The sequence below is a fragment of the Streptomyces sp. ACA25 genome, from assembly GCF_028200735.1.
GTDB lineage: Bacteria > Actinomycetota > Actinomycetes > Streptomycetales > Streptomycetaceae > Streptomyces.
In genome coordinates this window covers 1-57076 of record NZ_JAQKPV010000014.1, presented here as the reverse complement: position 1 = coordinate 57076, position 57076 = coordinate 1, and the positions used below count along the sequence as shown (strand labels likewise).

At 71.0% G+C, this 57076-nt stretch carries 52 protein-coding genes, 1 tRNA gene and 1 pseudogene (1 of these 54 cut by a window edge); 18 read left to right on the top strand and 36 right to left on the bottom strand.

Annotated elements, in window-relative coordinates; translation table 11 throughout:
- The 10 genes from hpnE to PJ985_RS19675 all read right to left on the bottom strand — a co-directional run.
- Positions 1-1126: the 5' portion of a hydroxysqualene dehydroxylase HpnE gene (gene hpnE / locus PJ985_RS19720; protein WP_443033535.1), read on the bottom strand. Its footprint begins 260 nt before the window's first position; 1126 of the gene's 1386 nt are visible here — the first part of the coding sequence; the start codon lies at positions 1124-1126; its stop codon lies off the left edge, out of view.
- Positions 1123-2052 carry a presqualene diphosphate synthase HpnD gene (hpnD, locus tag PJ985_RS19715; protein WP_271685182.1) on the bottom strand — a complete coding sequence of 310 codons (930 nt, stop codon included), beginning with the start codon at positions 2050-2052 and terminating at the stop codon, positions 1123-1125. Before hpnD ends, hpnE begins: the two co-directional genes overlap by 4 nt.
- A gap of 122 nt (positions 2053-2174) precedes the next feature.
- On the bottom strand, positions 2175-3086 hold the full coding sequence (gene hpnC / locus PJ985_RS19710) for a squalene synthase HpnC (protein ID WP_271685181.1): 912 nt from the start codon (positions 3084-3086) through the stop codon (positions 2175-2177).
- 57 nt (positions 3087-3143) lie between these two features.
- Positions 3144-3938 (bottom strand): ABC transporter ATP-binding protein, encoded by a 795-nt coding sequence (locus PJ985_RS19705; RefSeq protein WP_271685180.1) that lies wholly within the window; start codon positions 3936-3938, stop codon positions 3144-3146.
- A complete protein-coding gene (locus PJ985_RS19700) occupies positions 3931-4866 on the bottom strand; it encodes an ABC transporter permease (protein WP_271685179.1) in 936 nt (311 codons plus the stop codon). The genes PJ985_RS19705 and PJ985_RS19700 overlap by 8 nt, the downstream gene beginning before the upstream one ends.
- Positions 4867-4979: 113 nt before the next feature.
- Complete coding sequence (locus PJ985_RS19695) at positions 4980-5825, bottom strand: glycosyltransferase family 2 protein (RefSeq protein WP_271685253.1); 846 nt, start codon at positions 5823-5825, stop codon at positions 4980-4982.
- Between the two features lie 47 nt (positions 5826-5872).
- Positions 5873-6658 (bottom strand): CDP-alcohol phosphatidyltransferase family protein, encoded by a 786-nt coding sequence (locus PJ985_RS19690; protein ID WP_271685178.1) that lies wholly within the window; start codon positions 6656-6658, stop codon positions 5873-5875.
- Positions 6636-7697 (bottom strand): iron-containing alcohol dehydrogenase family protein, encoded by a 1062-nt coding sequence (locus PJ985_RS19685; protein WP_271685177.1) that lies wholly within the window; start codon positions 7695-7697, stop codon positions 6636-6638. The genes PJ985_RS19690 and PJ985_RS19685 overlap by 23 nt, the downstream gene beginning before the upstream one ends.
- Complete coding sequence (locus PJ985_RS19680) at positions 7685-8437, bottom strand: phosphocholine cytidylyltransferase family protein (RefSeq protein WP_271685176.1); 753 nt, start codon at positions 8435-8437, stop codon at positions 7685-7687. The genes PJ985_RS19685 and PJ985_RS19680 overlap by 13 nt, the downstream gene beginning before the upstream one ends.
- Positions 8434-10242, bottom strand: coding sequence for a DUF5941 domain-containing protein (locus tag PJ985_RS19675; RefSeq protein WP_271685252.1), 1809 nt, complete (start codon positions 10240-10242; stop codon positions 8434-8436). The genes PJ985_RS19680 and PJ985_RS19675 overlap by 4 nt, the downstream gene beginning before the upstream one ends.
- 189 nt (positions 10243-10431) lie before the next feature.
- On the opposite strand from PJ985_RS19675, the gene galE reads away from it, so the two are divergent.
- The 3 genes from galE to idi all read left to right on the top strand — a co-directional run bounded on the left by galE (position 10432) and on the right by idi (position 13119).
- A complete protein-coding gene (gene galE, locus PJ985_RS19670) occupies positions 10432-11409 on the top strand; it encodes a UDP-glucose 4-epimerase GalE (protein WP_271685175.1) in 978 nt (325 codons plus the stop codon).
- Positions 11410-11524: 115 nt separating this feature from the next.
- On the top strand, positions 11525-12460 hold the full coding sequence (locus PJ985_RS19665; protein WP_271685174.1) for a cation diffusion facilitator family transporter: 936 nt from the start codon (positions 11525-11527) through the stop codon (positions 12458-12460).
- Between the two features lie 89 nt (positions 12461-12549).
- A complete protein-coding gene (gene idi / locus PJ985_RS19660; RefSeq protein ID WP_271685173.1) occupies positions 12550-13119 on the top strand; it encodes an isopentenyl-diphosphate Delta-isomerase in 570 nt (189 codons plus the stop codon).
- Between the two features lie 26 nt (positions 13120-13145).
- Here the strand turns inward: idi and PJ985_RS19655 are convergent, their stop codons facing one another.
- Together PJ985_RS19655 and PJ985_RS19650 are read right to left on the bottom strand one after the other, a co-directional pair.
- Positions 13146-13607, bottom strand: a complete 462-nt coding sequence (locus PJ985_RS19655; RefSeq protein ID WP_271685251.1) for an ATP-binding protein — start codon at positions 13605-13607, stop codon at positions 13146-13148.
- Between the two features lie 300 nt (positions 13608-13907).
- Positions 13908-14552: an HdeD family acid-resistance protein gene (locus PJ985_RS19650; RefSeq protein WP_443033534.1), complete on the bottom strand. Its 645-nt coding sequence runs from the start codon at positions 14550-14552 to the stop codon at positions 13908-13910.
- 83 nt (positions 14553-14635) lie between these two features.
- Between PJ985_RS19650 and PJ985_RS19645 the strand changes: the two genes are divergently transcribed.
- Together PJ985_RS19645 and PJ985_RS19640 are read left to right on the top strand one after the other, a co-directional pair.
- The gene (locus tag PJ985_RS19645) at positions 14636-15412 is read left to right on the top strand and encodes an enoyl-CoA hydratase/isomerase family protein (RefSeq protein WP_271685172.1); all 777 of its coding nucleotides are present in this window, start codon (positions 14636-14638) and stop codon (positions 15410-15412) included.
- A 41-nt stretch (positions 15413-15453) separates the two neighbouring features.
- On the top strand, positions 15454-16317 hold the full coding sequence (locus PJ985_RS19640) for an SCO6745 family protein (RefSeq protein ID WP_271685171.1): 864 nt from the start codon (positions 15454-15456) through the stop codon (positions 16315-16317).
- A gap of 36 nt (positions 16318-16353) precedes the next feature.
- Here PJ985_RS19640 and PJ985_RS19635 read toward each other — a convergent pair whose 3' ends face one another.
- The 10 genes from PJ985_RS19635 to PJ985_RS19590 all read right to left on the bottom strand — a co-directional run bounded on the left by PJ985_RS19635 (position 16354) and on the right by PJ985_RS19590 (position 32230).
- The gene (locus PJ985_RS19635) at positions 16354-17268 is read right to left on the bottom strand and encodes an FAD-dependent oxidoreductase (protein WP_271685170.1); all 915 of its coding nucleotides are present in this window, start codon (positions 17266-17268) and stop codon (positions 16354-16356) included.
- Between the two features lie 84 nt (positions 17269-17352).
- Positions 17353-18324, bottom strand: coding sequence for an acyl-ACP desaturase (locus PJ985_RS19630; protein WP_271685169.1), 972 nt, complete (start codon positions 18322-18324; stop codon positions 17353-17355).
- Between the two features lie 239 nt (positions 18325-18563).
- Positions 18564-20975 (bottom strand): Tex family protein, encoded by a 2412-nt coding sequence (locus tag PJ985_RS19625; RefSeq protein ID WP_271685168.1) that lies wholly within the window; start codon positions 20973-20975, stop codon positions 18564-18566.
- 160 nt (positions 20976-21135) lie between these two features.
- Entirely contained in the window at positions 21136-23346 is a 2211-nt protein-coding gene (locus PJ985_RS19620) for an MMPL family transporter (protein ID WP_271685167.1), read from the bottom strand.
- 107 nt (positions 23347-23453) lie between these two features.
- Entirely contained in the window at positions 23454-24080 is a 627-nt protein-coding gene (locus PJ985_RS19615; protein ID WP_271685166.1) for a TetR/AcrR family transcriptional regulator, read from the bottom strand.
- A gap of 142 nt (positions 24081-24222) precedes the next feature.
- Complete coding sequence (locus PJ985_RS19610) at positions 24223-24687, bottom strand: DUF6624 domain-containing protein (protein ID WP_271685249.1); 465 nt, start codon at positions 24685-24687, stop codon at positions 24223-24225.
- 174 nt (positions 24688-24861) lie between these two features.
- Positions 24862-27033 (bottom strand): 3-hydroxyacyl-CoA dehydrogenase NAD-binding domain-containing protein, encoded by a 2172-nt coding sequence (locus tag PJ985_RS19605; protein ID WP_271685165.1) that lies wholly within the window; start codon positions 27031-27033, stop codon positions 24862-24864.
- 50 nt (positions 27034-27083) lie between these two features.
- On the bottom strand, positions 27084-28298 hold the full coding sequence (locus tag PJ985_RS19600) for an acetyl-CoA C-acetyltransferase (RefSeq protein ID WP_271685164.1): 1215 nt from the start codon (positions 28296-28298) through the stop codon (positions 27084-27086).
- Positions 28299-29274: 976 nt separating this feature from the next.
- Complete coding sequence (locus PJ985_RS19595; RefSeq protein ID WP_271685163.1) at positions 29275-31416, bottom strand: ABC transporter substrate-binding protein; 2142 nt, start codon at positions 31414-31416, stop codon at positions 29275-29277.
- 31 nt (positions 31417-31447) lie between these two features.
- Positions 31448-32230 (bottom strand): hypothetical protein, encoded by a 783-nt coding sequence (locus PJ985_RS19590; RefSeq protein ID WP_271685162.1) that lies wholly within the window; start codon positions 32228-32230, stop codon positions 31448-31450.
- A gap of 213 nt (positions 32231-32443) precedes the next feature.
- Here PJ985_RS19590 and PJ985_RS19585 point away from each other — a divergent pair, with 213 nt between their 5' ends.
- The 3 genes from PJ985_RS19585 (at position 32444) to PJ985_RS19575 (ending at position 35117) form a co-directional block, all read left to right on the top strand.
- On the top strand, positions 32444-33472 hold the full coding sequence (locus PJ985_RS19585) for an aminotransferase class V-fold PLP-dependent enzyme (protein ID WP_271685161.1): 1029 nt from the start codon (positions 32444-32446) through the stop codon (positions 33470-33472).
- A gap of 83 nt (positions 33473-33555) precedes the next feature.
- Positions 33556-34443, top strand: a complete 888-nt coding sequence (locus PJ985_RS19580; RefSeq protein WP_271685160.1) for a sterol desaturase family protein — start codon at positions 33556-33558, stop codon at positions 34441-34443.
- A complete protein-coding gene (locus PJ985_RS19575) occupies positions 34440-35117 on the top strand; it encodes a lysoplasmalogenase (RefSeq protein WP_271685159.1) in 678 nt (225 codons plus the stop codon). The genes PJ985_RS19580 and PJ985_RS19575 overlap by 4 nt, the downstream gene beginning before the upstream one ends.
- Here the strand turns inward: PJ985_RS19575 and PJ985_RS19570 are convergent.
- A complete protein-coding gene (locus PJ985_RS19570) occupies positions 35066-35446 on the bottom strand; it encodes an MmcQ/YjbR family DNA-binding protein (protein WP_271685158.1) in 381 nt (126 codons plus the stop codon). The genes PJ985_RS19575 and PJ985_RS19570 overlap by 52 nt on opposite strands.
- An 87-nt stretch (positions 35447-35533) precedes the next feature.
- Here PJ985_RS19570 and PJ985_RS19565 point away from each other — a divergent pair, with 87 nt between their 5' ends.
- The 3 genes from PJ985_RS19565 to PJ985_RS19555 all read left to right on the top strand — a co-directional run bounded on the left by PJ985_RS19565 (position 35534) and on the right by PJ985_RS19555 (position 37466).
- Positions 35534-36706, top strand: coding sequence for a saccharopine dehydrogenase family protein (locus PJ985_RS19565; RefSeq protein WP_271685157.1), 1173 nt, complete (start codon positions 35534-35536; stop codon positions 36704-36706).
- 91 nt (positions 36707-36797) lie between these two features.
- Entirely contained in the window at positions 36798-37082 is a 285-nt protein-coding gene (locus PJ985_RS19560; RefSeq protein ID WP_271685156.1) for a GNAT family N-acetyltransferase, read from the top strand.
- 159 nt (positions 37083-37241) lie between these two features.
- Complete coding sequence (locus PJ985_RS19555; RefSeq protein WP_271685155.1) at positions 37242-37466, top strand: dodecin; 225 nt, start codon at positions 37242-37244, stop codon at positions 37464-37466.
- A 7-nt stretch (positions 37467-37473) separates the two neighbouring features.
- Here the strand turns inward: PJ985_RS19555 and PJ985_RS19550 are convergent, their stop codons facing one another.
- A complete protein-coding gene (locus PJ985_RS19550) occupies positions 37474-38424 on the bottom strand; it encodes a carbohydrate kinase family protein (RefSeq protein ID WP_271685154.1) in 951 nt (316 codons plus the stop codon).
- Positions 38425-38540: 116 nt separating this feature from the next.
- Positions 38541-39371: a helix-turn-helix domain-containing protein gene (locus PJ985_RS19545; RefSeq protein ID WP_443033533.1), complete on the bottom strand. Its 831-nt coding sequence runs from the start codon at positions 39369-39371 to the stop codon at positions 38541-38543.
- Positions 39372-39463: 92 nt separating this feature from the next.
- Between PJ985_RS19545 and PJ985_RS19540 the strand changes: the two genes are divergently transcribed.
- The gene (locus PJ985_RS19540) at positions 39464-40252 is read left to right on the top strand and encodes a hypothetical protein (RefSeq protein ID WP_271685153.1); all 789 of its coding nucleotides are present in this window, start codon (positions 39464-39466) and stop codon (positions 40250-40252) included.
- 119 nt (positions 40253-40371) lie between these two features.
- Here PJ985_RS19540 and PJ985_RS19535 read toward each other — a convergent pair whose 3' ends face one another.
- The 3 genes from PJ985_RS19535 to PJ985_RS19525 all read right to left on the bottom strand — a co-directional run bounded on the left by PJ985_RS19535 (position 40372) and on the right by PJ985_RS19525 (position 43023).
- A complete protein-coding gene (locus tag PJ985_RS19535; protein WP_271685152.1) occupies positions 40372-40824 on the bottom strand; it encodes a Crp/Fnr family transcriptional regulator in 453 nt (150 codons plus the stop codon).
- A 136-nt stretch (positions 40825-40960) separates the two neighbouring features.
- Positions 40961-42535 (bottom strand): PH domain-containing protein, encoded by a 1575-nt coding sequence (locus PJ985_RS19530; protein WP_271685151.1) that lies wholly within the window; start codon positions 42533-42535, stop codon positions 40961-40963.
- Complete coding sequence (locus tag PJ985_RS19525) at positions 42532-43023, bottom strand: PH domain-containing protein (protein ID WP_271685150.1); 492 nt, start codon at positions 43021-43023, stop codon at positions 42532-42534. Before PJ985_RS19525 ends, PJ985_RS19530 begins: the two co-directional genes overlap by 4 nt.
- Before the next feature lie 64 nt (positions 43024-43087).
- Here PJ985_RS19525 and PJ985_RS19520 point away from each other — a divergent pair, with 64 nt between their 5' ends.
- The 3 genes from PJ985_RS19520 to PJ985_RS19510 all read left to right on the top strand — a co-directional run bounded on the left by PJ985_RS19520 (position 43088) and on the right by PJ985_RS19510 (position 44299).
- A complete protein-coding gene (locus PJ985_RS19520) occupies positions 43088-43690 on the top strand; it encodes a TetR/AcrR family transcriptional regulator (protein ID WP_271685149.1) in 603 nt (200 codons plus the stop codon).
- A 118-nt stretch (positions 43691-43808) separates the two neighbouring features.
- The gene (locus PJ985_RS19515; RefSeq protein WP_271685148.1) at positions 43809-44072 is read left to right on the top strand and encodes a hypothetical protein; all 264 of its coding nucleotides are present in this window, start codon (positions 43809-43811) and stop codon (positions 44070-44072) included.
- A gap of 139 nt (positions 44073-44211) precedes the next feature.
- Positions 44212-44299 (top strand) — tRNA-Leu (locus PJ985_RS19510).
- 96 nt (positions 44300-44395) lie between these two features.
- Here the strand turns inward: PJ985_RS19510 and PJ985_RS19505 are convergent.
- The 8 genes and pseudogenes from PJ985_RS19505 to PJ985_RS19470 form a co-directional block, all read right to left on the bottom strand.
- Positions 44396-45370: an LnmK family bifunctional acyltransferase/decarboxylase gene (locus PJ985_RS19505; RefSeq protein WP_271685147.1), complete on the bottom strand. Its 975-nt coding sequence runs from the start codon at positions 45368-45370 to the stop codon at positions 44396-44398.
- Positions 45367-46494 carry a histidinol-phosphate transaminase gene (locus PJ985_RS19500; RefSeq protein WP_271685146.1) on the bottom strand — a complete coding sequence of 376 codons (1128 nt, stop codon included), beginning with the start codon at positions 46492-46494 and terminating at the stop codon, positions 45367-45369. The genes PJ985_RS19505 and PJ985_RS19500 overlap by 4 nt, the downstream gene beginning before the upstream one ends.
- A 98-nt stretch (positions 46495-46592) precedes the next feature.
- Complete coding sequence (locus PJ985_RS19495) at positions 46593-46829, bottom strand: acyl carrier protein (protein ID WP_271685145.1); 237 nt, start codon at positions 46827-46829, stop codon at positions 46593-46595.
- A 42-nt stretch (positions 46830-46871) separates the two neighbouring features.
- Entirely contained in the window at positions 46872-47912 is a 1041-nt protein-coding gene (gene dmpG / locus PJ985_RS19490) for a 4-hydroxy-2-oxovalerate aldolase (RefSeq protein WP_271685144.1), read from the bottom strand.
- A complete protein-coding gene (locus PJ985_RS19485; protein ID WP_271685143.1) occupies positions 47909-48802 on the bottom strand; it encodes an acetaldehyde dehydrogenase (acetylating) in 894 nt (297 codons plus the stop codon). Before PJ985_RS19485 ends, dmpG begins: the two co-directional genes overlap by 4 nt.
- A 146-nt stretch (positions 48803-48948) precedes the next feature.
- A complete protein-coding gene (locus tag PJ985_RS19480; protein ID WP_271685142.1) occupies positions 48949-49743 on the bottom strand; it encodes a 2-keto-4-pentenoate hydratase in 795 nt (264 codons plus the stop codon).
- A gap of 826 nt (positions 49744-50569) precedes the next feature.
- A pseudogene (locus tag PJ985_RS19475) lies at positions 50570-51039 on the bottom strand (helix-turn-helix domain-containing protein); the annotation flags it as partial.
- Between the two features lie 146 nt (positions 51040-51185).
- Complete coding sequence (locus PJ985_RS19470) at positions 51186-52211, bottom strand: ParB/RepB/Spo0J family partition protein (protein WP_271685141.1); 1026 nt, start codon at positions 52209-52211, stop codon at positions 51186-51188.
- Positions 52212-52800: 589 nt separating this feature from the next.
- On the opposite strand from PJ985_RS19470, the gene PJ985_RS19465 reads away from it, so the two are divergent.
- From PJ985_RS19465 to PJ985_RS19455, 3 genes are all read left to right on the top strand, one after another.
- On the top strand, positions 52801-53811 hold the full coding sequence (locus tag PJ985_RS19465) for a class I SAM-dependent methyltransferase (protein ID WP_271685140.1): 1011 nt from the start codon (positions 52801-52803) through the stop codon (positions 53809-53811).
- Positions 53812-53819: 8 nt separating this feature from the next.
- On the top strand, positions 53820-54032 hold the full coding sequence (locus PJ985_RS19460; RefSeq protein WP_271685139.1) for an MbtH family protein: 213 nt from the start codon (positions 53820-53822) through the stop codon (positions 54030-54032).
- 7 nt (positions 54033-54039) lie between these two features.
- Positions 54040-57076 (top strand): amino acid adenylation domain-containing protein (locus PJ985_RS19455; RefSeq protein ID WP_271685138.1); only part of this gene is annotated, 3037 nt, incomplete at its 3' end.

Here is a 57076-nt window from a genome sequence, read left to right as displayed (position 1 = left end):
GAGCGGCGACGGATTCGTCGATCTCGTCCTGCGCGGCGGACTGGGACAACGCGAGGTACTGGCTCCGCCCGGCACCCGGCAGGTCGCCGAGCCCGGACGGCCCGGTGCGGTCGAACACCCACTGCACAGGGCTGCCGAGTGCGGCGAAAAACGGTCTGCGCAGCACCGGCCGGTCGTAGATCACATGAATGTTGAGGATGGGAGCGGTGCCTATCCGCAGCAGCCGGTCGGGCTCGGGGAGAGCGCCCCGCGGCAGCAGCCGGTGAGCCGTCCGGGGAGGCACGGCCAGCACCACGGTGTCCGCGTCCAGCTGCCGGTCCGCATCCGGACCGTTGCTCACCGCGACCTGCCAGCCACCGGCCGGGCCGGGCCGCAGGCCCCGGGCCCTGGCCCGAAGAAGGACGCGCACACCGGCCCGCTCCAGGGCGGCCCGGGTCCGCACGTCATGCAGCTCACCGAGCGGAACCCGGGCGGCGCCGATGTCCGCGGCCCCCGGCGCGGACAGCAGTCCGGTGCGGAAGACCATGACGGCCAGCGCGAGAGAGACCTCCTCCGCCCGGGCGTTGAGTGTGGCCACCCCGACCAGGTCCCACAGCGCCTCGATGCAACGCGCGCTCTGGCCGTGCTGTCGCAGCCAGTCCGCGAAGCTGCAGCCGTCCAGAACCGGATCGTGCGGATCGAGGCGGCGCAGCGCGAGGGCCGCCCGCGCCACCCGGAGGCGGTCCCCGGGGCTCAGGTGCGGGTACCCGCCCAGCCCGGCGGCCAGGTGCAGCGGCACCGGCAGGGCGGTCCGGCGGATGCGCCCGAGCCTGCCGCTGCCGGCGTCCAGCACGGGAACGTCGAGTCGCCGTTGCACCGGGGCGAGCTGCTCCCCTCCGAGCCGGGACAGGAGCCGGCGGTAGGCGGTGCAGCAGCGCAGATGCACATGCTGGCCGTTGTCCACCTCCAGCCGGCCCACGGCGGAGTCCCGGGAGAAGGAGAACACCAGGCCGCCGAGCCTGGGGCGGGATTCCACCAGCGTGACGTGCAGTCCCCGGCCGGCCAGGGCCAGGGCCGCGGTGGTGCCTGCGAGCCCGCCGCCGATCACCAGGGCGCGGGCGCGTGAGCCGGTCCGCCCCCGGCTCACGGCCGGTCCCGCCGGGAGGCCCGGCGCGCGTCGAAGCCGGACAGTCCGCGGGCCGCGACAAGAGCCTTCTGCCGCCCCGACAGGGAGACCCTGCGGCGCAGTACCGCGCCGGGGTCCTCGTCGATGAGGTCGAGGAGCCGGCGGTAGATCCCGGCCATCGCCGCCACGCAGGCCCCCGACCGGCGGTCGAGCATGGGCAGCAGCCGGAGGCCTTCGGCGAACAGCCCTCTGGCCCGTACCACCTCGAAACGCACCAGGCCGGGGAAGTCCGATCCGGACGGGGGTACGGCGCTGTGGAATCCGGCTTCACAGCCGAACCGCCGAAGGTCTTCTTCCGGCAGGTAGCTGCGGCCTTCCGCGGCGTCCTCACGCAGGTCCCGGAGGATGTTGGTGAGCTGAAGAGCCAGGCCCAGGGTGTCCGCGTACCCGGAGGCCCGTGCGGTGTCCCCGGCGCCGGAAGCCGTCCCGAAGACGCCCAGGGAGAGCCGGCCGATGGCACCGGCCACGCAGCGGCAGTACTCCTCCAGGTCGTCCCAGGTCCGGTAGGTGCGCCCGCGCACATCCATCAGGACCCCGTCGATGAGCTCGTCGAGCCCGCCCAGCGGGATCGGGAACGCACGCGAGGCGTGGCTGAGGGCCACCGCCACCGGGTCGGTGGCGTCCTCGGGGATCTCGTCGGAGCGCACCTGGTCCAGCAGCGCGCGGGTCTCCTTGAGCCGGGCTTCCTTCACCGCAGGGTCGAGCGCACCGTCACCGATGTCGTCCACGCGCCGGGAGAAGGCGTACAGCGCGGACATCGCCCGTCGCTCGGCGGCCGGCAGCAGCCGGATGCCGTAGGCGAAGTTTCGCGCCTGCTGGCCGGTCACGGCCTCGCAGTAGCGGTAGGCGGCGTCAACCGCCGGGGACGGTGGCAAGCTCCTGTTCACGGCATCTCCCCGTTCGCTTCTCCGCCCGCACGGCCTCGCTGCGCGCTCAACAGCACCGGCGCGGGCGTGGCTGCGCGTACGACGCTCACTGCACGTACGACAACGACACTCACTGTCCGCGCTCACGCTCCTCGTCGCAGGGTGGTTCCTGCCGCGTACAGCAGGCCGGCCCGGGTGGGCTTCGGCGGGCCCGCCAGCACGTCGTACCTGGCCTTGGTGATGGCCCGGGCGGCCGCCCTGCCGCCACCGACGAAACCGGCCAGCAGCAGCCGCAGCCGCCCTCGTACGCTGCCCACCAGAGGGGCGCCCTCATCGAGCAGCGTACGTGCCCGCGCGGTCTGCACAGCCACCAGGGCACGGACCGAGGCGTTGGCCGTCGGCGCGGCCAGGTCCGCCTCGGTGACCGAGAAGCGCCGCATGTCCGCGGCCGGCAGGTAGATCCGGTCGCGCGCGAGGTCCTCCGCGACGTCCTGGAGATGTTCGATCAGCTGCAGCGCCGTGCACACCGCGTCCGAGCGCCGGACACGCTCGGGGCTCTCGGACCCCGTGACGGCCAGGACCAGCCGGCCGACTGGGTTGGCGGACAGCTTGCAGTACCCCAGCAGCTGATCCTGGTCGGCGTACCGGCTCACCCGCTGGTCGAGACGGTTGGCATTGATGAGGTCCCGGAACGGCTCCGGGGTGAGACCGGCCCGCCGCACAGCGGGGACGAGGTCGCGCAGCAGGGGGTGGCGGGGGGTCTCGCCCGTCCTGGTGCGGAACACTCGGCGCAGGTCGGTCTCCAGCGCGTCGAGCATCGTCAGCCGGTCGGCGGCCTGCTCGGGGTCCAGACCCAGCAGCACGGCGTCCGCGCCGCCCGGGGGGCGGTCCCCGTCACCGATGTCGTCCACGAGCCGGGCATAGCCGTACACGGCCATCAGGTCGTGCCGCCAGGCGCGCGGAAGGAAGCCGGGAGCCACGGGGAAATTCTCGTGGGCGGCCTTGTCGAGGGTGGAACGGGCACTCCCGTCGGCACCCGCAGCCGTGATCGTCATAGCTTCCGTTCTACCCTGCCGTCCGGATCATCGGTTTCCCGAACACGCCCCGGAGGGCTACTTGGCGCTCTCTTCCTCGTATGCCTCGAGTACCTTCTCGGTCGGACCGTCCATGACGAGCTCACCCCGCTCCAGCCACAGCACCCGGTCGCAGGTCTTCCGGATGGACTTGTTGTTGTGGCTGACCAGGAAGACGGTGCCCGCTTCGGCGCGCAGCTCGCGGATCCGCGCCTCGGAACGGCGCTGGAACCGCTTGTCACCGGTGGCGAGCGCCTCGTCGATCATGAGCACATCGTGGTCCTTGGCCGCGGCGATGGAGAACCGCAGCCGGGCCTGCATGCCGGACGAATAGGTGCGCATGGGGAGGGTGATGAAGTCACCCTTGTCGTTGATGCCGGAGAAGTCCACGATCTGCGGGTAGCGTTCACGGATCTGTTCCCGGCTCATTCCCATGGCCAGCCCGCCGAGCATGACGTTCCGCTCGCCGGTCAGGTCGTTCATCAGCGCGGCGTTGACCCCGAGCAGCGAGGGCTGTCCGTCGGTGTAGACCTTGCCGCTCTCGGGGGGGAGCAGCCCGGCGACGGCCCGCAGCAGGGTCGACTTGCCCGAGCCGTTGGAGCCGATCAGGCCGATGGCCTCGCCGCGGTGGGCGACGAAGCTGACCCCTCTGACCGCGTGCACCTCACGCACCCGGGAGGAGGGTTCCCGCCGGATGATGCGGCGCAGCGCCGCGGTGGCGTTCCCCTTGGAGGCGAGGCCGTGCACCCGGTAGACGATGTGCAGATCGTCGACGATGACGGTCGGTACCCGCTCGTCGGCGGGTTCCGTGAGAGAAACGCTCTGTTCAGCCACGGCCGTACCGCTCCTCTGCCTTCCAGAAGTACACGAAGCCGCCGACGGCGAACAGCAGGGCCCAGCCGATGCCCAGCAGCCAGAAGTGTCCGGACAGACTCTCGTACCGGGGGCCGTCGATCAGCGCGAAGCGGACCAGCTCCATGTAGACGGAGGCCGGGTTGGCCATGAGCACGTCGGCGAGCCACTGGGGGCCGCCGGCACGTTCCCGCACCATGTAGTCCAGGGGGAACATCACTCCGGAGCCGTACATCCAGGTGCGCAGCACGAACGGCATGAGCTGCGCGAGGTCCGGGGTCTTGCTGCCGAGCCGGGCGAAGATCATCGCCAGACCGGTGTTGAAGAGCAGCTGGAGCAGCAGCGCCGGGATCACCAGGAACCAGGACCAGGTGGGGAAGTGCTGGAACGCTGCCAGCACGACGACCAGGATGATCATCGAGTAGAGGAGCTGCTGGAGCTGCTGGAGGGAGAAGGAGATGGGCAGCGAGGCACGCGGGAAGTGCAGGGCCCGTACCAGTCCCAGGTTCCCGGAGATCGACTTGACCCCGGACATCACGGACGAGTGCGTGAAGGTGAAGACGAAGACCCCGATCACCAGGAACGGGACGTACTCGTCCATCTCCATGTTGCCGCGCCCGCCGAGCAGCAGGCCGAAGATCAGGAAGTAGACGAAGGCGTTCAGCAGCGGGGTGAACACCTGCCACAGCTGCCCGAGCTTCGCCTGACTGTACTGGGCGGTCAGCTTCGCCCGGGAGAAGGCCAGGATGAAGTGCCTGCGCCCCCACAGCTGCCGGATGTAGTCCAGCAGGGAGGGCCGGGCACCACTGACGGTCAGACCGTGGCGGGCCGCCAGCTCCGCCGGGGAGAGATCACCGTCCGGCGGGGGCCGGTCACCGGCAGCCGCACGATCGTGCGTTGTCTCGCTCACGTGGAAACTTTCGTCTTCGCTGGGCACGGCCTTGACTGGCCGTCAACGACCGGGGCCCGTCGGGGGTGCCCGGCTCGCTGTTCGACCCATGGATGGTCTCAGATCCGAGCTTGTCAGATGACGGGTGGGCGGCCCAGCCGGGTGAGCCGCCACACCGTGCGCCACCGCATGGGGCGGCGGGGGCCGCACGGGGTCCGCCAGCCTTCCGTGAAGCCGCCCAGCCACGCCTTCCAGGCTTGCCAGGAGGGCCTCCGCAGCAGCGTAAGGAGCAGCCAGACCGAGAGGTAGACGGGGATGAGCGGCAGAGGCAGGTTCCGGCGGGCCAGCCACACCCGGTTCCGGGCGACCATCCGGTGGTAGACGGCGTGCCGGGACGGCGCGGTGGTCGGGTGGTGCAGCACCAGGTCGGAGCGGTAGTCGATCTGCCAGCCGGCGTCGAGTGCCCGCCAGGCCAGGTCGGTCTCCTCGTGGGCGTAGAAGAAGCTGTCCGGCAGGCCACCGACCTCCTGGAAGACCCGGGTGCGCACGGCGTTGGCGCCGCCCAGGAAGGTGGTGACCCGGGAGGAGCGCAGCGGGTCGGAGGCCCGCAGCCGCGGCACGTGACGGCGCTGGGTGGCGCCGGACTCGGGGTCGGCGATCCGGAAGCTGACGATGCCGAGTTCGGGGTCGGCGGCGAAGGCCTCCCGGACCGTCTGCGCGGTGCCGCTGTCCGGCAGCCGGCCGTCGTCGTCCAGGAACAGCAGCACGTCCACCTCGCTGCCGCCCGCCCCGAAGGCTTCGATGCCGACGTTGCGGCCGCCGGGGATGCCCAGGTTCTCCGGCAGCTCCACACCCCGCACACCGGAGGGGAGGTCCGGCAGCGGCGCACCGTTGCCGACCACCACGACATCGACGGGCTCTCCCTCCTGCCCGGCCACCGAGTCGAGGAGGGCCCGCAGTTCCGCGGGGCGGTTGCCCATGGTGATGACGACCGCGCCGACCTTGAGCTGTTCCGTGCCCACCGCGGTCACCGGAGCCTGCTCGAGGCAAGGATCGACACCAGGTGCAGTACGGTCTGCACCACCGCGATCGCCGCGAGGACCGCCACCCCGAGCCGGGTGAAGAAAAGATCTCCCCTGGTGAGGTCCAGCACCGCGACGAGCAGGATGAGCAGGGACGCCTCGACGCCGCCGACCAGCCGGTGGAACTTGAGGGCGGCGGCGGCCCGGCGGGCCAGCGCCAGGCCGGAGGAACGGGGGGTGACCGCGTCCTCCCGGGCCGCCGGCATCCCTCCACGGGACCGGGCCACGTCGACCAGGTCCGTCTCGGCCTTGATCAGGATTGCGCCGAGGGCGGCCAGGGTGCCGAGGAAGGCCCACATCCAGTTCGCGGAGGTCCCCTCCTGGGCGAAGACGTCGGCGGCCCGCAGACCGAAACCGGTCAGCAGCGCGGCCTCGGCCAGGTAGTGCCCGACCCGGTCCAGGTACACCCCGGTGATGGAGGTCTGTCCCCGCCAGCGGGCCACCTCCCCGTCCACGCAGTCCAGCAGCAGGTAGAGCTGGATCAGCAGGGCCGCGAGCAGGGCGCCGGTGAGGCCGGGGACCAGCAGGGCGGCACCCGCCAGCACGCCCGCCAGCACCATCAGGTAGGTGAGCTGGTTGGGACTGATCCGGGTACCGACCAGGTGTCTGGTCCAGCGCAGCGAGATCTCCCGCATGTACAGCCGGCCGGCCCAGTGTTCGCCGCTGCGCCGGTCCTTGACCCCGTCGGGATGGACGACGGGGCGCAGTTCAGCTACCGATGGTTTTGACATAGTCCGCGTACGTGTCCCTGATCTCGTCGGTGGTCAGGTCGAGGTGCTCAAGAATGGTGTAGCGGCCGGGGCGGGTCCGGGGTGCGAACTCCACGGCCTGGACGAACTCGTCGTCGCTGAAGCCGATTTCTCCCGGCAGTACGGGCAGCCGGTGCCGCCGCAGGGTCTCCACGATCAACCGGGTCTCGGCCCGGGCGCCCCGCAGGTGCATGGCGAACGCCGCACCGAGACCGCACTGCTCTCCGTGGGGGGCGCGGCGCTGCGGGTGCAGGAGATCGAGGGCGTGATTGATCTCGTGGCACGCGCCGGAGGCCGGCCGGCTGTCACCGGCCACGGACATGGCGATACCGGTGAGCACCAGGCCCTCCGCCAGCGCGGTGAGGAAGGCGTCGTCGTCACAGCTGCCGGGGTGCCGCAGCACGGCCTCGCCGGCCTGCCGGGCGATCGCGGCGGCCAGCCCGTCGATGGACTGGCCCCGCTCCCGGTGGGCGAGCTCCCAGTCGGCGACGGCGGAGATGTTGGAGATCGCATCACCGATACCGGAGCGGACGAAGCGGGCCGGGGCCTGCCGGATCACGTCGAGGTCGATGACGACCGCGATGGGGCTGGGCACCCCGTAGGAGCCGCGCCCCGCGTCGTTGTCGAGGGTGGCGACAGGCGAGCAGAGACCGTCGTGCGCCAGGTTGGTGGCGACGGCCACCAGCGGCAGGCCGATCCGGGACGCGGCGAGCTTGGCACAGTCGATGATTTTCCCGCCGCCCAGCCCGACCACCGCGTCGTAGTGGCCGGACTTCATGGCCCCGGCCAGCTCGATGGCGTCGTCCAGCGTCCCGCCGCCGACCTCGTACCAGTCGGCTCCGTCCAGGGCGGGCGCCAGTCGCTCCCGCAGCAGACGCCCCGAGCCGGCGCTGATGGCGAAGGCGAGCTTCCCGGTGGGAGCGATCCGCCGGTCCGCCAGCAGGCCGGCCAGATCGTCCAGCGCCCCGGGCCTGATGTCGACCGACAGGGGGGAGGGGATCAGCCGGGTCAGTAGCGGCACGCGATCCCCCGGGCCCTGGCGAGGTCCTCGTGGTTGTCGATCTCGACCCAGGGCACGTCACCGATCGGGGCGACGTCGATGCGCGCGCCGCGGTTCACGAGCTCCTGGTAACCGTCCTCGTAGTAGAGGTCCGGGTCGCGCTCGAAGGTGGTGCGCAGCGCGTCGGCAAGGGGCGCCGCCGCCTCCGGCTCGATCAGGGTGACGCCGATGTACTCGCCGGTCGCCTGCTCGGGATCAATGAGCTTGGTGATCGTCCGGACCCCCTTGTCCGGGTCCGCCACGACCTTCATCTCCTCGTCGGCCAGCTGTTTGACCGTGTCGACGGCCAGGATGATCTGCCGGCCTTCGCCGCGGGCGGCGAGGAGGGAGCGCTCCACGGACACCGGGTGCACGGTGTCACCGTTGGCCAGGATCACGCCCCTGGCGAGCACGTCGCGCGCACACCACAGCGAGTAGGCGTTGTTCCACTCCTCGGCCTTGTCGTTGTCGATCAGGGTGAGCGTGACTCCGTACTTCCGCTCCAGCTCGGCCTGACGTGCGTAGACGGCCTCCTTGCGGTAGCCCACGACGACAGCCGCCTCGGTCAGCCCCACCTCGGCGAAGTTCGCCAGTGTCAGGTCGAGCACGGTCGGCTCATCGCTGCCGCCTTCCGGTCCCACCGGCACCAGCGCCTTGGGCAGGGTGTCGGTGTAGGGACGCAGGCGCCGTCCGGCGCCGGCGGCCAGTACCAGGCCGATCATGCGGGTTCTCCTGTTTCGTCGTGTACGGCGGGTGCCTGCGAGGAGACCCAGAACCGGATGCTCTCCGCCAGCACCAGGAGCGCCACGGTCCCGGCGAGGACCGCCAGCGCCAGTGTGAAGCCCTCCCCGGACGCCCAGAGGGCGGCAGCGGTGACGACCACCAGGGTGCGACCCTCGTGCCCGCCGGTCACCCGGACCAGCCAGCGAGGAGGAGCCCCGGCGCCGCCGCGGAGGCGGTACACGGTGTCGTAGTGATGGTATGCGCAGGCGGCCACCAGACCGAACGCCGCCGGCAATGCACCGTTCACCCCGCTGTGGGCCGCGAGCAGCAGAATCGCGGTGTACTCCGCAGCCCGGAACAGCGGCGGGAGCAGCCAGTCCAGCGGGCCGGTGAGCACAGCGGCGGAAGCCCGGCCGGCGCACAGCGCGTAGAGGGCGCCGACGGCCACCGCGTACCAGCTGCCGGCGCCGCCGGGCAGCAGCAGGTATCCGGTCAGCAGCACCGCTCCGGCCAGGGCCCACACGGGAGCGGACCAGCCGCCTCCCGGACGGGGCCGCACCGCGGCGATCAGGTCCGCGAGCGGGCCGTTGTCCGTGAGGTCCGCCAGCGCCCGGGCGGACCGGTCGCTCCGGCCGGCCGCTGCCCGGGAGCGCAGAACCCGGCCGGCGGTGGTGTAGCAGGCAGCGAACGCGCCGGCGGCGAGCAGGACGACAAGGGTGATCCGCGGCGTGGTGAGCGCCGTGAGCACGGCGATCAGGGCCCAGCGCTCACCGATCGGAAGCACGATCATGCGCCGCAGCCACACGGTCCAGCCGACGCGGTCCAGCCGCCCGGACAGGGCCGCCGCGCGACTGCTGCTCCCACCGCCGGAGTCCTCGGACGCCTCGGTCCAGGCGAAGTCCACCAGGTGTCTGCAGGTCTGCAGCACCATCGCGCCGAGCGCGAGCACCCACACGTCGTCACCGCCGCGGGCCGCGCCGAGCGCCAGACCCGCGAAGTAGGCGTATTCCTTGGCCCGGTCGAAGGTGGCGTCCAGCCAGGCGCCGAGCGTCGAGTACTGCAGCGAGTACCGGGCCAGCTGGCCGTCGGTGCAGTCGAGCACGAAGGAGAGCATGAGCAGAAGTCCGGCCGCCACGAAGCCGCCCCGGGTCCCGGTCGCCGCGGCGGCCGCCGCGATCAGCGCGGTGACCAGAGAAGCGGTCGTGACCTGATTGGGAGTCAGACCACGGCGGGCGCACCAGCGTGCGAGGTATCGCGAGTAAGGGCTGACGCAGTGGGTCGTGAAGAAGCCGTCACGGGACTTCACGGCGCTGCGCAGCCGGACGGCCTCCTCGTCCACCGCCTTGACCGCGGCGAGGGCGGCGGACCGCGCGTCGGCGGTGCCGGGCACCGCGCCGACCAGGGTGCCGAGCTCCGGCCGGTGCACGGGCACGCCCTCGGCGGCGAGCCGGTCGGCGAGCCGGTCCGGCAGTACGTCCCGGTGCGCCTCCGGTGCGCCCGCTCCGACGGGCGCGGCAACGAGCGCGCCGGCCAGCGCGGCGCGGGCCTGCGGCTGGACGGTGAGGGCACCGGGCACGGCCCCGGCCGGAAACCGCGGGTCGGTGAGCCCGAGCCGCAGACTGTGCCGGTGCCCGGTGAAGCGCGGGTCGACGACAGCCACCCGTTCACCGGCCGGCACCTCCGTCAGGGCGGCGCTCACCTCCTCGGGACCGGCGGCCGTCCGGACGGTGAATCCGAGGGCGCGCAGGTCTTCCTCCAGGGAGGACCCGGCTACCGGCTGACCGGTGAGGATGGCGGTGGACAGCTGAACTCACTCCTTGGGCTCTGCGGCGCGCCCCACGGACGGCAGCATGACGGCAGAGGTTATCCGATCGGCGCGGCGACGCTCAGAGGGCGGTCACCGGCCCGGTGTTGAACCGGCGCGCTCCAGCATCGTCGAAGCCGGCCGGGGCCCACAAGCCGCGGCCCCGGGACGCCCCGCTAGGCTTCGCCCATGACGTGGCTGATCACCGGCGGTGCGGGATACATCGGGGCGCACGTGGTGCGGGCCATGACGGCCGCGGGCGAGCGCGCGGTGGTGCTGGACGACTTCTCCACCGGAGTGGCCTCCCGGCTGGCCCCGGAGATCCCCACGGTGCGCGGCTCCGTCGCGGACCGGGCCCTGCTGGACCGGACGCTGGCCGAGCACCACATCACCGGAGTGGTGCACCTGGCGGCGCGCAAGCAGGTCGGGGAGTCCGTCGAGCGTCCCCTGGAGTACTACCGGGACAACGTGCACGGACTGACCGTGCTGCTGGAGGCAGTCGCCGCGGCGGGTGTCCGCCGCTTCGTGTTCTCCTCCTCGGCAGCGGTGTACGGCACCCCGGACACCGACCGGGTGACCGAGGAGACCCCGTGCCTGCCGGTGAACCCCTACGGCGAGACCAAGCTCGCCGGTGAGTGGATGGTGCGCGCCGCCGGCCGGGCGCACGGTATCGCCACCACCTGTCTGCGGTACTTCAACGTCGCCGGCGCCGCCCGCCCGGATCTGGCCGACACCGGCGTGTTCAACATCATCCCGATGTTCTTCGAGCGGATCACCGACGGGGTGCCCCCGCTGGTGTTCGGAGACGACTACCCGACACCGGACGGCACCTGTGTGCGGGACTACGTGCACGTGGAGGACCTGGCCGAGGCCCACGTGGCCGCGGCCCGGCAGCTCGGTCCGGTGCGGGACCTCACCCTGAACATCGGCACCGGCCGCGGGGTGTCGGTGCGGGAGATGGCCCTTCTGGTCCACGAGGTCACCGGCGGCCGGGTTCCCGTCCAGGAGGTCACCGGACGCCGCGCGGGGGATCCCGCCTCGGTGGTCGCTTCGTCCCGGCTCGCCGGAGAGGCTCTGGGCTTCACCGCCCGGAAGGACATCCGGGACATGGTCGCCTCGGCCTGGGAAGGCTGGTGCCTGTACCGGCCCGGAGCCCACGGGAACTGAGAAGACCAGGTCACAGCACATGACAACGGTCTTCAGTGCCGCGTTGCCCCATACCCCTGCCCCGTAGTTCACTGGCCGTGGTGACAGTCCGGCGACAGACAGTGGAGGCCACGGCATGGGAGCGGGACACCAGCACGGAGGGCCTGCTCCGCGGACCCCGGGGACCGCTGCGGCGGCCTACCGGGGGCGGCTGCGCATCACCCTGGGGATCGCCTTCGTGCTGCTGGCCGTGGAGGTCACGGGCGCGTGGCTGACCGGCTCGCTGGCCCTGCTCGCGGACGCCGGGCACGTCGCGACGGACGTGATCGGCATCAGCATGGCGCTGCTCGCGATCCGGCTGGCCAACCGTCCCACCCACGAGCGCCGCACCTTCGGGATGGCGCGGGTGGAGATTCTGGCCGCCCTGCTGAACTGCGTGCTGCTGTTCGGCGTCGGCGGGTACATCCTCTTCGAGGCCATCGACCGGCTGCGCAATCCGGCCGAGGTCCCCGGCGGGCTGACCATTGTGTTCGGTCTCGTCGGCATCGTGCTCAACGGCATTTCGCTCTCGCTGCTGATGCGGGGGCAGAAGGAGAGCCTCAACGTGCGCGGGGCCTTCCTCGAGGTGCTGGCCGACGCGCTCGGCTCCTTCGCCGTCGTGCTGGCCGCCCTGGTGATTCTCACCACCGGCTGGCAGCAGGCGGACCCGGTCGCCTCGCTGCTGATCGCGGCGATGATCGTGCCGCGGACGGCGAAGCTGGCCAAGGAGGCCATCGACGTGCTGCTGGAGTCGGCGCCCAAGAACGTCGACCTCGCGGAGGTCCGCCGGCACATTCTCGCCCGCCCGGGAGTCGAGGACCTGCACGACCTGCACGTGTGGACGATCACATCCGGCATGCCCGTGCTGTCGGTTCACGTGGTGGTGAGCCGGGACGTTCTGGACGCCGTGGGCAACGAGGAAATACTGCACGGCCTGCGGGAGTGCCTGGGCGACCACTTCGATGTCGAGCACTGCACGTTCCAGCTGGAACCGCACGGGCACGCGGAACACGAGCCGGGGCTGTGCCACTGATTGCGGCACACTGGTCGGAAACCGGATCACCGGCGAAGCTGCCGACGGCATGGCCGCGGGAGCTGAAGCCAAGCCCGAGAAAGGCACCCATGCCCCCAAGGACAGCCGCCACCGCGGAGCCGATCATGCTCGAGCTGGTGGACGAGGCCGGGAGAACGATCGGCACCGCGGAGAAGGTCTCGGCCCACGAGCCGCCCGGCCGCCTGCACCGTGCCTTCTCGGTGTTCCTCTTCGACGAGGCGGGCCGGATGCTGCTGCAGCGCCGCGCCCTGGGCAAGTACCACTCCCCCGGCGTCTGGTCCAACACCTGCTGCGGCCATCCGTACCCCGGGGAGCTCCCGTTCCTGGCGGCCACCCGGCGGACGGCCGAGGAGCTCGGCGCCGCGCCCGTGCTGCTCCAGGAGGCGGGCACGGTGCGCTACTGCCACCCGGACCCGGCCTCGGGCCTGATCGAACAGGAGTACAACCATCTCTTCACCGGGTTGATCGGCCCGGATCTGCGGCCGGACCCGGCCGAAGTCATGGAAACCGCCTTCGTCTCACCGGAGGAGCTGGACCGCCGGCATGCGGACGGGGTCTTCTCGGCGTGGTTCATGACCGTCCTCGATGCCGCGCGGCCCGTGGTCCGGGAAGTGACGGGTGGCACGGCCGGCTGGTGACCGGAGCCGGCCGGTCCGGCGGGCCGTCAGCTCTGCGGCCCCTCCATCGGCAGGGCGGCCCAGATCACTTTGCCCCCGGCGGCGGTGGGCTCCACACCACAGGAGCCACCGGCCTCGGTGGTGAACGCCTTCACCAGGAGCAGTCCCCGGCCGCTGGTGTGCTCCCGGTCCGGCGCCGCATCCAGCGCTTTCGGCCGGTACGGGTGGCCGTCCTCGACCGCGACACGGACCCAGCCGCCGGGGTGGAAGGCGACCTCCACCCCGATCTCGGCGGTGAGCAGCGCGGCGTGCCGGACACCGTTGGTGACCAGTTCGGAGAGAATCAGCAGAAGTCCGTGCATCAGGTCGTCGGAGACCGGGGCCTCCTGACGCCGGATGAGATCCCGCACCGCGTGTCGGATGTGCGGTACCGAGGAGTCCACCGGCGGCACGGTGAAGCGCCATGCGGCGGCGCAGTGCCCCCACCCGTCGACGGTCTGTTGCTGCAGGGAACCCGATCGGCTGTCCACGGTGTGCGAACCCGCCCCTCTCACGCGTTGCGGCCGCCAGGTTCACGGCCCCTTGCACGTGCAGCACGGTGCCGCACTCTGCGGACCAGTGTGGGCATGTGCCACAGCCTTATGCGGCTCTGCGCACAAGGGATCGCCACAAGGTGACTTCCGACCGGCTCCTTCTCTCTCTGAGCGGAGAATGAGCAATGCGCTTCGCACGCCGGCCCGGGGAGAGGTGCTGTCCTGCTCACCCGGCCAGCCGTTTCCTCCGCTCACGCGTCCCGGGCTCCGCAGGGGTCAGGACCGCGGCTCGTCGTCCGCCGGCCGCTGCTCGCCGGCCATGCCGAGGAGTTGCCGACCTCCGATGCCGGTGGCGATGAGTCCCAGGCCGTCGAACAGGAGCGCCAGGGAGAAGAACGTGCCCAGCACGTACAGCGTGCTGCCCGGCCACTGCGCCAGCACCAGGACGGCCAGCAGCACCCCGAACGCACCCTGTGTCAGCGTCAGGAACATTTCCGGACCGCGCACGACCAGCGCGCCGACCAGACGGAACACCCCGGCGGAAAGGAACAGCAGACCGGCGAACAGGGTCAGTCCGGCGGCCGTGGTGTCCGGGTGACCGATCAGGATGACCCCGGCCGCAAGGTTCAGGGCAGCAACGATGAGGCTGAGCCAGACGTGACTCGCCCCCCGTGACTGTGCTGCGTGCAGCAGCCCCACGCAGCCGCCGATCAGCAGCAGCCAGCCGAAGACCGCCACCGTGGTGACGGTGGCGACCGCCACGTAGGCCAGCCCGAACAGGCCGGCCGCCGCCAGCACCGCGCCCAGCGCGGTCAGCAGCCCCATGCTGCGGCGCAGCTTCTTCTCCGGGCTCCCGGACTCCCCGGAGGACGGCGGTTCCTCCCGGCCTCCCCGGCCTGACACTTCGTCCTTGCGGCGCATCGCCTCTCCTCCGCACAGGGGCCGGGGCCCCGGGACACCCGCCACACAGGCTGCGCCGGGGGACACCGATAGCATCGGCGTTCATGGAACCCGGTCTGGTGTGCGGGGCGGTGGAGGACGGGGTCGCGACCGTCACCATCAGCCATCCCTCGAAGCGTAACGCGATGACCCCCGACATGTGGCGGAGGCTGCCCGGCCTGCTGAGCGGCTTCGCCGCCGATCCGGCGGTCAGGATGCTGGTCCTCACCGGGGCCGGGGACACCTTCTGCGCCGGGGCGGACATCGACAGCCTCCGCCGGGACGCCGCTCCGCGGGAGCTCGCCGCCGCCGCGGAGGAGGCGCTGGCCGCCTTCCCCAAGCCCACGCTGGCCGTGATCCGCGGACACTGCGTGGGCGGCGGCTGTCAGCTCGCCGCTGCCTGCGACCTGCGCTTCGCCGCCGAGGGCGCCGTCTTCGGAGTTACGCCGGCCCGTCTCGGTCTCGTCTACCCGCCCTCCTCCACCCAGCGGCTGGTAAGGCTTGTGGGCCCGTCCTCGGCCAAGTACCTGCTGCTGTCCGCAGAGCTCATCGGCACCGAGCGGGCGCTGCGCACCGGTTTGGTGGACGAGGTCTGGCCGGCCGACGCTCTCCAGGAGCGGGTGACGAAGTTCACCGAGGTGCTGGCAAGCCGCTCGCAGCTGACCCAGAGCGCGGCGAAGGAGTACGCGGACCGCCCGGCGAGCCCGGACCGGATCGCGTACTGGACCGGCCAGGCACTCGCCGACGGTGAGGCGGCCGAGGGGGTCGCCGCCTTCCTGGAGCGCCGGACCCCGCGTTTCAGCTGGTCCGTCGACCCCGGTCCGTCCGGCAGCAGACCCTGAGGCGGCTGCCGTCCGCGATTACCCGCAGGTAGCGTACGGGGATGATGTCTCTTCCCGCCCGCGCCGGACGGCACTGCTACGGCGCACTCAATCCTCTGCACTCGGCGCTGTACTTCGCCCCGGACCTCGCGAAGGAGCTCCGGCCGCACGGCGTCGACCACCCCAGCGCGGTGTACTTCGCCGGACGGGCCGCACCCCTGGGAGCGGTCGGTGCGGCCACCGTCAGCGCCACTTTCTACAACTTCAGGCCCGAGCTGGTCGCCCGTCATGTGCCCCGGGTCTGGGAGCTCGTCACCCCCGCGGCGGCGCTCGAGGCCCGGCTGCGGGCAACCGACAGCATGCTGCACCGTCTGCTGGGCCAGGACGCCCTGACCTCCCCGGAGATGACCGAGGCGGCGGATCTCGCCCTGCGTGCCGCAGAGGGCTGTGCCTGGTACGGCCGGCCGCTGTACGCAGCGCACGCCGCCCTCCCGGTCCCCCGGGAACCGCACCTGCGGCTGTGGCACGCCGCCACCCTGCTGCGCGAGCACCGCGGCGACGGACACCTCGCCGTGCTGCTGCGGGAGCGTCTGGACCCCCTCGAAGCCCTGGTGAGCCACACCGCCAGCGGTCACGGCATGACACCGTCCTGGGTGCTGACGACCCGCGGCTGGACGCAGCAGGACTGGGCCGGGGCCCAGGACCGGCTGCGGCGACGCGGCCTGCTGGCCGCGGACGGCGAACTGACCGAGGACGGCATGGCACTGCGCAAGGAAATCGAGCACGAGACCGACCGTCTCGACCTCGCTCCGTACGAGCACCTGGGCGCCGACGGCGTCCAGCGGCTCACGGAGCTGGCCGGAGCCTTCGCGCTGCGCGCCGCGGAGGCCGGTGCTTTCCCCGCGGACCTCTTCGGGAAGGGCTGACGCCGGGCGCCGCCGCCTGGGTTCCGGAAGCCGGGCTCAGAGTTCCGCGGCCCGCAGGCCGTCCACGGCACATCCCCAGGAGACGGTGACCCCGGCGCCGCCGTGGCCGTAGTTGTGCACGCACCGGGTGCCGTCGGGGAGCAGTTCCGCGGCGAGACGGACGCTCGGCCGGAACGGCCGCAGACCCACCCGGTGGGCAAGGACCCGGGCTCCGGCGAGCGCCGGGTGGACGCGCGCACACCGCCGTACGACGGCCTCGGCGACGGCGGGGTCCGGCGTCAGCGAGTCGACGCCGTCCTCGGCCGTTCCGCCGAGGACGGCCCCGTAGGGCTGCGGGAGGACATAAGTGGTGTCGGAAGCACCGGCCCCGGCAGCGACGTACCACTCCTCGACGCCCGGGTTCTCCGTGACCACCAGTTGGCCGCGGACCGGGCGCACGGCCGGGTCGTGCACCAGTTCACGGGAGCCCAGGCCGGTGCAGTTGACCACGACGGGGACTCCCGCCGCCTCCGTGAGCGCGGACAGGCCGCGCTGCTCGAAGGATCCGCCGGCCGCCGAGAGCCTCCGCAGCAGGTGGTGCAGATACACCGGCATGTCGATGAGCGGGACGCGGGCCCGGATCGTGTCGGGACCTGCCGGGCGGGCGTCCACCGCCGTCGCCCACGCGGCGGGCACCCCACCGGGCCGCATCGTCCCGGCGACCATGCGGACACCGGTCTCCTCACGGTTCTCGGCGAGAGCCCGGAAGGTCCGCAGGGATCGCAGGGCCCAGCCGAGGGCCCGGTCCGCCGGTGCGATGCGGTAGGGCCAGCACAGGCCGCCGGCCAGCGCGGAGGTGGTGTCCCCGGGGAGATCCCGGCTCCACACCCGGACGCGCGCGCCGGCTTCGGCGAGGACCACGGCGGTGGTCAGCCCGATGACACCGCCGCCGATCACGATCACGTCAGTCATGCCGGTGACGGTAGCCGAGCCGGCCACCGGGGCCGGACAGAGACCTGAGCGGCCCCGGTGGCCCGGCCCCCGGCAGCGGCCGGGTCAGCTCAGGCCGCGCGCCGCGCGCCGCGCCTGGCGGGCGGCGAGCCGCTCGTCGAACTTGGTGGCCTCCGCGTCCAGCCCGGACATGAACGCCCCCAGCTCCTCCTGCGCCTTCAGCCCGTCCGCGCCGAGGCCGCTCACCTCCAGGACCTTCAGGTACCGGAGCACCGGCTGGATCACGTCGTCGTGGTGGATGCGCAGGTTGTAGATCTGGCCGATGGCCATCCGGGCGGCCGCCCGCTCGAAGCCCGGCATCCCGTGGCCGGGCATCCGGAAGTTGACCACGACGTCCCGTACCGCCTGCATCGTCAGGTCCGGAGCGAGCTCGAACGAGGCGCGCAGCAGGTTCCGGTAGAAGATCATGTGCAGGTTCTCGTCGGTCGCGATGCGGGCCAGCATCCGGTCGCACACCGGGTCCCCCGACTGATGACCGGTGTTGCGGTGCGAGATGCGGGTGGCCAGCTCCTGGAAGGCGACATAGGCGACCGAGTGGAGCATCGAGTAACCGTAGTCGGCTTCGAAGCCCTCGGACATGTGGACCATCCGGAACCTCTCCAGCTCGACCGGGTCGACGGCCCGGGAGGTGAGGAGGTAGTCCCGCATCACGATGCCGTGGCGCCCCTCTTCCGCGGTCCAGCGGTGCACCCAGGTGCCCCACGCTCCGTCGCGGCCGAAGAGGCTGGCGATCTCGTGGTGGTAGCTGGGGAGGTTGTCCTCCGTCAGCAGGTTGACCACGAGCGCGATCTTGCCGATGTCGGTGACCTTGGACTGGTCCGGGGACCACGGCTCGCCGCCGAGCGGGCCGTCGAAGTTCCGGCCGTCGCTCCACGGCACGTACTCGTGCGGCATCCATTCCTTGGCGACGTGCAGGTGGCGGTTGAGTTCCTTCTCCACGACCTCTTCCAGAGCGTGTAGCAGCCGTGCGTCGGTCCACTCAGCCGACTGGGCAAGATGCGGGGCGGGGAGGGTCACGGTGGCTCCTGGCAGAGAATCGCTGATACCTACGAAACCGTAGGTTACGCGACCGTAGGTTGTTACTCGCAAGTCCGACAAGAAGAATCTCGCTCCGCGCACGTGATCCGACATTGCGCGACCGGCGCGGGACGTGCAAGCGCAGGGGCTCCGCGCGCACGCGTGCGCGCGGAGCCCCTGCGTCCTTCGGGTGAGGCGTGTCCGGCCGGCCGGGGGACCCCGGCCCGCCCGCGTCCGCCCTACTTCTTGCCGCCTTCCGGGCCGGTCAGGCCTGCCCGGCGCAGCGCGTCGGCCATGGCGCTGTTCCCCGGAGGTGCCGCCTCCCGGCGCCGGCCGTCGCGGCCGGCGTCCCGGCCGGCACCGGCACGCCCGCCCGTTCCACGGGCGGCCCGCCGGTCACGCTGCTTGGGCGCGCCCCCGGCGCTCTGCCTGCGCGGCTCACCGGTCCGGGCGGCGTCCGCGGGCTCGTCGTCCAGGCGGAGGGTCAGCGAGATGCGTTTGCGGGGCACGTCCACGTCCTGCACCTTCACCCGGACGACGTCTCCGGGCTTGACGACGTCCCGCGGATCCTCGACGAACTTCCGGGACATCGCGGAGACATGGACAAGGCCGTCCTGGTGCACACCGATGTCGACGAACGCGCCGAAGGCGGCCACGTTGGACACCACGCCCTCCAGGATCATGCCGGGCGACAGGTCGCCGATCTTTTCGACGCCCTCTTTGAAACGCGCTGTCCGGAAGGCCGGCCGCGGGTCCCGGCCGGGCTTCTCCAGCTCCTTGAGGATGTCGGTGACGGTGGGGAGACCGAAGGTCCCGTCCACGAAAGTCTCCGGCTTCAGCGAACGCAGCAGCGCGGTGTTCCCGACCAGGGACGCGACCTCGCTGCCGGTCTCCCGCACCATCCGCCGCACCACCGGGTACGCCTCCGGGTGCACGCTGGAGGCGTCGAGCGGGTCCTCCCCGTCGCGGATCCGCAGGAAGCCCGCGCACTGCTCGTAGGCCTTCGGGCCGAGCCTCGCGACCTTCTTCAGCGCGCTGCGGCTGCGGAACGGTCCGTGCTCGTCACGGTGGGCGACGATGTTCTCCGCGAGGGTGCTGCCGATCCCCGACACCCGGGACAGCAGCGGTGCCGAGGCGGTGTTGGCGTCCACCCCGACCCCGTTGACGCAGTCCTCGACCACGGCGTCCAGTGAACGGGAGAGCTTCACCTCCGAGAGGTCGTGCTGGTACTGACCGACGCCGATGGACTTGGGGTCGATCTTGACCAGCTCGGCCAGCGGGTCCTGGAGGCGGCGGGCGATGGACACCGCACCGCGCAGCGAGACGTCCAGGTCGGGGAGCTCCTTGGAGGCGAACGCCGAGGCCGAGTACACGGAGGCGCCTGCCTCGGACACCAGGGCCTTGGTCAGGTTGAGGTCCGGCAGCGCGGCCAGCAGCTCCTCCGCGAGCCGGTCGGTCTCCCGGGAGGCCGTGCCGTTGCCGATCGCGATCAGCTCGACCCCGTGTTCCCGGACCAGCGTTCCCAGCCTGGCCAGCGCCTGCGCCCACTGCCGTTGCGGCGCGTGGGGGTGGACGGTGTCGGTGGCGGTCACCTTACCGGTGGCGTCGACCACCGCCACCTTGACACCGGTGCGCAGCCCGGGGTCCAGGCCCATGGTGGTGCGGGTGCCGGCCGGCGCGGCGAGCAGCAGGTCGCGGAGGTTCGTGGCGAAGACGCCGACCGCGCTGTCCTCGGCGGCTGAGCGCAGCCGGGCGCGAAGGTCTGCGCCGAGGTGCACCAGGATCCGGGTCCGCCAGGCCCACCGGACGGTTTCCAGCAGCCAGGGGTCCGCCGGCCTCCCCCGGTCGGCGATGCCGAAGCGCCGGGCGACGGCCCGCTCGAAGGAGGTGGGGCCGGGCTCGCCGGTGGGCTCCTCCGGTTCCAGAGTGAGGTCGAGGACATCTTCCTTCTCGCCCCGCAGCATGGCGAGCACCCGGTGCGAGGGAAGCGCGGTCAGCTGCTCGGCGCAGTCGAAGTAGTCGGAGAACTTCGCTCCCGTCTCCTCCTTTCCTTCCCGGACCTTCGCGGCGAGCCGGCCTTTGGTCCACATTTCCTCGCGGAGCTCACCGAGCAGGTCGGCGTCCTCCCCGAAGCGCTCGGTGAGGACGGCTCGGGCGCCCTGGAGGGCGGCGTCGGTGTCCGGCACCCCCTTCTCCGGGTCGACGAAGGAGGCCGCGGCGGCCGCGGGCTCCACCGCCGGGTCGGCGAGCAGCCCGTCGGCCAGCGGCTCCAGGCCGGCTTCCCTGGCGATCTGCGCCTTGGTACGGCGCTTGGGCTTGTAGGGGAGGTAGATGTCCTCCAGGCGGGCCTTGGACTCGGCGCCGCGGATCCGGGCCTCCAGGGCGTCGTCGAGCTTTCCTTGGGAGCGTACGGATTCCAGGACCGCCTCCCGGCGCTCCTCCAGCTCCCGCAGGTAGCGCAGCCGTTCCTCGAGGGTGCGCAGCTGCGCGTCGTCGAGCATGCCGGTCGCTTCCTTGCGGTAGCGGGCGATGAACGGCACCGTGGAGCCGCTGTCGAGCAAGCCGACCGCGGCCGTCACCTGCCCCTCCCGTACGCCCAGCTCCTCGGCGATCCGTGCCTCGACGGACGGGGCAACCAGGGACTGTGTCACGATCTCGCTCCGCTCTCTCGCCACGCGCTCTGCGCCGCGGACTGCATTGTGGCAGGAGGCCCGGACAGCGGAGGGGTCAGGCACGCCGGGCGCCTGCCGCAGGGCAGGCACCCCCGGGGACGCCGGTGCGGCGCCGGACGTCCCCCGGAGTGCCCGGCGGTCAGCTTCGGCTGTCCGCGGGTTCCCGCGTCCCGGTGTCCGCGGGGGCGGTCAGGCGCCGCTGCAGCTTCTCTCCCTCGACGTCGACCTCGGGCAGGAGGCGGTCGAGCCGGCGGGGCAGCCACCAGGCGGAATGGCCGAGCAGCGCAAGGACCGCCGGGACGATCACCATCCGGACGACGAAGGCGTCGAAGAAGACGGCGACGGCCAGGCCGAATCCGATCATCTTGACCATGGGTTCGGTGGCACTGACGAATCCGGCGAAGACACTGATCATGATGATCGCGGCCGCGGTCACCACCCGGGCACCGTACGTGAAGCCGGTGACCACCGCCTGGTCGGGCTCCTCCCCGTGGACGTAGGCCTCCCGCATCCGGGTCACCAGGAACACCTCGTAGTCCATGGCCAGACCGAAGACGACACCGATGAGGAAGATCGGCATCAGGCTCATCACCGGCCCCGTGGTCTCCACGCCGAGGAGACCGGCCAGCCAGCCCCACTGGAAGACGGCGACGACTGCTCCCAGAGCGGCGAAAACGGAGAGCAGGAATCCGAGCGCGGCCTTGAGCGGCACCAGGACGGACCGGAAGACGAGCATCAGCAGGACGAACGCCAGTCCCACGACGACCGCCAGGTACGGGGCGAGCGCGTCGGAGAGCTTCTGGGAGACATCGATGCCCATTGCCGTCTGGCCGGTGACGAGGACCACGGAGCCGGTCTCGGCCTCGATCTGCCGGGCTGCCTCGCGGATCCCGTCCACCAGGTCCTCGGTCTCGGTGCTGCTCGGCTGGGACTGCGGAATCACCGTGAGGAGGGCGGCGTCACCCGGCTCGTTCACCGTGGCGGGAGTGACCGCGGCGACGTTTCCGAGCTCGGAGACGGCCTCGGTGATCCGGTCGGCGGCCTGCTGCGGGTCCCCCTCGGCAGCGTCCACGGTCACCAGGAGGGGGCCGTTGAAGCCGGGCCCGAAGGAGTCGGCCAGCAGGTCGTAGGCCTGGCGCTGGGTGGTGGACGTGGGCTCGGAGCCGTCGTCGGGCAGCCCGAGTTCGAGCTGAGTGGCGGGGATCGCCACCACGCCGAGCGCGACCACGGCGGTGAGCAGTACGGCCACCGGCCGGCGCAGGACGAACCGGGCCCAGCGGGTGCCCATGTTCGGACGGTCGCTGCCCGCCGCGGCGCCTTCGACGGTCCGGCGGTCCCGGCGGCCCAGTACCCGGTCCCCGGCGAAGCCCAGCAGGGCGGGGATCATGGTGACCGCGATCAGTACGGCGACGGCGACGGCGCTCGCGGCGGCCAGACCCATCCTGGTGAGGAGGGGGATGTTCACCACCGCCAGGCCGACGAGCGCGATGATGACGGTCAGACCGGCGAAGACCACCGCGGAACCGGCGGTACCGGTGGCCCTTCCGACCGCTTCCCGGCGGTCGTGGCCGTCCGCGAGTTCCGCGCGGTAGCGGGAGACGATGAAGAGGGCGTAGTCGATGCCGACCGCGAGTCCCAGCATCATGGCCAGGATGGGAGTGGTGCTGTCGAGCTCCAGGGGACCGCTGAGCGCGGTGATGGTGGCGACGCTGATGCCGACCCCGATGAGCGCGGTGAGCAGGGGCAGGCCGGCGGCCACCAGGGAGCCGAGGGTGACGGCGAGCACCAGGGCGGCGACCGCGATGCCGATGACCTCGGCGATACCGGTGTGCGGCACCTGGAAGAGTGCGTCGCCGCCGATCTCCACGGTCAGGCCGGCTTCCCGGCCGGTCTCCGCGGCGGCCTCCAGCGCGTCCCGGTCGGCGTCGTCCAGTTCGGTGCCGCTGACGAGGTAGGAGACCTGGGCGTAGGCGGTGGTCCCGTCCTGGCTGACCGCCTGGGATTCGAAGGGGCCGGCGACCGCCGCGACCTGGTCGGAGCCGGCGGCCAGCTCGGCGACGACCTGCTCGACGGTTCCCTGGTGGTCGGGGTCGGTGACCTGCTCACCGTCGGGGGCCCGGAACACCACCCGTGCGGTGGCGCCGTCCGCTCCTGAGCCGGGGAACCGCTCGGCGAGCAGGTCGAACGCCTCCTGGGACTCGGTGCCGGGGATGGAGATCTCGCTCGTGGGCTGGGAGTTGCCGACCATCACGCCGGTGCCCGCGAGTCCGAGCAGCACCACCCATATCAGGGCGATGAGGCGGCGCCTCCCGTACGAGAAGCGTCCTAGTCGGTAGAGATATGTCGCCATGGAGGGGAGGACTCCTGTCAGAGATCTCGGCGGTTCCGGGCAAGGGGGTGCCGTACCGGTGGCGGCGGCCACCGGGCGGATCGGGAGGGAGGAAGGGGCGGGGAGGGTCAGCCCGCTCGGCTGCCCGGCTCCCGCCGAAGGGCCGGAAGGATGACGGCGTCGAGGAAACGGTTCAGATACTCGGCGTCGGCATACCGGTCCTCGAGCATCGGCCGGGTCACGAGTGCGCCCATGAAGGCGTGCACCAGGAACTCGACGGCAGGGTTGCCGGGTGCCAGCTCACCGCGCTCCATACCGCGGCGCAGCGCGGTGTTGAGCACCTCGATCTCGGGCTCGAGCAGGACCTCGCGCATCGCCAGCCGGATGTCGGCATCGCGCTGCCCGGCATGGCTCAGCGCGTGCAGCAGCGCCGTGTCGTCCCCGGCCTCGTCGCCGACCCGGCGCGCCATTTCGCGGAGATCCCCGACGAGGGAGCCGGTGTCGATGTCGCCGAGCGAGACCCGCTTGGTGTGGCGCATCGCGGAGACGACCAGTTGGAGCTTGGTCCCCCACTGGCGGTACAAGGTGGCCTTGCTCGACTTGGTGCGGACCGCGACCGCATCCATCGTCAGGGCGTCGTACCCGCGTTCCCGCAGCAGATCGAGGACGGCTTCGTAGAGCTCCTGTTCCCGCTCCGGGGTCAGCTTGGTCCGGCCACTGGGCCGCGGTGCCGCAGTGGCGGGCTGTCCTGTCATCCCGGTCTCCCGTCGAGCGAAACGGTTCCGTACTCGTCGAGAGTAGACCGCCCTCTCTGCGAAACGCAAACGGATCGATACACTGGCGTTCCCCTGAGCAGGTGAACCCGGACACATCCGGCCGGGACCGGGGACGCGTCGGTCAGCCGGTGAGGAACCGGCCGGCGCAGTCGGCGAAGGGGGCGATCCCCACCTCGGCCCGGAGCTGGTCCACGCGGCTGGGGTCCTGGCAGGGCCAGGGAATCGGGATGCCGTCCTCCACGTCCGCGATCTGAGTGCCGTACAGCTGCTTGTGGCCTTCGTTCACCAGCACCCGGTCCCGCAGGAACGCCAGGTCCCGGGGGTGGGCCTGGCCGATCGTCACGGCCTGCTCCATCAGGTTCAGGGCCTGCCGCTGCACCTCGAGCTGGCGGTCCGCGTGCTGGGCGATCAGCCAGGCGCTGCGGGCGGCCTCCTCGCCGACCATGTCGAAGGTGGGCCAGCCGTACTCGTTCATGATCTGCCGCAACCGGTCGCCGTTCCGCGCGGACAGCAGCCGCCAGGCCAGCTGCTCCTCCACATGGCAGCTGTTCGCACATGGCAGGGCCGCCCGGCCCGCCTCGGCCATGGCCACGAGTTCTTCTGCCAACCCGATGCTCACCCGTTGATGCTACGAGTGACCGCAAGGCCACGTCCGGCGTTGCCACGCTTTGCCGGTGGCCGGGCCGCGCGGTGGTCGCGGGCCCGGCCGGGCCTGACGCCGGAGCGGGAGGCCCGGCCGGCCCGGCCGGACGGCGACGGCTCAGCCGTCGGTGAAGGTCTCCCCCCGCTGCGCCTTGGCGACCAGCAGCGAGGGCGGGGAGAAGCGGTCGCCGTACCGGGCGGCGAGCTCCGCCGCCCGGTCGGTGAAGCCGGGCAGCCCACCCCGGTACCCGTTGATGAACTGCAGGACACCACCCGTCCAGCCGGGGAACCCGATGCCCAGGAGCGAACCGATGTTCGCGTCGGCGACCGAGGTCAGTACGCCCTCCTCCAGGAGCCGGACCGTCTCCAGCGACTCCGCGAACAGCATCCGTTCCTGCATGTCGATCAGCGGCACGTCGGCGTCCGGCGAGGTGAAGTGGACCCGCAGGCCGGGCCACAGTCCGGCCCGCCTGCCGTCGGCGTAGTCGTAGAACCCCGCTCCCGCGCTCCGGCCGGTGCGGCCGAACTCCTCGACCATCCGGTCCAGGACCGTCTCCCCCGGGTGGCTGCGCCAGGTGCCGCCCGCCGCCTCCACCGCGGCCCTGCCTTCCTGCCGGATGCGCCGGGGCAGCGTGAGCGTCAGCTCGTCGACGAGGGAGAGCACCTTCGCGGGGTAGCCGGCCTGGGCTGCGGCCTGCTCCACGGAGGCCGGGTCGACCCCCTCGCCGACGAGGGACAGGCCCTCGTTGATGAAGTGGCCGATGACCCGGGAGGTGAAGAAGCCACGGGAGTCGTTGACCACGATGGGTGTCTTGTTCATGAGGCGGACCAGGTCGAAGGCCCGGGCAAGCGCCTCGTCCCCGGTGTCGGCTCCCCGGATGATCTCCACCAGCGGCATTTTGTCGACCGGTGAGAAGAAGTGCAGCCCGACGAAGTCCTCCCCGCGCCGGACTCCCTCCGCGAGCATCGTGATCGGCAGCGTGGAGGTGTTGGAGCACAGCAGGGCGTCGGGGGCGACGATCCCCTCGATCTCCTGGAAGACCTTGTGCTTGACGGCCGGGTCCTCGAAGACCGCCTCGATGACGACATCACAGCCGGCGAGGTCCTGCGGGTCGGAGGTCGGCGTGATCCGGCCGAGCAGCGCGTCCCGCTTCTCCGCCGTGGTGCGCCCCTTGGCCAGCGCCTTACCGAGCAGTCCCGCGGAGTAGGCCTTGCCCTTCTCCGCAGCCTCCTGCGAGACGTCCTTCAGCACAACGTCAAGACCGGCCCGGGCACAGGAGTAGGCGATGCCCGCACCCATCATCCCGGCTCCGAGGACGGCGACCCGGACAGCCCGGCGCTCCTTCGGCCCGGACGGCCTGGAGGCCCCGGAGTTGACGGCCTGGAGGTCGAAGAAAAAGGCCTGGATCATGTTCTTCGCGGTCCGGCCGGTGACCAGCTCGGTGAAGTGGCGGGCCTCGATGACCTGCGCGGTGCCGAAATCGACCTGGGCGCCCTCGACGGCCGCGGCAAGGATGTTGCGGGGTGCCGGGTAAGGGGCGCCCTGCAGCTGCTTGCGCAGGTTGGCGGGGAAGGCGGGGAGGTCTGCGGCGAACCTCGGGTCGGCCGGGGTGCCGCCGGGGATGCGGTGTCCGGGGGTGTCCCACGGCTGCCGGGACTCCGGGTGGGCGTCGATGAAGGCGCGGGCCGCGCGCAGCAGTTCCGCGTTGTCGGTGACGACCTCGTGCACCAGGCCGAGCTCCCGGGCCCGGGCGGGAGTGTGCCGCTGTCCCTGGAGGAGAACGTTCAGCAGGGCGTCGGTGACGCCGAGCAGGCGGACCGTACGGGCGACGCCGCCACTGCCGGGAAGCAGACCGAGGGTCACCTCGGGCAGGCCGAGCCGGCAGCCCGGGGCGTCGAGGACGATCCGGTGGTGGCAGGCGAGGGCGATCTCCAGGCCGCCGCCCAGGGCCGTGCCGTTCACGGCCGCGACCACGGGCTTGCCGAGTGTCTCGATCCGGCGGAGATCGCGCTTGAGGGCCATTCCGGTGTCGAAGACCTGCTGGGCCCGGTCGGGTGTGAGGCGGATGAGGTTGTTCAGGTCTCCGCCGGCGAAGAACGTCTTCTTCGCGGAGGTGACGATGACCCCCCGCACGGAGTCCCGCTCCTCCTCGAGGCGGTCCGCGACCGCCTCGAGCGAGGACCTGAAGGCCGCGTTCATGGTGTTCGCGGACTGCCGGGGATCGTCGAGGGTGAGGGTGATGATGTCGTCCGCGTCACGGTCCCAGCGGATCGTCGTGGGCTCAGGCATGTGTGTCGGTCTCCGGAAGAGTGAGGTCGGGCTCGGCGGGAAGGGCGGGGCTACAGACGCTCGACGACGGTGGCGATGCCCATCCCGCCGCCGACACACAGGGTGGCCAGGCCGAAGCGCTGGTCACGGCGTTCCAGCTCGTCGATGAGGGTGCCCAGGATCATGGCCCCGGTGGCGCCCAGCGGATGGCCCATCGCGATCGCCCCGCCGTTGACGTTGACCTTTTCCATGTCCAGACCCATGTCCTCGACGAAGCGCAGCACGACCGCGGCGAACGCCTCGTTGATCTCCACCAGATCGATGTCGCCAATGGTCAGCCCTGCCTTGGCCAGCGCCTTGCGGGTGGCGGGTGCCGGGCCGGTGAGCATGATCGTCGGCTCCGAGCCGGTGACGGCGGCCGAGACGATCCGCGCGCGCGGGGTGAGCCCGTAGCGTTCACCCACCTCGCGGTTGCCGACCGCCACCAGTGCGGAGCCGTCCACCAGGCCGGAGGAGTTGCCCGCGTGGTGGACGTGGTCGATGCTCTCCACCCAGTGGTACTTCTGCAGGGCCACCGCGTCGAAGCCGCCGGCCTCGCCCAGCTTGGCGAAGGACGGCTTGAGCGCGCCCAGGGAGTCGGCCGTCGTGCCGGGCCGGATGTGCTCGTCGTGGTCCAGCACCGTCAGCCCGGCCCGGTCCCGAACCGGCACCACGGATCGGGCGAAGCGGCCCTCCTTCCATGCCTCGGCGGCCCGCTCCTGGGAGAGAGCCGCGTACTCGTCCACGTGCCGGCGGGTGAAACCACCCAGCGTCGCGATCAGGTCGGCACCGATTCCTTGCGGAACGAAACCCGTCTCGTAGCTGGTCATCGGGTCCATCGCCCAGGCGCCGCCGTCCGAGCCGATCGGGACCCGCGACATCGACTCGACCCCGCCGGCCAGCACCAGGTCCTCCCACCCGGAGCGGATCTTGGCGGCGGCCAGGTTGACGGCCTCCAGTCCGGAGGCGCAGAAGCGGTTCTCCTGCACACCCGCCACACTGTCCGGCAGCCCTGCGGCGATCGCCGCGATCTTGGCGATGTCCGAGCCCTGATCACCGACCGGGGAGACCACCCCGAGCACGATGTCGTCGATCGCGGCCGGGTCCAGGTCCGGGAACCGGCGGCGCAGCTCATCGATCAGCCCCACGACCAGGTCGATCGGCTTGGTGCCGTGCAGCGCACCGTTCGCCTTTCCGCGCCCGCGGGGGGTGCGGATGGCGTCATAGACATAGGCTTCGGTACTCACGGTGAGCCCTTCCTTCAGGTTCGGCCGGGTCCTGCAGTGCGGTGGAGCGGTGACGTGCCGGTGCGCCGTCGGCGCGGGAGGCATCGGCCGGGCAGCGGCCCGCGGGAGGAGCACGTTCCGGAGCCGCCAGGGCGGCACCCCCCGGCCGTGCGGGCGGGGCGCTGCGAAAGGAAGAGCGAGCCGTGCGCCAGGAGCACGCGGGGCTCACGGCCGCCGGCCCGGGACCGATGCCCGCGTCCTGCTTCTCCGCTGACACCCCGTTTCCCGGCCGGCCGGCTTCTGTGCCCACCCCGGGATCCTAAGAACGTGTTTCATTTTTTACAAGGGTAGCCCTCCGTACCCGGCGACGGGCCGGAGCGGAACGTCTGCGTCGGGGATGTGGACACGCAGGCGGGAGCGGACCCGCTGCCGCGGAGTGTCCCGACCACGGAGGCGCGGGCGGGAGAACGGCCGCGCTACCGCACGGACGAAGCGGCACGCCCGGGGACGGAGGGGTGACAGGACTCACAGCGCCGGCCGAACCCGATGAGGCACCACCGGCCCGTGGGGCGCGGAGGTCAGTCCCCGCGGGTGCGGCGCAGGCTCTGCGCCGCCCGGCTGCGCCAGGGCTCGAGATCGCGGCAGACCGGCTGCCGCCGGGGCGCGAAGCAGTGCCCGCAGCGGAAGCAGAAGAGCCACCCGTTCTCCGGATCCGGCTGGCTCTGGTCCCCGCACTGCGGACACTTCGGCATGGCGGCCTCTCAGGTCGGAACGGGGAGCGCGGCCACCGCCTGCCGGCACGGCATCGGCGGGCACGCCCCGAGCACTCACGTCATCGTAGACGCAGGAGTACCGCGGGCGCCGGGTCCGGAGGGCAACGGTTTACCCGGGACCCGGCCCGCCCCCGCTCCGGGTGTGCGCGCCGAGCATGATCGCCGGAAGCCGGGACTCCGCCCGCAGCGCGCGCCCGGTCCCGGTCGGGTGACGGCCGCCCCGGTCACCGTTCGCCGGCCGGTGCGGGTCCCCGGTAGCGGAACACACCCTGTTCGACGCGGTACAGGTACAGCCCGTCCCGGGCGTCCCCGGCATCCCCGGCGAGGACCAGCTCCCCGGCCACTCCCCGGTACCGGACACCACGCAGCCGTCGCGCCGCCTCCGGCCGGCTCGGCACTCCCACACCGTGCATCTTCCGCACCGTCCGGGCCAGCAGACGGGCCGCGTCGTACGCCTCGACCGCGTAGGGCTCCGCCGCCTCACCGAACCGGCTGCGGAAGACCGACCCGAAGCCCGCCGCCCGCACCTCGTGCACCGGGTCGGTGAAGGGCGCGGTGAACAGCCAGCCGTCCGCCGCCACCCCGGCCCGCTCCAGGAATTCCGGCCGGAGAGCCGCGTCGGCAGCGCACCGCGGGCCGGTGAAACCCGCCTCGTGCAACGAGCCGGCGAGCCCCGCGGCACCCGGGAGGCCGCCCCCGTAGACAACCGCGTCGACCTCCTCGTCGAGGAAGTGACGGACGACGGGGCCGAAGTCCTCGGTACCGTGCGGGACGACCCGGGGCACCAGCTGCGTGCGCCCCCGGTCCAGGGTTGCGGTCAGGGCCCGGGTCACCTCCCAGCTGTAGGTGCCGGCCGTCCGGTCGTCCACCAGTCCTATCCGGCCGGCCTGCAGTTCCTCCTCCAAGTGGCGGCAGATGGCCTGGCCCTGCTGTCCGGCCGGCGGCCGGGCGGGCAGCAGTGAGCGGTGTTCCGCCGGGTCCGCCTCCGCCAGGAACTCGCCGGGGGACAGCGGGAGCCAGGGCAGCGCATGGGCTTCGTACACCCCGGCCGCCGCCCGGGCTGCCTCGTCGGAGGTGGGGCCGATGACGGCCAGCACCGAGGAGTCGGCGGCCAATTCCTCGGCGATGCCGGCTGCCCGCGCCGGGTCACCGCCGTCGTCCAGCACCCTCAGCACCACCTCGTACGGCAGGTCACCGGCATGGGCGAATTCCGCGACCGCCAGCGTCGCACCGCGTTCCTGGGCCCGGCCGTACCGCGCGAGCGGGCCGGTGAGGTCGGCATGCAGTCCCAGAAAGTAACGCTGCCCCGGGCCTGCCGGGACGGAGTCCGCTCCGGGCCGGGACAGCGCCCACGCGGTCACTCCTCCCCCGACGGCCAGCATCCCCGCCGCACCGGTGATACCGAGGATGCGCCGCCGGGAGGGAGCGGGCGGGGCGGCGGCCGGGGACCGGGCGTGCCGGGCCCGCCCCACGGCCGGCGGGTGGTCCCCGGCCGCACGGCGCTCCGCCACCATCCGGCTGACCGGCTCGGGCAGCCACCCGGACCCGGGCTCCTCGACCGGACCCAGCTCACGCCACAGATCGGTGGCGGTGGGCCGTGTGTCGACGTCCCTGCTGAGGCATGCCTCCACCACCTCCAGCAGGATGCGCGGCACATCCGCGAGATCGGCGGGGGCGTGCTCGGTACGGTGCAGCACCTGCTCCACGGAACCGCCGCCGAACGGCGGGCGGCCGGACGCGGCGAGAGCCAGGACGCAGCCCAGCGAGAAAATGTCCCCGGCCGGGCCGGCACCCGCGCTGCCCCCGGCCTCCTGCTCCGGGGCCAGGAAGCCGGGCGAGCCGGTCTCCCGGCAGGGCGCCACCGCCGCGAGCGCGGGTGCGGTGCCGAGACCGGCCAGCCGCGGCCCGTCGGGGGTGAGCAGCACCTGGCCGGGTGTCAGGTTGCCGTGCACCAGGCCGGTCGCGTGCACTGCCTCCAGCGCCTCGGCGAGCAGGGCACCGAGCAGCTGCACGCTGCGCCGCGGAAGCCGGCCGTGTTCCTCCAGCGCCTCGGCCAGCGTCGGTACCGGGAGATACGGCGTCGCGAGCCAGGTGCCGGAGTCCGAGCAGTCCGCCGCGAGGACGGGGACGACCAGCCGGTGGTAGAGACCCCGGACGGTGGCCATGTCCCGGGTGAAGGCGGCACGGAACGCCGGCTGCCCGGCGTACGCCTCCCGGATCACGGTCATGACCACCTGAGCGCCCCCGGGAGAACCTGCCAGGTACCGCACGGCCGGAACGTCCTCCCCCAGCCGTCGCAGGACCCGGTACCCCGCGACCCGGCCGGGCTCGTTCCCGGGATCGTGTCCGTACTCGGCCGAGGCCATCAGGGCCGCCCCCACCGGTCGCCGGGCCGGCTCACCGGAGGGCCTCCTCTATGCCCGCCTGCAGGCGGGTCAGGACCGGGGCGGCGATCTCCCTCAGCTCCTCCTGGTCCGCGTACTCCGCCGAGCCCTTCACCGACAGGGCGACAGTGACGGGCCCGACCCGGGACACCATCCAGAGATACGGGTGCGGGCCGCCATGGGTGTCGCTCACGAACAGGCCGACCTCGTGGACATGATCGTCCGCGCGCAGCCGTTCCCGGTCGCCCGGCGAGCCGGCGGACTCCAGGCCGTGGACCCGCTCGTCGGGGCGCAGTCGCTGCTCGGGGCAGCGCAGCACCTCTTCCAGGGTGCCCGCCATGCGTGCGTCGGCGGACCGGTCGCTGTCGTGCACGGTGACGGAGGACATCACCTGCAGCGGCCCGGCCTCCGGGTTCTCGGCGGGCCGTTCCGCGTGCCGGGTGAGGGCGGCGAGCACCGGCTCCGGCAGCGGCTCACGGCGCCACACGCACTCCTCGTCCAGGACGGCCCACTGCGCCGGGTCCGACTCGTAGGGCTCCTGGGGGACGAAATCATCACCGAAGTCGCCCGGCGCGGCTGAGACCGCGCGGGCCAGTTCGAGGGCCTCCGCGGAGCCGCCCGGCGTCCGCCGCGGCTCCGGGGCGGCTCCGGGGTCGGCGGAGGGCTCGGCGTTCTCGCGTGCCGACGGCGCCTGCTCCCGGTCCCCGGGCGGCTGCGGGTCCTCCTGGCCGCCGCCCGGGGCGCAGGCCGACAGCAGCACAACCGCCAGCACGGCGGCGGCCGCCGCATGCCGCACCGGGCGAACCTCGTGAAGTCGCCGCACAGTCGGTGCTCCCTCCCCATGCGAACTCAGGCTCCCGGACGGGCACACCTTAACCATCCGGGGCGCCCGCCGGGAGTGCCCATCGGGTCCCGGCGGCGGAACGCGGGCGGGGCCAGGCACCGACCGGCGCGAAATTTCCTGGACGCGGTCCGCGCGGAGGGCGAGACTGCGACCGTGGAGACTTTGGTGAGCAGCGAATACGCCCTCGGCACGACCTACCTGAACACCGCGGCGCACGGGCTGCTTCCCGCACGTTCCTCGGCGGCTCTCGGCACCGCGGTCACGGAGATGGCCACCGGTACCCTCGACCATGCCGCGTACCTGCGCACCATCGAGAGCGCGCGGTCCGCCTTCGCCCGCCTGGTCGGGGTACCCGCGGAACAGGTGGCCACCGGAAGCTCCGTCGCCGTGCACTGCGCCCTGATCGCCGGTGCGCTGCCCGCCGGAGCCGAGGTGCTGGTTCCGGAGAACGAGTTCAGCTCCGTGGTCACCCCCTTCGATCAGCGCGGTGATCTGAGCCTGCGCCAGGTCCCGCTGGAGCGGCTCGCGGATTCCGTTCGCCCGGAGACCGCGCTGGTGGCGTTCTCCGCCGTGCAGTCCCTGGACGGGCGCGTCGCCGACCTGGCCGGGATCCGTGCCGCGGCGCGGCGGCACGGTGCCCGCACCCTGCTGGACGCCACCCAGGCTGCGGGCTGGCTGCCGGTGTCCGCCGCAGACTTCGACTACACCGTGTGCGGCGCGTACAAGTGGCTGCTGGGGCCGCGCGGTACCTCCTTCCTCACCGTGCCGCCGGACGGCGGCGGGCTGCGTCCGCTGCACGCCGGCTGGCTGGCCGGGGAAAACCCGTGGGACAGCTGCTACGGACCGGTGCGCAGGACGGCGAGCAGTGCCCGGCGGTACGACGAGGCGGCGCCCTATCTGCCGTACATCGGTGCCGCACCGTCCCTGGCGCTGATCGAGGAGATCGGCGTCGAGAGGATCGGCGCCCACGACCGGGCGCTGGCCGGGCGGTTCCGCGCCGGGGCCACCGAACGGGGGCTGCCCCCCGTGCCCGCCGACTCCCCCATCGTCTCGTTGCCGGGCGGCGGCGACGCCGTGCGCCGGCTGGAGCAGGCCGGCGTCAGGGCCTCCGTGCGCGGTGGGGATCTGCGGATCTCCTTCCACCTGTACAACACGGTCGCGGACGTGGACCGCGCGCTGGCCGCGCTGACGTGAGCGGCCGGCCTTCGCGTACTCGCCGGTAAACTCATCGGTAACAGCATCTGGTCAACGCCCCGGTCAGCTCTTATGGTGCGGGCATGCCGAACCTGCCCGACGTCGTGCTGTGGGCCATACCCGCCTTCGTGCTGCTGACCGTTGTCGAGATGGTCAGCTACCGGCTGCATCCTGACGAGGACGCCGCCGGCTACGAGAGGAAGGACGCCACGACCAGCCTGACGATGGGGCTCGGCAGCCTCGTTTTCGACCTGCTGTGGAAGATCCCCATCGTGGCCGTCTATGTCGCGGTGTACGAGCTGACGCCGCTGAACATCCCGGTCCTGTGGTGGACCGTGCTGCTCCTGGTCGTGGCGCACGACTTCTTCTACTACTGGTCCCACCGGGGACACCACGTCATCCGGATCCTGTGGGCCTGCCACGTGGTGCACCATTCCAGCCGCAGGTTCAACCTCACCACCGCGCTCCGGCAGCCCTGGACCTCCCTGACGGGGTGGCCGTTCTACCTGCCGCTGGTGGCGGCGGGCGTGCATCCCGCCACGCTGGCCTTCCTCTCCTCCGCGAACCTGGTCTACCAGTTCTGGGTGCACACCGAGAGGGTCGGAAAGCTCCCCCGCCCAGTGGAGTTCGTCTTCAACACAGCTTCCCACCACCGGGTGCACCACGCCTCCCAAGGCAGCTACCTGGACCGCAACTTCGGAGGCATCTTCATCGTCTGGGACCGGATGTTCGGCACCTTCGCTCCCGAGACCGAGCCGTGCGTCTACGGGCTCACGAAGAACATCGACACACACAATCCGCTGCGGGTCGCCACCCATGAGTACGTCGCGATCGCCCGGGACCTGAGCGCGGCGGGGACCTGGCGCGAACGCGTCGGCTACCTGCTGCGCAACCCCGGCTGGCAGCCGGGCGGCACCCTCGCGGAGAAGCGTCCCGTGGACGCACCGCACGCTTCGCAGGCCGCTCGATGACGGCCTCCCCGCACGGCCCTCGTCCGCGTCTCGTCTTCGCGGTGCTCGCCGTGACCCACCTGGCCGCCCACCTGGCCGGACTCGAGCTGCTCCAGTACCTCACCAAGCCCTTGCTGATGCCCGCCCTGGCTCTCTGGGTGCTGGCCTGCCGCGGGCCCCGTCTGCTGGTGGTCGCGCTGCTGTTCGGCTGGGGCGGTGACGTGCTGCTGCAGACCGGTGCGGACCTGCTCTTCCTCCTCGGCATGGCCTCCTTCGGAGTCGGCCACCTGTGTTATCTGACGCTGTTCCGCCGCCTCGGCAGCTTCGACGTTCGGCGGACAGCCCTGCTCGCCGTCGGCTACGGTCTGGTGACCGCCGTGGTGGTTGTGCTGCTCTGGCCCGGGCTCGACCCGGAACTGCGGATCCCGGTGGCCGGCTACAGCCTGCTGCTGGCCGTGATGGCCTGTGCCGCACTGGCCGGTGCCGGGCTGCGAGCAGGGCTCGGAGGTGCGCTCTTCCTGCTCTCCGACACACTGATCGCGGCCCGGATGGCCGACTGGCCGCAGCTCCCGGCGCCCGGATTCTGGATCATGCTCACCTACCTCGCGGCCCAGTACCTGCTGGCGGACGCCCTCCTGCGGGCTCACGCCGCGTCGAGCTCGGCCACCAGCCGGGCCGGGGCCACCGCCCGGTAGCTCTCCTCCGCCCAGTCACAGAGCAGCTCCGCGGGCGGCGCCCCGGGCGCGAGCGGGACCCGCACCCAGCCTGCCCGGCCCAGGCCGTAGCCGGCGGGCCGCGCGCCGGGCAGCGACAGCGCGTGCGCGTGAGTAGTCTCGTCCCGGAGCTTGACGGTCACGGCGGCTGACCCTCCGTGGCCGTCCTCCGCCCCCAGGAAAACGAAGATCTTCTTGTTCACCTTGATGACGCCCTCACCCCAGGGAAACTCCTCGACCGCCCCGGGAAGCCCCAGGGCGAACTCCCGCAGCACCGCCCGCGTCCGCTGTACGCTCCGCTGTCCCACCATGCCGTTCACGGTAGCCGTGTCCACCGACAACGGCCCGGCCGCACCGCGCGGCGCCGCACCGAGGCGCCCGACCGTCAGGAGGTCCCCTTGCCCCGGAACCACGACATCGTGCTGTTCGGGGCGACCGGCTTCGCCGGCGCCCTGGCCGCCGAGTACCTGGCCCGGCACGCCCCCCAGGACTGCCGGTGGGCCCTCGCCGGCCGCGACACCGGCAAGCTCGCCGGGCTGCGGGACCGGCTGGCCCGCATCGACCCGCGCTGTCGCGAACTGCCGCTGCTGGCGGCGGACGCCGGGGACCCCGCCTCGCTGCGCACCCTGGCCGGCAGCACCCGGGTGCTCGCCAGCACTGTCGGACCGTACATCCGGTACGGCACCCCACTGGTGGCCGCGTGCGCGGCAGCCGGCACCGACTACCTCGACATCACCGGCGAACCGGAGTTCGTCGATCTGATGTATCTGCGCCACCACGAGCAGGCGGTGCGCACCGGGGCCCGGCTGGTGCACGCCTGCGGCTTCGACTCCGTACCCCACGATCTCGGCGTGCGGTACACCGTGGGCCTGCTGCCCGAGGGGGTGCCGCTGCGGATCGACGGCTATGTGCGGGCCTCGGGCGGTCTCTCCGGCGGCACCCTGGCATCGGCACTGACGGCATTCTCCCGGGCGTCCCGGACAGCCCGCACCGCGAAGGAGCGCCGCCGGGCCGACCCGCCGCCCGGGGACCGCTCGGTGCGCACCGAGCCGGGCCGGCTGCACCGCAATGCCGGGCTCGGGGTCTGGGGCGTACCGCTGCCGACCCTCGATCCGCAGATCGTCGGCCGCTCGGCCGCCGCTCTCGACCGCTACGGACCGGACTTCCACTACAGCCACTTCGCCGCCGTGCGAGGGCTGCCGGTGGCACTGGGCGGAATCGCCGGCGCCGGCGTGCTCTTCGCACTCGCCCAGCATCCGGCGACCCGTCGCATGGCCGGCAGCCGGCTGGCGCCGGGCACCGGTCCGGACCAGGAGCGGCGGGCGCGGAGCCGGTTCTCCGTCCGCTTCACCGGCGAGGGCGGTGGGCACCGGGTGCTGACCGAGGTGGCAGGCGGTGACCCGGGCTACGAGGAAACCGCGAAGATGCTGGCCGAGTCGGCGCTGTGCCTGGCCTTCGACGAGCTGCCCGCCACGTCCGGTCAGGTGACCACAGCCGTGGCGATGGGCGAGCGGCTGTCCGACCGGCTGCGGCAGGCGGGGATCACCTTCCGGGTCCTCGCCGCGAGCTGACGTCCGCAGGGCGATGTCGCAGCGATGTCCGGGCCCGGCGACCGCTTACGCTGCCCCTACGCGTGCGACCGACCGGAAGGGTGGAGCAGCGATGACAACGGACGTCAACATCATTGATGCGGAGGGCCGCAGCCGCTTCGAGGCCCTGAGTGACGGAAAGCTCGTCGGGTACCTGGAGTACCGGCGCGCCGAGGACACGGCGGACTACCTCCACACCTTCGTCTCCCGCCGCGAGCGGGAGCACGGGGTGGGCGGTGAGCTGGTTCGGGCCGCCCTCGACGACGCCTGGCACCGCGGCCTGAAGGTGAAGCCGAGCTGCGGCTTCGTGGCGGACTGGATCTCCCGGCACCCGGACTACGGACCGTTGTTGAAGTGACCGCACGGTACGGGCCGGCTGCCGTGGGCAGGGTCCGCTGCCCACGGCAGCCGGGCCCGCAGCGCTCGCGCCGGTGCCGGGTCTGGGGCACGGTGGAGTCTGGAGTACAGGCCGTCCGCATCCAGCAGGAGCAGGGTCCAGCAGAAGCAGGAGAATCTCATGACGGAACACACCTACCGAGTGACGGAGATCGTCGGGACGTCGCACGAAGGGGTCGACGCGGCGATCCGCAACGGCATTTCCCGGGCCTCCCGAACGCTGCGCCACCTGGACTGGTTCGAAGTGGTGCAGGTCCGCGGCAACATCGAGAACGGCGAGATCGAGCACTACCAGGTGGGGCTGAAGGTCGGGTTCCGGCTCGACGGTGACGCGGACGACAGCTGACCGGGCCTCATCCGGAGGAGGGCGCGCGGGTCTCCCCCGGCTCCCCGGGCCGGGTTCCGGCCGCCTGCAGTTCCGCGCGGGTCGGTGGGTCGGCCCCGGTGCGGGCGCAGTTGAGTGCGGCGGCGGTGACACAGCGGGCCAGGGTTGCGGCGAGTCCGTCGCGGGACGAGGGCGGACCGCCGCGCTCGGCGAGGCTGTCCAGCAGGGCGGCCTGGAAGGTGTCGCCGGCCCCCACGGTGTCCACCACGTCGATGTGCGGGGCCCTGACCTGGACATCGTGTCCGGCGGTGACGGCGAGCGCACCCTCGGCGCCCAGGGTCACCACGACCAGCCGCGGCCCGCGCGCCAGCAGTGACCGGGCGGCCTCAGCAGGGTCGAGGCCGGGGAACAGCCAGGCCAGATCCTCGTCGCTGGCCTTCAGCACCTCCGTCACGGCGGCCAGTCGGCCGGCCGCCGTTCGGTAGGCGTCCGGGTCCGGCTGGACCGCCGGACGGACGTTCAGGTCCGCGGCGACGGACCGGCCCTGTGCCCGTTCCCGCTCACAGAGCTCCAGCACCCGGGCAGCTCCGGGCTCGACCACCACGGCCAGGGACCCGGTGTGCAGCACCGCGGTGTCCGCGGGCACGTTCAGCTCCTGCGGATCCCAGTGGGTGAGGAAGTCGTAGTCCGCCGCTCCGCCGGCGTCCAGAGATGCCAGGGCGACGGTGGTGCGGGGGTCCCCTGCCGGGACCCGGCGCACGTCCACGCCGATGCCGGCCAGGTGCGCACCGACGAACCGTCCCGGAGCGTCGTCGCCCCAGGTGGTGACCAGGGTGACCGGACGCCCCAGACGGTGCAGCCCGACGGCCACATTGGCCGGGCTGCCGCCGGCGACCGCCCGCACCTCCCGGGCGCCCGCCGGCCACAACAGGTCGACCAGGGTCTCTCCCACCACGGTGACCCGGGTGTTCGCACTCATCAGCCTTCTCCCTCCGGACCGGGTCCCGCTGCGCGGATGCGGCGTGCCGTTCCCGGTGTCCGTCCTCGGCCGGCGGCCCGCGGAACGACAGGATCAGTACCCTGCGGGGACCGGCCTCAGGCGCGCTGCAGGTAACGGGTGGTTTCCGGGTCGGCGGGCAGGAAGGTCTCGATCGCCAGCTCGGAGACGGTCACATCAAGGGGGGTGTTGAAGGTAGCGATGACGGACAGGAACGACAGGCGGTGTCCCCGGTGACCGATCACCAGCGGCAGCGCCGGTGAACCCCGCTCGCCGGTCCTCTCCTCGCCGCCCGGAGGCAGCGCGTAGGAACGGATCTCCTGGTAGAGCTCGCGCAGCGGCCCGGCGTGCGGCTGGGTGAGCTGGTGGCGCACCTGGTCCAGCAAATGACCACGCCATTCCAGGAAGTTGTGGATCCGCGGGGCGAGGCCCCGCGGATGAAGCGTGAGCCGCAGGGCGTTCACCGGTGGTTCCAGCAGCTCCGGGGCAACCCCCTCCAGCAGCATGTGGATACCGCCGTTGGCACCCTGCACCTGGTAGGACCTGTCCAGTACCAGCGCGGGCCAGGGCTCGTAACCGGCGAGCAGGCGGTCCAGCCCGTCGCGCAGCGCTGTCATCTCCGGATCGCTCAGGGAGGTCTCAGGGAATCGCGGGGCGTGCCCCGCCGCCACCAGCAGGACGTTGCGGTCCCGCACCGGCACCTCAAGGTGCTCCGCGAGCCGCAGGACCATCTCGGGGCTGGGACGGGCCCTACCGGTCTCGATGCAGCTGATGTGCCGGGCCGAGGAGCCGGCTCGCAGCGCCAGGTCGAGCTGGGTGGCCCCGGCTCGCCGCCGCCAGTCGCGCAGCATCGGCCCGACGGAGGCAGTTGCCCGCTCCCCGGTGGCCGCCCGCGTTTCCGGCACTGTGTCCGTACCGCCAGGAGTCATGGGAGTGAGCGTATGTGCCCCGGTCCGCTCCGGCCCGGGCGGGCTCTTGCGACAATCGGCCGGTACGTGCATCGGGCGAACGGGAGCGGGTTGTGACGACAGGTTTCGCCGTGGACATCACCGGTACCACGGGCATGCGATCGGGAGAGTGGGCGGCGGGCGAGGAGTTTCTGATCCTGTCCGACGAGCGGCAGGGGCCCGAGCAGGCCGCGGGCCGGGTACGGCTCTACCAACCCGACGACCCGGCGCTCGCTCAGGACCGCCCGGAGCGCGGGCCGGCTTCGACGGGCCTGGCCGGCTCCGGTGCCGGTGGCCTCCCGGAGGTGTCGGTGGCCCAGGTCGAGGAGCGGACCCGTGCCCGCGGTGGGGCGGCGCACCCCGTACTGGTCCTGCACGGCACGGACGGCAGGACGGTGGCCACCGTCCACCCGGAGCAGCCCGGCGTGGCCGAGCCACGGTCGTTCCGGGTCACGGACGGCCAGGGCGTGCCGCTGTGCCGGATCTCCCGGGCACCCGGGCGGATCGGCCGGCGCGCCTACTGGCGGATCGACCCCTCCGACGGCGGTCCACCGTTCATCGGGCACCGCGGTACGTGGGCGGGCTGGGTCGGTTTCGTCCTGCTCCTGCCGTTCTGGCTGCTCTTCTTCCTCGGCTCCGTGCTGGTGACGGTGGTGTCGTTCGGCGAGGTGAGCGAACTGCTGGTGTGGAGCACCCCCCGACGGGTGACCTGGCGCCGGCGCTGGGCCCTGCCGCTGGTGGGCAATGCGCTCGACTTCCGGTACCTGCGGTCGGGCTATCGCTGGAACAGCCGGCTCCTCGACTCCCGGGTGGCCTACTGCCAGGCGACGCTGCACTACTTCCACAAGATGCACAAGGACTGACTGTTCCACGTCATGCGCGGACGGTCGTCCCCGTGCCCGGCCCTGGCGTGTTTCCACGTCGAGACGTCCCTGGCTCACGCGGAAGCGCGCCCGCTTCTCCCGTCCCCGCCGGCCGACGGCTACCAGACGGGGGCCGCTCCCGCACGGTAGGCGTCCGCGAGCCGGGCGCGGGCCTCCTGGAGCCGCTGGGAGATGGCTTCGGCGCAGGCGTGGGTGAGCGCCAGCCCGAGCACGGAGTCCTGCCGGCAGAGCTCACGCACCTCTCCGGCGTCGAACTCCAGGGCCCGCACCGGGCTGCCCGTCACGGCACCCAGGTGCCAGACATAGGGCGGGAACAGCCATGACCAGCCCAGGAGCTCCCCATGCCCGAGGGTTTCGATGGGGACACGGCGTCCGGGAACGTTGACGCACAGCGTCACCGATCCGGTCCGGATGATCCAGAAGCGGTCGGCCGTGCCGCCCTCGGCGAAGATCTCGGCCTCGATCGGGAAGGCCACTTCGCGGCCGAGATCCCGCAGTCGCTCCCGGTGGTCAGGGGGGAGCCGTGCGAGCAGTCCAGTGGTCGGAGACATGGCTCCTCCTTCGCCAGGGGCGGCTGCCCTGCTGCCTCGCGGTGTCTGACCTCCATCATCCGCTGATATCTGAGGAAAGGGAGAGTTCGTCAGCATATTTTTCGCTCCGAGCGCGCGGAGGGCTGCCGCGCGGCGGTCAGTCCCGCAATCGGAACGCCTCCAGATAGCCGGGCAGCGCCGCTTCGGCGAAGTCGAGGGCTTCCCCCGCCGCTACGTCGGGGGCCCGGTAGAGGCCGTGGCCGGCGGCGGTGGTCACCGAGACAGTGGCCAGACCGAGGCGGCGCTGGAGCAGGGACTGCCGCACCTCCACCCCGCTCACGGCTTGGCGCCGCAGTACCGAGGTGGCCCGGTTGACGGCTCCGGACCGGATCACCAGGTAGTTCCCGGCCACCGTGTGTCCGAGTGCCCGGTGAGCGACCCAAGCGAGCCAGAGGGTGAGGGGGTACAGCACCAGCGCGGTGATCCACCAGAGGTTGCCGGGGAGGGGGGTGGTCCCGCCGAGCCACCCCAGCAGGCCGCTCGCGGCCCCGGTGATCAGGCCGGCCCACAGCAGCCGGCGACGCAGCGCGGCGCGCGGGTGCCGCCGCAGCGGCGCGTCGAGCGGATTGTCCGGCTCATCGAGCACGGAGGCCACGACGGGACGGGCGACGCTCATCGGGCCACGCGGCAGGATGGTGGAGGTCATGTTCCAGATCGACAGGCCGGTGGTGATGACCGTGGTGTCGACCATGCGCATCCAGCGCCACAGCAGCGGCTCGCTGAGCGTGACGCCGCGCAGCCGGTTGTCGTCCCGGTTCACCTCCCGGGTCTTGAACAGACCCTGGGTCGTGCGCAGGACGGTGCCGTGCTCGCCCAGCACGCGCTCCAGCCGAAAATGGGCGTTCTCGGTGAAAAAGTTGCCCGCGAGGCCGATGACGCCGAGCAGGCCGGTGACCACCAGGGCGAGGGCGAGGGTCCATCCCCGGCCCAGGGAGTCCCAGTCGGCCAGACCACTGAGCCAGCCGCCCGGGTCGAGCCCGAACATCGCGGTCATCCAGTAGGCGCCCCAGAGCAGACCGGCCGCCATGAAGTACGCCCAGACGGAAAACATGTTGTAGAAGACCCACCACCAGCGCAGCCGGGCGAACACCTGAGTCGCGTCCTCGGTGGGTCCGTCCTTCTCCTCTGCTCCTCCGGCCGCTGCCACGGTTGCGGCGGGTGCCTGGCCGGTCCCGAGAAGGTCACGCCGCAGCCGGTCGGCCGCCTCACGGGACACCGCGTCCAGCACGAGCGCGGACTCCATGGCGGTGTTGGCCTGGCCTGCTCCGATCCTGACGCGGCGCAGACCGGCGAGGCGCTGCAGCAGCTTGGCGTCGGCATCCACGCTGCGGATCCGGTCCCGTCCGACCGAGCGGTAGGTCTTGACGAACAGACCGGTGCGCCGTTCCACGTACTCATCGGTGATCCGGTAGCGGGTCTTCACCCAGCGCAGTACGTCGGCGATGGAATTGACGAGGCCCCAGGCGGCGATCGCACCGACCGACCCCAACGCAGCGGGGGCCGGGTCCCCGTCGATCACCAGCACGGCGATCACCGCGGGCAGGAGGGAGAGCACCACCCGCAGCGCGTCCACCCAGATCATCTTCGCGTCGAGGCGCAGCCACGGTGTTTCCTCGGCCCCGCCGGGTGCCGGGGCGGACTCCTCCTGTTCCGCGAGACCGTCGATCGTCATGTGGCGTCTCCCGGGGTGCGCCGGGTGAGCTCGGTCAGCCGGTCGGCGGCCTCGGCCGCGTCCTCCGGAGTGAGGCCGTGGATGGACACCGCGCCGCTGGAGGACGCGGTGGTGACCACCAGTGTCGCCAGACCCATCAGCTGTTCGAGGGGGCCGCGGGTGGTGTCCACGGTCTGGATGCGGGATATCGGCGCGATCCGCCACTGGCGCACGAACCATCCGCTGGAAGCGTAGACAGCCTCCTCCGTCACCTCCCAGCGGTGCACGGCGTACCGCCAGCCCGGCACCACCGCGGCGTGGAGCAGCCCCAGGACAAGGATCACGACGAGGAGCGGTCCGGTCCACGGCCGGGAGGCTTCCCAGAACCCGAACAGGAGCGCCGGTACGCCGGCCAGCGGCAACAGGAGGCAGAGTCCACGGGTGACCCACCAGCCGATCGCCCGCCGTTGTATCCGATGCCTGGGCGGGCGCAGCTTCATTGTCATCATGAGACACAGTGTCGCATGATCGTACGTTGTAGCTCCACTGTGATTCGGTGCGTACCCTTTCCTCATGACACGACCGGAGTCTCCGTCCCGCACCCGGCCGGAGGCGACCCCGGGCACCACCCCTCGCACCCGTCGGGCGATCCTGGACGCCGCGATCACCGTCTACGCGCAGGACCGTGCCGCCTCGCTCCGGGAGATCGCCGAGGCCGCCGAGGTCAGCCGCAGCACGCTGCACCGGTACTTCGCCGACCGGAGCGCACTGGTCGACGCGCTGGCGGACGACGCCATGCTGGCGACCCGACAGGCGCTCGTGGACGCCGCGCTCGACGAGGACACGCCCGCCGAGGCCTTCCGGCGCCTGGTGCGCACCTTCTTCGACCTCGGGCCACGGATGGACTTCCTCTTCGGCGAGACCCAACTGCCCGACGACAAGTGGCAGGAGGGCGAATGGGAAGCGGCGCACGCCCCGGTGGGCGCGCTGTTCCTCCGCGGCCAGGAGGCGGGTGTCTTCGACCGGGGAATCGACGCGGACTGGTTCGTCCGGACGATCTGGTATCTGACCTCGGCCGGCTGGGAGGCGGTCGGTGAGGGGATCATGTCCAAGCACCAGGCGGCCGAGCGGGTGATCCGCACGCTGGAGCGCGGGCTGCTCGCCCCGGATGCCTGACCGCCGCCACTCTCGGTGTCCGCCCTGACTGCACCGGCATCGCCACGGACACGTTTGACGAAGCACCGGCAGGTGCACCCGTACCTTCTGTCCCGGCGGCACATACGCGAGGTGATCCGTGAGGTACCCATCGTCCAACGTGCTCTCCGCGGGCGCCACCCTGCTGGCGGCCGTGAGCTTCACCGCCCTGGTGTTCACTGCGGCAGGCCTGGCGGCACTCCTCCCGCTGGCCGTCCTGTCCGCGCCGGACCTGGGCAGCGCCGCGGCTGACATCAGCCGGGTGGCCGTGATCGCACTTCTCACCGGCATGCTCTCCGGGGTGCTGCGCTCCTTCGTGCAGGAGGAGGGCTCCTACCGGGCCGAGGAGTTCCGGACCCGCTGAGGCGCGGCCCGGGGGTGGCTGGTCCGGTTGGCCGGCCGTCGCGCTCCGCCCTGCCGCGGAACCGGGCGGGAGCACCCTGTGCGGCTTGGTATGGTGGATCTGTCGCCGCGGTCGAAGCCGGTCGCGCGGCAGACACCTTGTCCGGGTGGCGGAATGGCAGACGCGCTAGCTTGAGGTGCTAGTGCCCTTTATCGGGCGTGGGGGTTCAAGTCCCCCCTCGGACACCACATCAAGCCAGTCCTGAGGTGAGGTCTTTCTCTCCCTGAGGACTGAGCTGGGGCGAGCGGCCGGTGTCAGCTGCCCGGCCACTTCCGGGCCCTGCTTCACCCGTCCCCGCTGGGGACCGATTCGGTGACCGCGACCTCGAGGGCGGTGACGGCGATCAACTGCCCCGTCGCGGTGTCGTGCATGGCCATGTCGGCGATTTCGATGTCCCGGCGTTCCGTGCTCCACCACCTGCGCGCGGTGATGGTGAAAACTGCTCCCGGATCCGCGTTGCCGAAGTAGCCGATCTTCTGGTCGGTCACCTTGCGCCGCAGGAACTGCTCGTCGGTGCGCCCCAGCGACCGCCACAGATGCAGCAGCACCGTGTCGAAAACGGAGAAATAGGAGGCGAAGTACATCAGCCCCGCGCCGTTGAGATCGCGTACGACGTCCAGTACGTATTCGAAGGTCTGGGCCGAACCGGCTTCGTGGCAGGCCGGCGGACCCGAGGGATAAAAGGTACCCGTCGCCCGTGCCCGGCCGACCAGGGATCGGGGGGAGTACTCGTTCGGCAACAGCGGCAGGTCATGGTGGGAGAAGCCCGGAGGTACGACCTGGGCCAGGTTCCGGTTACTGCCCGCGCTGGTGCGGGCGATCCAGCGGTTGAAGGTCTCCGCGTAGAGGCAGTCCGGATGCGGGTGTTCGTACACCTCGGCGGGGTCCAGGGCCCCCTCGGCCAGCTCAAGACCGGCCGGTGACATCCGGTGGAGGGTAATGACTGACTGGGTACCGAACCGGAACGCCCGGGACATGACGCTGAGTTCGTCGCCGAAAGTGAGCCCGTGGGGATGGATTACCTCGCCGCCCCGCACATGAAAGTAGTAGAAGGACAGGTAGGCGGGATCCCCGTCGGCGGTTCGGGCGCCATGCACGTTCATCCCGCAGGAGTCTCCCACCACCTGCCAGGTCCAGTCACCGATCCGGCCGAAGATCAGCGAGCCGCCGCTGCACATGCCAGGGGTGACGACCACGTCGCGGGGAACCCCGCGTGCCTGCCCCGATACGGCGCCGCGTCCGCTGCTGGCCCTCGTCATACGTCCACCGCCGTCCGCACCCGGCGGGCCTCGCGGTCCGGGTCCTGAGCGGCAGGTGGCCTGCGGCGCCATTCGCTCGCCACGGCGAGGAACGCGTCATCGTCTTCCGTGGAACCGATCGACACGCGCACGCCCTCGCCCGGGAACGTCCGCACCGCTATCCCCTGACTCGCACACCACCGGCCGAAGCCTGCCGCCTCCTCGCCCAGAGGCAGCCAGAGAAAGTTCGCCTGGCTCTCCGGGATCTGCCAGCCGTCGTCCAGCAGCGCGTCCTGAACTCGCGAACGTTCCGCCACCGTGGTGCCGACCCGCTGCAGCAACTGTTCCTCCAGGCCGAGCGCCGCTACCGCGGCCCGCTGCGCAACCGCGCTCACCGAGTAGGCCAGACCGACCTTGCGCAGCCTCCTGACGACCCGGGCGTCACCAATGAGATAACCGACCCTCAGCCCGGCCAGCCCATACGCCTTGGAGAAGGTGCGAAGCACGACCACATTCGGGTGACCCTCGCAGAAGCGCAGGCCACTGGACGTCTGCGGCGCCCGGACGTACTCGTGGTACGCCTCGTCGATGGCCACGAGACAGCTCGGCGGGACGGCCGCGAGGAACCTGCCGAGGTCCTCGCTTCCGACGACGCTGCCCGTCGGGTTGTTCGGGTTGCAGATGATGACCAGGCGGGTGCTCGGAGTGATCCGGTCGGCCATCGCCCGGAGGTCGTGAGCGGCCCCGGAAAGCGGTACCGGTACGGAGACCACCCCTGCGAGCTTGGAGAGCACGGGGTAGAGCTCGAAGGAGGGCCACGCGTAGACGGCTTCAGCGCCCGGATCACTGATCGATTGGACCAGTGTCTGCAGGAGGGCGACGGATCCGGCACCCACCACGACTTGGTCCTCGTCAGTACCCAGCGCTTCGGCGATGGCCAGCGTCAGCGCTCCGCATCCGGGGTCGGGGTAGCGGTTGACCGTGGCACCGGCTGCCGCTATCGCCTCGACGATGCCGGGCAGAGGGTCGTGCGGGGACTCGTTCGCCGAGAGCAACCGGGGCCTCGTCGGTCCGGCATACACACCGTCGGACGGCTCATAGGCGGGCAGGGCATCGAGAAGGCTGCGAAGGGGCGGAAAAGACATGGAACTCCAAGGAAGGGGGCGCCGGCCTCCCGCACAGGTAGTATCTCCGGCGCCCGAGTCTGTTGTGCCGTGGCGCGTCGCGTCCGCGCTGCGGGCTTTCAGCCCGCCGCCTGCCGCTCCACCACCAGCCGCGCCACATCGGCGAGCGTGGTGGTGTCCAGCACCTCGTAGTCGTGGACCTCGATGCCGAGCCGCTCGTTCAGCACGGTGACGAGTTCGAGCACCGCAAGGGAGTCCAGTCCGACCTCTTCACGGGTGGCGCTGGGCACAATGTCTTCCTCCCTCAGCTGAAGGTCGCTGACCAGGATGTCCTTGAGTACTCCTACTTCGTGCAAAGCTGGCTCTTCCCTCGGAAGTGTCACCGGCGGATCGCCGCTTCAGTCCGCGCGGCCCGCGCGCAGGGCAAGGGCCACATCGACAATGAGATCCTCCTGACCCGCCACCGCCTGCCGCTTGCCCAGCTCGAAGAAGACGTCCCGCGGGTCGACTCCTTCCCGCTGGGAGATGTCCAGCACCCGGCTCTTGAACCCGGAGAACACCCCGGCCAGACCGCTGACGATGGCCACCGAATCGATGGTTGGCGGGTTCGGCATCAGCTCGCGCTCGGCAATGTCCGCTGCGTCGAGCAGTCCGTACAGATCGATGCCCGTAGTGAAGCCCATCCGCTCCAGCACCGGTATCAGGACCTCGAGCTGAGTGTTCCCGGCGCCGGCCCCGAACCCCCGGGCGCAGGCGTCCAGGATGCCCGCGCCCGCCTCCACCGCGGCAATCGAGTTGGCGACGGCCATGCCGAGGTTGTTGTGCCCGTGGAAGATCACGGGCACCTCCACGGCCTGGCAGATGGCGCCGATGCGGCTCGTGACGTCCGCCGGCAGGTAGTGGCCGGCGGAATCGAAGATGCCCACCGCGGTAGCGCCGAACTCCACAAGGCGGGCGCACTCCTTCGCCAGCTGCTCGGGATGGGCCATGTGGCTCATCATGAGAACGCCCTGCGCCTCGGTGCCTCGCTCCCGCAGGAAGCCCAGGTGGCGCTCGGCGAGGTCTCCCTCAGTGCAGTGCGTGCCGATCCGTACGACGTCGACCTGGTGGGCGATGGCCTCCTTCAGGTCCGTGGTGGTGCCCCAACCTGGAAGCATGAAGACGGCCATCTTGCTGTCCGGCAGGGCCTCCCGGACGACCGACAGCATTTCGTCATCGCCGAGTTTGGCCTGCCCGGCCTGGAAGGAGGAGGCGCCCAGGCCATTGCCGTGCCCCACCTCGACCACCGGAATGCCGGCGGTGTTCGCGGCCTCCGCGTACGCCCGCAGCTGGTCGCGGCTCAACTTGTGCCGGACCGCGTGATGGCCGTCGCGCAAGGACGGGTCGTGAATGAGAACCGGCTTGCCGGCATCGTCCTCTGGATGTGGTGTCCCGCTCATGGCGTCTCCGTACCTATGCTCGCGAGGCCGGCCGCGGCGTATCTCTCGGCGACATGGACCGCGGCGGAATTAATGATGTCGAGATTTCCGGCGTACCAGGGGATCCGGTCACCTGAGGAGGTGACCTCGACGGCGACAAAGGCCGTGTTGTCGTGTACAGAGGTGGCCGCCACCCGGAAACCGTCGACGAACGTGCGGACCTGCTCCACCGCGGCCTTCACTGCCGCTTCCACTGATCCGGCGGCAAGCCCCTCCCCCCTCAGCGACATGGCGACCCGGAAGGTCGCGGGAGGTCTGGCAGGGCTGACGTTGAGGATCGCCTTGACGTTCTTCACCCCGGTGAAGTCCCGTACCGCCTCCTGCGTGGTCTCGACGTACTCGTCGAGATTGAGCCGGGTGGACCGGCCGACGCTCGGGCTTGCTGCAGTAGTCACGACTTCGACGTAGTCGACCGCGTGCTCCCGGGTGATGGCGTGCACGATGGGTATCGACGCCTGACCACCGCAGCTGATCATGCTGATGTTGTCGCATGTCAGGGCGTCGGCCCCGTTCACGCTGGGCACCACCATCCGCCCCACCTTGCTGGGCGTCAGATCCACCAGCTTCGCGCCGAGGAGACGCAGTTGCGCCGCGTGCTCGGCATGCGCCGAGGCATTGGTGGCATCGAAGATGACGCCGAACGGCTCCGGAGCGTCCAGAATCGACCGGATACCGTACGCGCTTGTCGGGAGGCCGAGTGCGGCCGCCTGTCGTAAGCCCGGGGCGTTGCCGTCCCGGGCCACGACCAGTCCGCAATCCAGAGACTCCGATCGCAGGATCTTGGCTGCTAAGTCGACACCGATGAGGCCGGCACCGAGTACCGCCACGGGCAGGCGTCCCTTCTGGTTCATGCGTGTATCGCCCTTCCCTGTGTAGAAAGCCACTTGCCGAGTGCGTGCGCCTGTCGTGTTCCCTCGCCGAGTGATGGCCCGTCCATGACAGGACCACACCCACGGGGCCGGGCCGACGGGTACCTCCCCGGCTCGTCCGTGCCTGCCTACGCGTCGCCGACCTGGAGGGTGACCGTTCCCAGTCGGTCGAACTCGGCGACGAATGTGTCGCCGGGGCCCATCGGAACGGCGGCGTGGAGGGCTCCAGTCATAATCAACTGCCCTGCGTCGAGCGTCACACCGTGCTCGCCGAGGACGTTCGCCAGCCAGGCCACCACTGCGACCGGGTCACCCAGGGCGGCGGCACCCGCACCGGTCGCCACGAGATCCCCGTTGCGCGAAAAAGCCATACCGGTCAGCCGATGTGCGCAGTCCTCGGCGAGCACCACCGGGGGCGCCAGGACCACGGCACCGTTCGACGCGAGATCGGCAATCGTATCGGCGAGGGAGATGCGCCAGTTCTCAATGCGGGAATCGACGATTTCCAGCCCGGCCATGACCTCGGCAATGGCCGCACGCGCCGCAGCCATCGTGACCCCGGGGCCCTTCAGGGGACTTCCGAGCCGGAACACGATCTCCGCCTCTACCTTCGGCGCGATGAACGTGTGGGCAGACACGGTCGCCCCTGACATATACACGGTCGATCCCAGCACGGGGCCGTAGTCCGGGGTGCTGACGCCGAACATGCGCTGCATCGGGGCAGAAGTGAGCCCTGCCTTGTACCCGACCACACTGTCACCGGCCGCGGTGAGCATGCCGACCAGCTTTCGCTGGATCGCGTATCCATCGTCCATGCCCAGCCCGGGATGCGCGTCGGTGAAGGGCCGGATGGGGCAGCGCTTGGCTCGCGCCTCATGGAGTGCCATGGCCCAATCGCTGATGTCTTTCTCCGAGATCTTCACTGTGCTCCCGTCCGAAGGCCGCACCGCTGAACGCACCTGTCGCTCACCCAGCTGTACGGAAGGTAAATCCTCGGCGCCTCCGCAACGGCCGACCCGGCGAAGGATGAACAACCCGGCGTACGGTCCGAATCGCCATGAGCCACAGGAGTCCTCCCCGGGAACCCGGACAGAAACTCCATCACAGCGGCCGATTCCATCGTATCCGTGGCCGGAGAATTATCGGGTACGGACGGCGGCGAGGAAACAAAGGTGGCATCCGCCTTCGCGCCCTGACCTCATCGTAACCACGTGGCGACCCTCGCAGGGGTTAGTCACATCCGTCCGCAGGTCAGTGACGTGCGTCCGTATCCCGAACATTGAGAAGTTTCTCCGCCTTCGCGACACTGACTCGTATCCCACAGAACGGGCCATTTCGCATCTCAAACGTGATCCTCGTCACATGCTGTTTCCCTATTCCACCCCGAAAGTGATCTCGAACGGCCGAGATGCCCAGCCAGAACGAGGCAACGCCTTATGATGCGAACAGGAAATGACCTGCCACCCTCGCCGGAATCAGCGGTGGCGCGCTTGCCGACCTGACGCCGATCACATGACGACGCGCTCGACTGGGGCTCGCTCATTGCCCCCTACCGGCGGACCCGTTCTCACGAACTGCGGCCAAGGCACTCCGGTCGAAACGAGTGCAGCATGACCGCATGGCCAGGCGTGCCGCCCGCTCCATCCGGCTTTCCAGCAGCTCCGGAGAAGAGGTGCTGTTCCTGCTGCCGCTCCGGCAGCACAACTCGTCGACGGCAGTGCGCAGGCCGCCCTAAAGGGCGTGGGCGCGGTTCCTGCGGCCTGCTTGCCGGCCCAGGGTCTTGTGGCGCCGCCGTCTTGGATGTTGCCGAGCTTCTTCATGCCACCGTGCACCAGCTCGCCGGGCCGGGCGCGTTCGTAGGGCGGATGACCCGGCAGGAGGCCCGGTCCCGGTGCGGGAGCCGGGCCAGACGGAAGCGGGTCAGCCACCCGGTGCAGCAGGTGGGCGATGCGGTCCGTGCCCCAGCGGCGCAGGAGACGGAACTTGATGATCCGGCGCTCGGTGCGGGGCGGGCTGGAGCGAGGACGGGAGGAGCGGTCACTCAAGCCCTCTTCGCCGAACGTCCGATAGCCGTCGGCCCAGCGCTCAGCGGTGGTCGGCGAGACCTGGAAACGCTCGGCGGCGCGGCGCAGGGGCCGGCCGTCCCCGGCCACACAGCGGGCCAGACGCAGACGGCCGGTCTCGGTCAGGGGTGCATAACCGTGGGCACAAGGGCCTATCTGTCGCTGGTGCAGATGTCGCAATCCACACCAGGCCAGAAGGCCCTCACCCATTTCAAGCTCGAACAGCCGTGAGCCCTGTCACCGTCCACAACCTCCCGAGACAGAACAGCTGGGCTCCGAGGGTCAGCAAGGCGGCGCGGCGCTCAGTGGACCGCCCGCCACGAGCCGTCCAGCTGATCCGTCTGCTGCAACTCGCCGGCCAACTGCTCCAACGCCTTGGCATAGTCACTCACCACCTCGGACAGTGCCCGTACACAGTGCGGAGGAACGGTCGGCAGCAACCGTTCGCTCGCCGCGAGCCATCGGGCCTGGCCGTTGAGCCAGCGCAGCAGCGTACGGCCGCTGTCGGTGAATCGGATCGACGGGTCATTGGCCAGCATTTCCATGGCCCGCATCCGGCTGTGCGCGCTCTCATGCTCCGCCTCGGCGGGCGGGCACGGGTTCGGAACCGAGGCCAGGGGGAATCCCGGGGGGCGTGCCGCCGCCATGAGAGAGGCGCGCGGTGCGGCCAGCTGCTTCGCCGTCTTCAGAGTGGAGGGGCAGGACTTCACTTTCCTGCGTAGACGATGCACCGTGCTGATGGAAACACCTGCCCGTTCGGCCACCTCGCGCAGGGGTGCTTCCGGACGTTCCGCAATCAGTGCCAGGGCCTTCTCCCGTCGCTCGCGCATGTTGACCGGGCGTGCACGGCCATCCATGCCGACGCGGGCGACTGACTGTTTCGACTGAGGAGATTCCTCACTGGAAAACCCTCGCAGCGTCCCCACCGTCTTGGGCGATACACCTGTGACGGCCGCGATGGCCCGGTCGGACCAGTGAGGATGGGAGTTCAGGATGCGCAGGACGGCCGCCTTACGGTCCCGGAGGGTTAAGGGAAGACCGTGGCTGATATTGGCCTTCACAGCGCAGATGAACATGTCGGCCGATGGGCCCTCCACGTAGCGGAGCGCAATGTCACGGTCCCCACGGAGGATGGTGGCCTGTAAACGGTGCATGCCGTCCACCACCCGCCCCGCCGCACGGTCCACGAGAATCGGTTCCAACTCAGCCCCGCTCTCCGCAAGGGCTTGTACGTGGTCATGGTTCAAACCTTCGAGGCGCGGTGAATCTGCTGGTGACAGTGACTCCACCGGAACTTTGAGGACCGCTGAATGCGGTTTATCGAACAAGGGTCCAGTCCTTCCAGCATGCTGATCCGTGTACGGAGCATATGGATGCCTGCGATCTCAGAGTGACATACCGAAGCCTTATCGAGCCAGAACGCCGGAGGGCTTGCGGCCGCTGCTCAGGAGGTGCTCAACGTCAAAGCGGGCGCAGTCGGGGCCCGGGTCATGCCTGACCCCTCGGCTGGTTTCGGAGGCTCAACGGGCCGGTCCCTCCATCACTGCTGGCCAGGTGCGACCGGGCCGGCCGCATCGCCTGACTGGCGGGCCCATGGCGCGTCACGCAAAGAGGGGTGCACCCGCCCGGGGTATTCGCTCGTGCACAGCGGGCCAACGTCCAGCCAACATCGGCTTCGTACCGTCCCCATCGGCTCACAGGTGCCACGGCAACCTCGAGGAACTCGTCGTCCGCCCATCGGCGGGGGCACCTGCGACCGGTTGCGCTCCGAGCCGGACGGCCGAACCGAGTCGAGGGATTCGCTGCGGTCTGGAGGTTCCAGCAGTTGCTCAGCGCTCCTGTTCCACGTGTTTCAGCGGGCCGGAGGGAGACCCCGCACCGCCGTCAGCGATGTCGAGGACCCAGCAAGGAGAAGACATGGCAGTTCAGGACACGATCAGGACATCGTCGATGGAGGCGATCGAAACAGCCGCTGACCTGGCAGCGGTGGGAGCACTGCTGCAGATCGCCGCGGAGCTGGAAGTGGATCACGTTCTCGACGCGGGAGAGCCGTTCAGCGTGGCCGAGCTGGCCGGCGCGGCCGGCGCGCCGGAGGCGGGCATCGGCGATTTCCTCGACGCTCTCCTCGCGGCCGGTCTGGTACTGCGGGCCGAATCACCCGAGATGTTCCAGACGGCGGGGGACTTCGAGGAACGCCGGTATCAGGCCGGGTACCTCTCCTGGGCCTTCCATGCCAATGCTCCGTTTATCGAGCATGCGACGGCGTTCCTGCGCGACCCGGACGGCGCGGCACGTATCCACAGCCGGAACGGCCGCCGTGTGGCTGTCAGTTCACGCTGGATCGGAAACCGTGCGTTCTACCCCGCTGCCTTCCGACTGATCGCGGAGTCGGGTGCGAAACGAGTGGTCGACCTCGGCTCGGGGGCCGCGGGCCTCCTCATCGAACTGCTACGGGAGTCCTCCGAGCGAACGGGGGTGGCTCTCGATATCAGCCCGGCCGCCTCCGACCAAGCACGACAGGCAGCTGACAAGGCAGGCGTCGGCGACCGGATGGAGGTGGTCACCAGATCCATCGAGTCAGTGGCCGAGGACCGGAGCCCCATCGAGGGTGCCGAGGTGATCCATGCCGGATTCGTGCTCCACGATGTGGTGAATAACCCCACCGCCCGCACCGGCGTTCTGCGCGGCTGCCGCGAGGCACTGGCCCCCGGAGGCTTCCTGGCTGTCACCGACGCCGTTCCCTACGCGACCGATGAGCGGGAGCGCCGGTTCAGCGCCTTGTTCACCTATCTGCATGCCACCTTCATGAAGGTGGATCTGCCAACGGAACGCGAATGGCGCGAAGCGTTTCTGTCGGCCGGCTTCTCGCAAGTGTCGTGCCTCCCCCACCGATTCCCCGGCGGGCGGCTCTTCATCGTCTCGAATTGAGTTCAGTGATGACCAACCCCTTTGAACACGACGACCGTGACTACCTCGTCCTGGTCAACGACGAGAACCAGCACTCGCTGTGGCCCAGCTGGATCACCGTGCCGACAGGCTGGCACGTCGTCCTCGATGCCTCCCCGCGTGCCGACGCCCTGGCCTACATCGATCAAAACTGGACTGACATGCGGCCGGCGAGTCTAGCGGCCGCTATGAGAACGGAGTAGACCTGCGATGGCGCCGATCACCCTCAGGGACCTGTTCGAGCAGCAGGTCATGCGGCGACCGGACGCAGTCGCCGTCAGCCACGGCGGAAGCGGCTTGACCTATCGCGAACTCAACCGGCGCGCCGACCGGCTCGCGCATGCGCTCATCGCGCGCGGCGCCGGGCCGGACCGACTGGTGGCCCTCGCGCTGCCCCGCTCCGAGGAGCTGGCCGTCGCGATTCTGGGCGTGCTGAAGGCCGGTGCAGGGTACCTGCCGTTGGACCCAGCTCAGCCGAAGAACAGAACGCAGTCTCTGCTCCGGGACTCCGAGCCGGTCTGCGTGGTGACCTCCGGCGCACTCGGCCCGCCGTCGGACATCACCGTCATCGACCTTCGGTCGGCCGAGGTGGTGGCGGAACTGGAGCACGGGCCGGTGGGTCCACCGCCGAAGCGCACCCTGCCGGGCCATCTCGCCTACACCATCTACACCTCGGGCTCCACAGGACGGCCCAAGGGAGTCCTGGTCACCCATGAGAACGTCGTCCGCCTACTGACGGCCACCGACGCCTGGTTCAGCTTCTCCGACACCGACGTATGGACGATGTTCCACTCCTACACGTTCGACTTCTCAGTCTGGGAGCTATGGGGCGCTCTTGCCTACGGCGGACGGCTGGTCGTCATCCCGTTCGAGGTGAGCAGGTCACCCGGCGAATTCCTCCGCTTGCTGGCCGAGGAACGGGTCACCGTGCTCAACCAAACACCTTCGGCCTTCTACCAGCTCGACCGAGCTGACCGCTTGTCCACGGACCCCGGCGTCAACCTCGCGTTGCGTCTCGTGATCCTGGGCGGAGAAGCGCTCGACATCGGACGTCTGACGGGTTGGTACGCGCGACATCCGGAGGACGCACCACGTCTGGTGAACATGTACGGCATCACCGAAACCACCGTGCATGTCAGCTACCTCCCGCTCCTGCCTAGCAGCCAGACGGAATCCGGCGGCAGCCCCATCGGGCGTCCCCTTCCGGATCTGCGGGTGAAGGTCCTGGACGAGACGCTGGCGCCCGTGCCGGCCGGTGAGCTCGGGGAGCTGTACGTAGCCGGCCCAGGCCTGGCCCGCGGATACCTCAACCGGCCCGCGCTGACCTCCGGGCGCTTCCTCGCCGATCCGGACGGGCCCGCAGGTGCCCGGATGTACCGGACCGGGGATCTGGCACGGCGACGCCCCGACGGCTCACTGGACTACTGCGGGCGCGCGGATGAGCAGGTGCAGATCCGTGGGTTCCGGGTGGAGCCGGGAGAAATCGAAGCAGCGCTGCTACAGCATCCTGAGGTCGAGTCCGCTGCGGTCATCCTCCGGGAGGACCGTCCCGGCGACCAGCGTCTCGTGGCGTATGCCGTGCTCGATGTCACGGCGCCGGGTACCGAACGGGACGCCGACGAGGCGGAACACCTGGTCGAAGGCTGGCGGACCTTGTACGACGCGATGTACGGCGCGACACGGAAGGACGCCCCCAGCGTGGCCTTCGGTGAGAATTTCGCGGGTTGGAACAGCAGTTACGACGGTGCGCCGATCCCCCTGTCGCAGCTGCGCGAGTGGCGCGACTCCACCGTCCGCCGCATCCACGAACTCCGCCCCAGCAACATTCTGGAGATAGGGGCGGGCAGCGGGCTGCTCCTGGCACCGCTGCTGTCCGTCTGCGACTCCTACTGGGCCACCGACCTGTCGGCAGAAGCCATCGACGCGCTCACCCTGGCCGTGGGCGACGACGAACGGGTGCGGTTGGAGCAACGTCCCGCCGACGATTTCGTTGGACTGCCAACCGGCTTCTTCGACACAGTGATCATCAATTCCGTGGTCCAGTACTTCCCGGACGCGGACTATCTGACCAGGGTGGTGGAGCATTCCCTCGGCCTCGTCCGTCCCGGCGGGGCCGTGTTCGTCGGGGACGTACGTGACCTGCGCACCCTCCGGGCGCTTCAGACAGCGATCCGGCTCCCCGGGGAGCCGGACGGCGCCGTGCTGCGCCACGCGGTCGACCGCGCCCACGCCACCGAGGAGGAACTGCTGGTCTCACCGGGCTTCTTCAGCAGAATATCCGGGGCAAACGTGGTGGACGTTCGGGTCAAGGAGGCCGTCAGTCACAACGAGCTCAGCCGCCATCGATACGACGTGACGCTGTACCGCAGCCCGGCCGAAGCGGTCGAGCCGGAAAAGCTGACGCGCCTGGTATGGAACGGTGAGGCGATACCTCCAATACCGCTGAACGGTCTGTTCGTCACCGCGATACCCAACGCGCGCCTGTCCGGGGAGACGGCGGCGGCGGCCGCGGCGGCGAACGGCGACATCGACCGGGCCCGCGCACTGCTGGCCGCCGGGGGTGGCGTCGATCCTGCCGACCTCATCCGCGAAGCCCAGCGACGGAGATGCCGTTGCGTGATAGTTCCGTCCGGCGAGCGAAGCGACCTGGTCGACGCCGTCTTCCTGCCGGACGGCCACCCCAGCGCGGTGCGGTACACCTGGCACGGCGAGGCCGGACCACACAGTAACCACCCGCTCACAGCCCGGCGGACCGCGGCGGCCGGCTCCGGACTGCGAAGTTACCTTGACGGGATCCTGTCCTCCCACATGGTGCCCGCAGCGGTCGTCATCATGGACGAACTGCCGCTGACCGTGAACGGTAAACTGAACCGTGGCGCCCTGCCCGCACCGGACTATCCGGGGCACGCGACGGGCCAACAGCCCCGCAGCGAGCGTGAGAGGCAGCTGTGCAGTCTGTTCGCTGATGTGCTGGGAATCCCGCAGGTCGGAATCGACGACGACTTTTTCGCCCTCGGCGGCCACTCACTCCTCGCCACCCGCCTCATCGCCCGCATCCGCGCCGAACTGGGTGTCGAACTGGACCTGCGTGCCCTGTTCGCGGAACCCACCGTGACCGGAGTGATTCATGCCGTGGCGCGGAGCGCCGGGTGTCGGCGGCCGGTGCTCCCAGGGCGGAGGGACAGCCTGCTACCCCTAAGCTCTGGCCAGCGGCGGATGCTCTTCCTCCGGGACACGGGCGCGGAAT

Coding starts and splice junctions, on each gene's coding strand:
- hpnC (WP_271685181.1), bottom strand. CDS start 3,086: ATGACGATCACGGCTGCGGGTGCCGACGGGAGTGCCCGTTCCACCCTC.
- PJ985_RS19695 (WP_271685253.1), bottom strand. CDS start 5,825: ATGGGCAACCGCCCCGCGGAACTGCGGGCCCTCCTCGACTCGGTGGCC.
- PJ985_RS19690 (WP_271685178.1), bottom strand. CDS start 6,658: ATGTCAAAACCATCGGTAGCTGAACTGCGCCCCGTCGTCCATCCCGAC.
- PJ985_RS19680 (WP_271685176.1), bottom strand. CDS start 8,437: ATGATCGGCCTGGTACTGGCCGCCGGCGCCGGACGGCGCCTGCGTCCC.
- galE (WP_271685175.1), top strand. CDS start 10,432: ATGACGTGGCTGATCACCGGCGGTGCGGGATACATCGGGGCGCACGTG.
- PJ985_RS19665 (WP_271685174.1), top strand. CDS start 11,525: ATGGGAGCGGGACACCAGCACGGAGGGCCTGCTCCGCGGACCCCGGGG.
- idi (WP_271685173.1), top strand. CDS start 12,550: ATGCCCCCAAGGACAGCCGCCACCGCGGAGCCGATCATGCTCGAGCTG.
- PJ985_RS19650 (WP_443033534.1), bottom strand. CDS start 14,552: ATGCGCCGCAAGGACGAAGTGTCAGGCCGGGGAGGCCGGGAGGAACCG.
- PJ985_RS19645 (WP_271685172.1), top strand. CDS start 14,636: ATGGAACCCGGTCTGGTGTGCGGGGCGGTGGAGGACGGGGTCGCGACC.
- PJ985_RS19640 (WP_271685171.1), top strand. CDS start 15,454: ATGATGTCTCTTCCCGCCCGCGCCGGACGGCACTGCTACGGCGCACTC.
- PJ985_RS19635 (WP_271685170.1), bottom strand. CDS start 17,268: ATGACTGACGTGATCGTGATCGGCGGCGGTGTCATCGGGCTGACCACC.
- PJ985_RS19620 (WP_271685167.1), bottom strand. CDS start 23,346: ATGGCGACATATCTCTACCGACTAGGACGCTTCTCGTACGGGAGGCGC.
- PJ985_RS19615 (WP_271685166.1), bottom strand. CDS start 24,080: ATGACAGGACAGCCCGCCACTGCGGCACCGCGGCCCAGTGGCCGGACC.
- PJ985_RS19610 (WP_271685249.1), bottom strand. CDS start 24,687: ATGGCCGAGGCGGGCCGGGCGGCCCTGCCATGTGCGAACAGCTGCCAT.
- PJ985_RS19605 (WP_271685165.1), bottom strand. CDS start 27,033: ATGCCTGAGCCCACGACGATCCGCTGGGACCGTGACGCGGACGACATC.
- PJ985_RS19595 (WP_271685163.1), bottom strand. CDS start 31,416: ATGGCCTCGGCCGAGTACGGACACGATCCCGGGAACGAGCCCGGCCGG.
- PJ985_RS19580 (WP_271685160.1), top strand. CDS start 33,556: ATGCCGAACCTGCCCGACGTCGTGCTGTGGGCCATACCCGCCTTCGTG.
- PJ985_RS19575 (WP_271685159.1), top strand. CDS start 34,440: ATGACGGCCTCCCCGCACGGCCCTCGTCCGCGTCTCGTCTTCGCGGTG.
- PJ985_RS19570 (WP_271685158.1), bottom strand. CDS start 35,446: ATGGTGGGACAGCGGAGCGTACAGCGGACGCGGGCGGTGCTGCGGGAG.
- PJ985_RS19560 (WP_271685156.1), top strand. CDS start 36,798: ATGACAACGGACGTCAACATCATTGATGCGGAGGGCCGCAGCCGCTTC.
- PJ985_RS19555 (WP_271685155.1), top strand. CDS start 37,242: ATGACGGAACACACCTACCGAGTGACGGAGATCGTCGGGACGTCGCAC.
- PJ985_RS19550 (WP_271685154.1), bottom strand. CDS start 38,424: ATGAGTGCGAACACCCGGGTCACCGTGGTGGGAGAGACCCTGGTCGAC.
- PJ985_RS19545 (WP_443033533.1), bottom strand. CDS start 39,371: ATGACTCCTGGCGGTACGGACACAGTGCCGGAAACGCGGGCGGCCACC.
- PJ985_RS19535 (WP_271685152.1), bottom strand. CDS start 40,824: ATGTCTCCGACCACTGGACTGCTCGCACGGCTCCCCCCTGACCACCGG.
- PJ985_RS19530 (WP_271685151.1), bottom strand. CDS start 42,535: ATGACGATCGACGGTCTCGCGGAACAGGAGGAGTCCGCCCCGGCACCC.
- PJ985_RS19525 (WP_271685150.1), bottom strand. CDS start 43,023: ATGATGACAATGAAGCTGCGCCCGCCCAGGCATCGGATACAACGGCGG.
- PJ985_RS19520 (WP_271685149.1), top strand. CDS start 43,088: ATGACACGACCGGAGTCTCCGTCCCGCACCCGGCCGGAGGCGACCCCG.
- PJ985_RS19505 (WP_271685147.1), bottom strand. CDS start 45,370: ATGACGAGGGCCAGCAGCGGACGCGGCGCCGTATCGGGGCAGGCACGC.
- PJ985_RS19500 (WP_271685146.1), bottom strand. CDS start 46,494: ATGTCTTTTCCGCCCCTTCGCAGCCTTCTCGATGCCCTGCCCGCCTAT.
- dmpG (WP_271685144.1), bottom strand. CDS start 47,912: ATGAGCGGGACACCACATCCAGAGGACGATGCCGGCAAGCCGGTTCTC.
- PJ985_RS19485 (WP_271685143.1), bottom strand. CDS start 48,802: ATGAACCAGAAGGGACGCCTGCCCGTGGCGGTACTCGGTGCCGGCCTC.
- PJ985_RS19465 (WP_271685140.1), top strand. CDS start 52,801: ATGGCAGTTCAGGACACGATCAGGACATCGTCGATGGAGGCGATCGAA.
- PJ985_RS19460 (WP_271685139.1), top strand. CDS start 53,820: ATGACCAACCCCTTTGAACACGACGACCGTGACTACCTCGTCCTGGTC.